Annotated in this window: 57 protein-coding genes (1 of these 57 cut by a window edge); 29 read left to right on the plus strand and 28 right to left on the minus strand. The window is 73.2% G+C overall.

Going from position 1 to position 54,292, the window contains the following annotated elements:
* From ACWDD7_RS10575 to ACWDD7_RS10590, 4 genes are all read left to right on the plus strand, one after another.
* The coding region (locus ACWDD7_RS10575) for an alpha-glucosidase C-terminal domain-containing protein (RefSeq protein WP_450457066.1) at positions 1–533 on the plus strand (533 nt) is incomplete at its 5' end.
* A 31-nt stretch (positions 534–564) separates the two neighbouring features.
* Positions 565–1,929 (plus strand): maltokinase N-terminal cap-like domain-containing protein, encoded by a 1,365-nt coding sequence (locus ACWDD7_RS10580; RefSeq protein ID WP_450457067.1) that lies wholly within the window; start codon positions 565–567, stop codon positions 1,927–1,929.
* Between the two features lie 4 nt (positions 1,930–1,933).
* Positions 1,934–4,141 (plus strand): 1,4-alpha-glucan branching enzyme, encoded by a 2,208-nt coding sequence (glgB, locus tag ACWDD7_RS10585; RefSeq protein ID WP_450457068.1) that lies wholly within the window; start codon positions 1,934–1,936, stop codon positions 4,139–4,141.
* 91 nt (positions 4,142–4,232) lie between these two features.
* On the plus strand, positions 4,233–5,321 hold the full coding sequence (locus tag ACWDD7_RS10590) for a glutamate--cysteine ligase 2 (protein ID WP_450457069.1): 1,089 nt from the start codon (positions 4,233–4,235) through the stop codon (positions 5,319–5,321).
* A gap of 144 nt (positions 5,322–5,465) precedes the next feature.
* On the opposite strand, the gene ACWDD7_RS10595 is transcribed toward ACWDD7_RS10590, so the two are convergent.
* Positions 5,466–5,699, minus strand: coding sequence for a DUF6480 family protein (locus ACWDD7_RS10595; protein WP_450457252.1), 234 nt, complete (start codon positions 5,697–5,699; stop codon positions 5,466–5,468).
* Between the two features lie 310 nt (positions 5,700–6,009).
* On the opposite strand from ACWDD7_RS10595, the gene ACWDD7_RS10600 reads away from it, so the two are divergent.
* The 4 genes from ACWDD7_RS10600 (at position 6,010) to ACWDD7_RS10615 (ending at position 10,665) form a co-directional block, all read left to right on the plus strand.
* Complete coding sequence (locus tag ACWDD7_RS10600; RefSeq protein ID WP_285558260.1) at positions 6,010–6,444, plus strand: ATP-binding protein; 435 nt, start codon at positions 6,010–6,012, stop codon at positions 6,442–6,444.
* A gap of 207 nt (positions 6,445–6,651) precedes the next feature.
* Entirely contained in the window at positions 6,652–8,025 is a 1,374-nt protein-coding gene (locus ACWDD7_RS10605; RefSeq protein ID WP_450457070.1) for an NAD(P)/FAD-dependent oxidoreductase, read from the plus strand.
* A 94-nt stretch (positions 8,026–8,119) separates the two neighbouring features.
* Positions 8,120–8,332, plus strand: a complete 213-nt coding sequence (locus ACWDD7_RS10610) for a DUF4287 domain-containing protein (protein ID WP_450457071.1) — start codon at positions 8,120–8,122, stop codon at positions 8,330–8,332.
* Between the two features lie 107 nt (positions 8,333–8,439).
* Entirely contained in the window at positions 8,440–10,665 is a 2,226-nt protein-coding gene (locus ACWDD7_RS10615) for an FUSC family protein (protein ID WP_450457253.1), read from the plus strand.
* A gap of 45 nt (positions 10,666–10,710) precedes the next feature.
* Here the strand turns inward: ACWDD7_RS10615 and ACWDD7_RS10620 are convergent, their stop codons facing one another.
* Together ACWDD7_RS10620 and ACWDD7_RS10625 are read right to left on the minus strand one after the other, a co-directional pair.
* Positions 10,711–11,550, minus strand: coding sequence for a SigB/SigF/SigG family RNA polymerase sigma factor (locus ACWDD7_RS10620; protein WP_450457072.1), 840 nt, complete (start codon positions 11,548–11,550; stop codon positions 10,711–10,713).
* Between the two features lie 413 nt (positions 11,551–11,963).
* A complete protein-coding gene (locus ACWDD7_RS10625) occupies positions 11,964–12,380 on the minus strand; it encodes an ATP-binding protein (protein WP_450457074.1) in 417 nt (138 codons plus the stop codon).
* A gap of 121 nt (positions 12,381–12,501) precedes the next feature.
* Between ACWDD7_RS10625 and ACWDD7_RS10630 the strand changes: the two genes are divergently transcribed.
* Together ACWDD7_RS10630 and ACWDD7_RS10635 are read left to right on the plus strand one after the other, a co-directional pair.
* Positions 12,502–12,744 (plus strand): hypothetical protein, encoded by a 243-nt coding sequence (locus ACWDD7_RS10630; RefSeq protein WP_450457075.1) that lies wholly within the window; start codon positions 12,502–12,504, stop codon positions 12,742–12,744.
* A 336-nt stretch (positions 12,745–13,080) separates the two neighbouring features.
* The gene (locus ACWDD7_RS10635) at positions 13,081–13,536 is read left to right on the plus strand and encodes a cyclic nucleotide-binding domain-containing protein (RefSeq protein ID WP_351872070.1); all 456 of its coding nucleotides are present in this window, start codon (positions 13,081–13,083) and stop codon (positions 13,534–13,536) included.
* A 48-nt stretch (positions 13,537–13,584) separates the two neighbouring features.
* Here the strand turns inward: ACWDD7_RS10635 and ACWDD7_RS10640 are convergent, their stop codons facing one another.
* Together ACWDD7_RS10640 and ACWDD7_RS10645 are read right to left on the minus strand one after the other, a co-directional pair.
* Positions 13,585–14,883, minus strand: coding sequence for an MFS transporter (locus ACWDD7_RS10640; protein WP_450457076.1), 1,299 nt, complete (start codon positions 14,881–14,883; stop codon positions 13,585–13,587).
* Between the two features lie 77 nt (positions 14,884–14,960).
* Positions 14,961–15,581 (minus strand): LysE/ArgO family amino acid transporter, encoded by a 621-nt coding sequence (locus ACWDD7_RS10645; protein WP_450457077.1) that lies wholly within the window; start codon positions 15,579–15,581, stop codon positions 14,961–14,963.
* Between the two features lie 69 nt (positions 15,582–15,650).
* Here ACWDD7_RS10645 and ACWDD7_RS10650 point away from each other — a divergent pair, with 69 nt between their 5' ends.
* Both ACWDD7_RS10650 and ACWDD7_RS10655 read left to right on the plus strand, forming a co-directional pair.
* Positions 15,651–16,532: a LysR family transcriptional regulator ArgP gene (locus ACWDD7_RS10650; protein ID WP_450457254.1), complete on the plus strand. Its 882-nt coding sequence runs from the start codon at positions 15,651–15,653 to the stop codon at positions 16,530–16,532.
* Between the two features lie 150 nt (positions 16,533–16,682).
* Positions 16,683–16,934, plus strand: coding sequence for a WhiB family transcriptional regulator (locus ACWDD7_RS10655; protein ID WP_351872061.1), 252 nt, complete (start codon positions 16,683–16,685; stop codon positions 16,932–16,934).
* A 13-nt stretch (positions 16,935–16,947) separates the two neighbouring features.
* On the opposite strand, the gene ACWDD7_RS10660 is transcribed toward ACWDD7_RS10655, so the two are convergent.
* From ACWDD7_RS10660 to ACWDD7_RS10680, 5 genes are all read right to left on the minus strand, one after another.
* Positions 16,948–17,397: a DUF6098 family protein gene (locus tag ACWDD7_RS10660; protein WP_450457078.1), complete on the minus strand. Its 450-nt coding sequence runs from the start codon at positions 17,395–17,397 to the stop codon at positions 16,948–16,950.
* Between the two features lie 96 nt (positions 17,398–17,493).
* The gene (locus tag ACWDD7_RS10665) at positions 17,494–19,371 is read right to left on the minus strand and encodes a HAMP domain-containing sensor histidine kinase (protein ID WP_351872055.1); all 1,878 of its coding nucleotides are present in this window, start codon (positions 19,369–19,371) and stop codon (positions 17,494–17,496) included.
* Positions 19,368–20,063, minus strand: a complete 696-nt coding sequence (locus tag ACWDD7_RS10670) for a response regulator transcription factor (protein WP_450457079.1) — start codon at positions 20,061–20,063, stop codon at positions 19,368–19,370. The genes ACWDD7_RS10665 and ACWDD7_RS10670 overlap by 4 nt, the downstream gene beginning before the upstream one ends.
* 20 nt (positions 20,064–20,083) lie before the next feature.
* Positions 20,084–20,818 carry a L,D-transpeptidase family protein gene (locus ACWDD7_RS10675; protein WP_450457080.1) on the minus strand — a complete coding sequence of 245 codons (735 nt, stop codon included), beginning with the start codon at positions 20,816–20,818 and terminating at the stop codon, positions 20,084–20,086.
* A 42-nt stretch (positions 20,819–20,860) separates the two neighbouring features.
* A complete protein-coding gene (locus ACWDD7_RS10680; RefSeq protein ID WP_450457081.1) occupies positions 20,861–22,282 on the minus strand; it encodes a M1 family metallopeptidase in 1,422 nt (473 codons plus the stop codon).
* Positions 22,283–22,522: 240 nt separating this feature from the next.
* Here ACWDD7_RS10680 and ACWDD7_RS10685 point away from each other — a divergent pair, with 240 nt between their 5' ends.
* Positions 22,523–22,780 (plus strand): DUF488 family protein, N3 subclade, encoded by a 258-nt coding sequence (locus tag ACWDD7_RS10685; RefSeq protein WP_450457082.1) that lies wholly within the window; start codon positions 22,523–22,525, stop codon positions 22,778–22,780.
* Positions 22,781–22,782: 2 nt separating this feature from the next.
* Here the strand turns inward: ACWDD7_RS10685 and ACWDD7_RS10690 are convergent, their stop codons facing one another.
* Both ACWDD7_RS10690 and ACWDD7_RS10695 read right to left on the minus strand, forming a co-directional pair.
* Entirely contained in the window at positions 22,783–24,456 is a 1,674-nt protein-coding gene (locus ACWDD7_RS10690) for an FAD-binding dehydrogenase (RefSeq protein ID WP_450457084.1), read from the minus strand.
* A 17-nt stretch (positions 24,457–24,473) separates the two neighbouring features.
* A complete protein-coding gene (locus ACWDD7_RS10695) occupies positions 24,474–25,106 on the minus strand; it encodes a TetR/AcrR family transcriptional regulator (protein ID WP_450457085.1) in 633 nt (210 codons plus the stop codon).
* Between the two features lie 116 nt (positions 25,107–25,222).
* Here ACWDD7_RS10695 and ACWDD7_RS10700 point away from each other — a divergent pair, with 116 nt between their 5' ends.
* A complete protein-coding gene (locus ACWDD7_RS10700; protein ID WP_450457086.1) occupies positions 25,223–25,852 on the plus strand; it encodes an alpha-ketoglutarate-dependent dioxygenase AlkB family protein in 630 nt (209 codons plus the stop codon).
* A gap of 87 nt (positions 25,853–25,939) precedes the next feature.
* Positions 25,940–26,713, plus strand: coding sequence for an MBL fold metallo-hydrolase (locus ACWDD7_RS10705; protein WP_450457087.1), 774 nt, complete (start codon positions 25,940–25,942; stop codon positions 26,711–26,713).
* A gap of 7 nt (positions 26,714–26,720) precedes the next feature.
* Here the strand turns inward: ACWDD7_RS10705 and ACWDD7_RS10710 are convergent, their stop codons facing one another.
* The gene (locus ACWDD7_RS10710) at positions 26,721–27,587 is read right to left on the minus strand and encodes a universal stress protein (RefSeq protein WP_450457088.1); all 867 of its coding nucleotides are present in this window, start codon (positions 27,585–27,587) and stop codon (positions 26,721–26,723) included.
* A 382-nt stretch (positions 27,588–27,969) separates the two neighbouring features.
* Here ACWDD7_RS10710 and ACWDD7_RS10715 point away from each other — a divergent pair, with 382 nt between their 5' ends.
* Positions 27,970–28,584 carry a DUF6011 domain-containing protein gene (locus ACWDD7_RS10715; protein WP_450457089.1) on the plus strand — a complete coding sequence of 205 codons (615 nt, stop codon included), beginning with the start codon at positions 27,970–27,972 and terminating at the stop codon, positions 28,582–28,584.
* Between the two features lie 115 nt (positions 28,585–28,699).
* Here ACWDD7_RS10715 and ACWDD7_RS10720 read toward each other — a convergent pair whose 3' ends face one another.
* Positions 28,700–29,935: an SGNH/GDSL hydrolase family protein gene (locus ACWDD7_RS10720; protein WP_450457090.1), complete on the minus strand. Its 1,236-nt coding sequence runs from the start codon at positions 29,933–29,935 to the stop codon at positions 28,700–28,702.
* 241 nt (positions 29,936–30,176) lie between these two features.
* Positions 30,177–31,961 carry a M4 family metallopeptidase gene (locus ACWDD7_RS10725; protein WP_450457091.1) on the minus strand — a complete coding sequence of 595 codons (1,785 nt, stop codon included), beginning with the start codon at positions 31,959–31,961 and terminating at the stop codon, positions 30,177–30,179.
* A gap of 307 nt (positions 31,962–32,268) precedes the next feature.
* Here ACWDD7_RS10725 and ACWDD7_RS10730 point away from each other — a divergent pair, with 307 nt between their 5' ends.
* The 5 genes from ACWDD7_RS10730 (at position 32,269) to ACWDD7_RS10750 (ending at position 36,953) form a co-directional block, all read left to right on the plus strand.
* The gene (locus ACWDD7_RS10730; RefSeq protein ID WP_351872021.1) at positions 32,269–33,477 is read left to right on the plus strand and encodes a serine hydrolase domain-containing protein; all 1,209 of its coding nucleotides are present in this window, start codon (positions 32,269–32,271) and stop codon (positions 33,475–33,477) included.
* A gap of 54 nt (positions 33,478–33,531) precedes the next feature.
* Positions 33,532–34,209 (plus strand): AIM24 family protein, encoded by a 678-nt coding sequence (locus ACWDD7_RS10735; protein WP_351872018.1) that lies wholly within the window; start codon positions 33,532–33,534, stop codon positions 34,207–34,209.
* Between the two features lie 17 nt (positions 34,210–34,226).
* Positions 34,227–35,189, plus strand: coding sequence for a pyridoxal-phosphate dependent enzyme (locus tag ACWDD7_RS10740; RefSeq protein WP_450457092.1), 963 nt, complete (start codon positions 34,227–34,229; stop codon positions 35,187–35,189).
* A 302-nt stretch (positions 35,190–35,491) separates the two neighbouring features.
* Complete coding sequence (locus tag ACWDD7_RS10745; RefSeq protein ID WP_450457093.1) at positions 35,492–36,463, plus strand: LLM class F420-dependent oxidoreductase; 972 nt, start codon at positions 35,492–35,494, stop codon at positions 36,461–36,463.
* Between the two features lie 67 nt (positions 36,464–36,530).
* The gene (locus ACWDD7_RS10750; protein WP_450457094.1) at positions 36,531–36,953 is read left to right on the plus strand and encodes an SsgA family sporulation/cell division regulator; all 423 of its coding nucleotides are present in this window, start codon (positions 36,531–36,533) and stop codon (positions 36,951–36,953) included.
* Here the strand turns inward: ACWDD7_RS10750 and ACWDD7_RS10755 are convergent.
* The 5 genes from ACWDD7_RS10755 to ACWDD7_RS10775 form a co-directional block, all read right to left on the minus strand.
* Positions 36,946–37,455 carry a GNAT family N-acetyltransferase gene (locus ACWDD7_RS10755; RefSeq protein ID WP_450457095.1) on the minus strand — a complete coding sequence of 170 codons (510 nt, stop codon included), beginning with the start codon at positions 37,453–37,455 and terminating at the stop codon, positions 36,946–36,948. The two genes, ACWDD7_RS10750 and ACWDD7_RS10755, sit on opposite strands and share 8 nt — an antisense overlap.
* Positions 37,456–37,488: 33 nt before the next feature.
* Positions 37,489–38,010 carry a DUF6328 family protein gene (locus ACWDD7_RS10760; protein WP_450457097.1) on the minus strand — a complete coding sequence of 174 codons (522 nt, stop codon included), beginning with the start codon at positions 38,008–38,010 and terminating at the stop codon, positions 37,489–37,491.
* 52 nt (positions 38,011–38,062) lie between these two features.
* Positions 38,063–39,046, minus strand: a complete 984-nt coding sequence (locus ACWDD7_RS10765; RefSeq protein WP_450457098.1) for an aldo/keto reductase — start codon at positions 39,044–39,046, stop codon at positions 38,063–38,065.
* A 142-nt stretch (positions 39,047–39,188) separates the two neighbouring features.
* Complete coding sequence (locus ACWDD7_RS10770; RefSeq protein ID WP_450457099.1) at positions 39,189–39,887, minus strand: ribonuclease H family protein; 699 nt, start codon at positions 39,885–39,887, stop codon at positions 39,189–39,191.
* A gap of 44 nt (positions 39,888–39,931) precedes the next feature.
* Positions 39,932–40,726, minus strand: a complete 795-nt coding sequence (locus ACWDD7_RS10775; RefSeq protein WP_450457101.1) for a VOC family protein — start codon at positions 40,724–40,726, stop codon at positions 39,932–39,934.
* A gap of 136 nt (positions 40,727–40,862) precedes the next feature.
* Between ACWDD7_RS10775 and ACWDD7_RS10780 the strand changes: the two genes are divergently transcribed.
* From ACWDD7_RS10780 to ACWDD7_RS10790, 3 genes are all read left to right on the plus strand, one after another.
* A complete protein-coding gene (locus ACWDD7_RS10780) occupies positions 40,863–41,873 on the plus strand; it encodes a zinc-binding alcohol dehydrogenase family protein (RefSeq protein WP_450457255.1) in 1,011 nt (336 codons plus the stop codon).
* A 35-nt stretch (positions 41,874–41,908) separates the two neighbouring features.
* On the plus strand, positions 41,909–42,808 hold the full coding sequence (locus tag ACWDD7_RS10785) for an aminoglycoside phosphotransferase family protein (protein WP_450457102.1): 900 nt from the start codon (positions 41,909–41,911) through the stop codon (positions 42,806–42,808).
* Between the two features lie 301 nt (positions 42,809–43,109).
* Entirely contained in the window at positions 43,110–43,997 is an 888-nt protein-coding gene (locus ACWDD7_RS10790) for an RNA polymerase sigma factor SigF (protein WP_351871988.1), read from the plus strand.
* A 101-nt stretch (positions 43,998–44,098) separates the two neighbouring features.
* Here the strand turns inward: ACWDD7_RS10790 and ACWDD7_RS10795 are convergent, their stop codons facing one another.
* Positions 44,099–44,551 carry an ATP-binding protein gene (locus ACWDD7_RS10795; RefSeq protein WP_392212996.1) on the minus strand — a complete coding sequence of 151 codons (453 nt, stop codon included), beginning with the start codon at positions 44,549–44,551 and terminating at the stop codon, positions 44,099–44,101.
* 193 nt (positions 44,552–44,744) lie between these two features.
* Between ACWDD7_RS10795 and ACWDD7_RS10800 the strand changes: the two genes are divergently transcribed.
* A complete protein-coding gene (locus ACWDD7_RS10800) occupies positions 44,745–46,046 on the plus strand; it encodes a streptophobe family protein (protein ID WP_450457103.1) in 1,302 nt (433 codons plus the stop codon).
* On the opposite strand, the gene ACWDD7_RS10805 is transcribed toward ACWDD7_RS10800, so the two are convergent.
* Positions 45,999–46,409, minus strand: a complete 411-nt coding sequence (locus tag ACWDD7_RS10805) for a hypothetical protein (RefSeq protein WP_351880569.1) — start codon at positions 46,407–46,409, stop codon at positions 45,999–46,001. The genes ACWDD7_RS10800 and ACWDD7_RS10805 overlap by 48 nt on opposite strands.
* Before the next feature lie 316 nt (positions 46,410–46,725).
* On the opposite strand from ACWDD7_RS10805, the gene ACWDD7_RS10810 reads away from it, so the two are divergent.
* Positions 46,726–47,109: a nuclear transport factor 2 family protein gene (locus tag ACWDD7_RS10810; protein WP_450457105.1), complete on the plus strand. Its 384-nt coding sequence runs from the start codon at positions 46,726–46,728 to the stop codon at positions 47,107–47,109.
* A 64-nt stretch (positions 47,110–47,173) separates the two neighbouring features.
* Here ACWDD7_RS10810 and mgrA read toward each other — a convergent pair whose 3' ends face one another.
* Positions 47,174–48,166, minus strand: coding sequence for an L-glyceraldehyde 3-phosphate reductase (gene mgrA / locus ACWDD7_RS10815; RefSeq protein ID WP_450457256.1), 993 nt, complete (start codon positions 48,164–48,166; stop codon positions 47,174–47,176).
* Between the two features lie 109 nt (positions 48,167–48,275).
* Between mgrA and ACWDD7_RS10820 the strand changes: the two genes are divergently transcribed.
* Together ACWDD7_RS10820 and ACWDD7_RS10825 are read left to right on the plus strand one after the other, a co-directional pair.
* The gene (locus ACWDD7_RS10820; protein ID WP_450457106.1) at positions 48,276–49,178 is read left to right on the plus strand and encodes a LysR family transcriptional regulator; all 903 of its coding nucleotides are present in this window, start codon (positions 48,276–48,278) and stop codon (positions 49,176–49,178) included.
* Positions 49,179–49,221: 43 nt separating this feature from the next.
* Complete coding sequence (locus tag ACWDD7_RS10825) at positions 49,222–49,737, plus strand: mycothiol transferase (protein ID WP_450457107.1); 516 nt, start codon at positions 49,222–49,224, stop codon at positions 49,735–49,737.
* Here ACWDD7_RS10825 and ACWDD7_RS10830 read toward each other — a convergent pair.
* The 3 genes from ACWDD7_RS10830 to ACWDD7_RS10840 form a co-directional block, all read right to left on the minus strand.
* Positions 49,719–50,789, minus strand: a complete 1,071-nt coding sequence (locus ACWDD7_RS10830; protein WP_450457108.1) for an adenosine deaminase — start codon at positions 50,787–50,789, stop codon at positions 49,719–49,721. The two genes, ACWDD7_RS10825 and ACWDD7_RS10830, sit on opposite strands and share 19 nt — an antisense overlap.
* A gap of 163 nt (positions 50,790–50,952) precedes the next feature.
* Positions 50,953–51,882 carry a M48 family metalloprotease gene (locus tag ACWDD7_RS10835; protein ID WP_450457109.1) on the minus strand — a complete coding sequence of 310 codons (930 nt, stop codon included), beginning with the start codon at positions 51,880–51,882 and terminating at the stop codon, positions 50,953–50,955.
* Positions 51,882–52,259 (minus strand): BlaI/MecI/CopY family transcriptional regulator, encoded by a 378-nt coding sequence (locus tag ACWDD7_RS10840; RefSeq protein WP_351880587.1) that lies wholly within the window; start codon positions 52,257–52,259, stop codon positions 51,882–51,884. Before ACWDD7_RS10840 ends, ACWDD7_RS10835 begins: the two co-directional genes overlap by 1 nt.
* A gap of 544 nt (positions 52,260–52,803) precedes the next feature.
* Here ACWDD7_RS10840 and ACWDD7_RS10845 point away from each other — a divergent pair.
* Positions 52,804–53,241, plus strand: a complete 438-nt coding sequence (locus tag ACWDD7_RS10845; RefSeq protein ID WP_351866042.1) for an SPW repeat protein — start codon at positions 52,804–52,806, stop codon at positions 53,239–53,241.
* Between the two features lie 135 nt (positions 53,242–53,376).
* On the opposite strand, the gene ACWDD7_RS10850 is transcribed toward ACWDD7_RS10845, so the two are convergent.
* Both ACWDD7_RS10850 and ACWDD7_RS10855 read right to left on the minus strand, forming a co-directional pair.
* Complete coding sequence (locus ACWDD7_RS10850) at positions 53,377–53,889, minus strand: GNAT family N-acetyltransferase (RefSeq protein ID WP_351866040.1); 513 nt, start codon at positions 53,887–53,889, stop codon at positions 53,377–53,379.
* A gap of 79 nt (positions 53,890–53,968) precedes the next feature.
* A protein-coding gene (locus ACWDD7_RS10855; RefSeq protein WP_450457110.1) for an APC family permease crosses the window boundary here: on the minus strand, positions 53,969–54,292 show its 3' portion. Its footprint extends 1,119 nt past the window's final position; 324 of the gene's 1,443 nt are visible here — the last part of the coding sequence; its start codon lies beyond the right edge, outside the window; the stop codon is at positions 53,969–53,971.

Here is a 54,292-nt window from a genome sequence, read left to right on the forward strand (position 1 = left end):
ACGAGATCGGCATGGGCGACAACATCTGGCTCGGCGACCGCGACGCCGTCCGCACCCCCATGCAGTGGACACCGGACCGCAACGCCGGCTTCTCGACGTGTGATCCGGGGCGGCTGTACCTGCCCACGATCATGGACCCGGTCTACGGCTACCAGGTCACCAACGTCGAGGCGTCGATGTCCTCGCCTTCGTCGCTGCTGCACTGGACCCGGCGCATGATCGAGATCCGCAAGCAGAACCCCGCCTTCGGACTCGGCTCGTTCACCGAACTGACGTCCTCCAACCCGGCGGTGCTCGCCTTCCTGCGCGAGTACGAGGACGACCTGGTGCTGTGCGTCCACAACTTCTCGCGCTTCGCCCAGCCCACCGAGCTGGATCTGCGGGCCTACGACGGACGCCATCCGGTGGAGCTGATCGGCGGGGTGCGCTTCCCCGCCATCGGTGAACTGCCCTATCTCCTCACCTTGCAGGGCCACGGCTTCTACTGGTTCCGGCTCACCCGAGTCGCATCCCGCATCGGCCGCCGCCGCTGAGCGCACGGCGCCGAGGAAAGGACGCGTCACCATGCCGAAGACCATCACCCTCCGGCCGAGAACCGCGGCCGGCGTCGACGGCCCCCTCGCCTCGCTCGGCGGACTGCTGCGGGAATGGCTCCCGGGGCAGCGCTGGTTCGCGGGCAAGGACCGGCCCGTGACCGATCTGTCGGTGCTGAGTGTGACCGAGCTGTTCCCCGGGTGTCTGCATCTGCTGGTGCACGCCTCGCACGCGCCGGTGCCCACCCCCGGCGGCACTCCCCCGCCGGGCGACTGCTACCAGTTGCTGCTCGGCGTGCGCGAGCGGCTCGCGCCGCGCATGGAGCGGGCGTTCATCGGGCGGGCCACCGCGGGACCGCTGGCCGGGCTCGCGGTCTACGACGCGCTGCACGACCCGCGCTCGGCGAACCTGCTCCTGGAGCGGCTGCGCCGGCCCGGCGGCGCGGGCCCGCTGCGCTTCGAGGCGGACCCCGCCGCCCCGGTACCCGGCGGCCTGCCGCCGCGGCTGCTGGACGCGGAGCAGTCCAACACCTCGCTGGTGTACGGCGACGCGTACATCCTCAAGCTCTTCCGCCGCATCCAGCCGGGCGTCAACCCGGACCTGGAAGTGTCGGCGGCCCTCGCCGCGCAGGGCTGCACCCGGGTGCCCGCGCCGGTGGCCTGGTTCACCACCAGCGCGCCGCGCCCGGCCACGCTGGGGGTGCTCCAGCCGTTCCTGCCGGACGCCACCGACGGCTGGACACTGGCGCTCGGCGCGCTCGCGGCGGGCGACGACTTCACCGCCGAGGCCCGTGAGCTGGGCCGGGCCACGGCCGAGGTGCACCTCGCGCTGGCCGAGGCGTTCCCGCCGGCCGGGCCCGGTGAGAACGGCCGTACCGCCGAGGAGATGTGCGCGCGCCTGGAGACCGCCGCGCACGCCGTGCCGGGCCTGAAGCCCTTCGTGCCGGGCCTGCGGGCCGCGTTCGGGGCGCTCGCCACGTGCGACACCGGGCCGCCCGCCCAGCGCATCCACGGCGATCTGCACCTCGGGCAGGTGCTGCGGGCCGGCCGTGACTGGTTCGTCATCGACTTCGAGGGCGAGCCGTCGAGGCCGCTGACCGAGCGGCGCGCCCCGCAGTCCCCGGTGCGGGACGTGGCGGGGATGCTGCGCTCCTTCGACTACGCGGCCCGGCAGCGCCGCCCCTGGCGACCCGAGTGGGCGCGCCGCTGCCGGGAGGCGTTCTGCGCGGGCTACGCGGTCCGCGCGGGCTGGGACCCACGCAAGAAGCACGCGCTGCTGCGCGCGCACGAGACGGACAGGGCGGTGTACGAGGTGCTGTACGAGGCGAGACACCGGCCGGACTGGCTGCCGGTACCCATGGCCGCGATCAAGCGGCTCGCGGTGTGGGGAGGCTGACGGCATGGCACTGCGCGACATGTCGCCGCCCGAGGCCGCGGGCCCGGTGCCGGCCTCGGCCACCGCACTGGACCCCGCCGACCGCGACCGGCTGCTCGGCGGGGCGCACCACGACCCGCACGCCCTGCTGGGCGCCCACCCGGTGCCGGGCGGCACCCTGTTCCGGGCGCTGCGCCCGAACGCGCGGGCGGTGAGCGTCCTGGTGGACGGGATGGCGAACCCTCTCGTCTCCGAGGGCGGCGGGCTGTTCGCGGCCGTGCTGCCCTACCCGCGGATCCCGTCGTACACGCTGCTGGTGGCGTACGACGAGGAGGAGCGGGAGGTGCACGATCCGTACCGTTTCCTGCCCGCGCTGGGCGAGCTGGACCTGCATCTGATCCGCGAGGGCCGGCACGAGCAGCTGTGGCGGGCGCTCGGCGCCGAGCCGATGGTCCACGAGGGCGTGGCCGGCACCCGGTTCACCGTGTGGGCGCCCAACGCCCAGGGGGTGCGCGTCGCCGGGGACTTCACGTACTGGGACGGCACGCAGTACCCGATGCGCTCGCTCGGCGCGTCCGGGGTGTGGGAGCTGTTCCTGCCCGGGATCGGCGAGGGCGATCGCTACAAGTTCGAGATCACCTCCCGCTACGGCCACCGCTTCCTCAAGGCGGACCCGATGGCCAGGTGCACCGAGGTCCCGCCGGACACCGCGTCCGTGGTCACGGCCTCGCGCTACGAGTGGGGCGACGCGCGGTGGATGGCGCACCGCGGCGACACCCCTGTGCACGAGGCCCCGTTCTCCGTGTACGAGGTGCATCTGCCGTCCTGGCGTCCAGGCTTGACCTACCGTCAGCTCGCCGACGAACTTCCCGCGTATGTCAGGGAGATGGGCTTCACGCACGTGGAGCTGATGCCGGTGGCCGGGCATCCGTTCAGCGGCTCCTGGGGCTACCAGGTCACCTCGTACTACGCGCCCACGCCCCGGCTCGGCTCCCCGGACGACTTCCGGTACCTGGTGGACGCGCTGCACCGGGCGGGCATCGGCGTGATCATGGACTGGGTGCCGGCGCACTTCCCCAAGGACGACTGGGCGCTGGCCCGGTTCGACGGGGATCCGCTGTACGAGCCCGGGAACGCGGCGCGGGCCGAACACCCGGACTGGGGGACGTACGAGTTCGACTACGGCCGCACCGAGGTGCGCAACTTCCTGGTGGCCAACGCCGTCTACTGGTGCGAGGAGTTCCACATCGACGGTCTGCGCGTGGACGCGGTCGCCTCCATGCTCTACCTCGACTACTCGCGGGACTCCGGGCAGTGGGAGCCGAACGTGTTCGGCGGGCGCGAGGACCTGGACGCGGTGGCGTTCCTCCAGGAGATGAACGCCACCGTCTACCGGCGCTGCCCGGGCGTGGTGACCATCGCCGAGGAGTCCACCGCCTGGGACGGGGTGACCCGGCCGACCGACGCCGGCGGGCTGGGCTTCGGGCTGAAGTGGAACATGGGCTGGATGCACGACTCGCTCCAGTACATCCAGAAGGAGCCCGTGCACCGCAGGTACCACCACCACGAGATGACCTTCTCGATGGTGTACGCCTACAGCGAGAACTACGTGCTGCCCATCTCGCACGACGAGGTGGTGCACGGCAAGCAGGCGCTGGTGTCGAAGATGCCGGGCGACTGGTGGCAGCGACGTGCCAACCACCGCGCCTACCTGGGCTTCATGTGGGCTCACCCGGGCAAGCAACTGCTGTTCATGGGACAGGAGTTCGCGCAGGGCGCCGAGTGGGCGGAGGCGCAGGGGCCCGAGTGGTGGCTGCTGGACGAGGACTACCACTCAGCCGGTGACCACCGGGGCGTACAGGCGCTGGTGCGGGACCTGAACGCGCTGTACCGGGCGACTCCGGCGCTGTGGCAGCGGGACACCGACCCGGGCGGCTTCCGCTGGGTGCTGTGCGACGCGGCGGACGACAACGTCTTCGCGTTCCTGCGGTACGCGGCCGACGGCACCCCGCTGCTGGCGGTGTCGAACTTCTCCCCCGTGGTCCGGGAGGACTACCGGCTGATGGTCCCCAAGGAGGTGCCCGCCTGGCGGGAGCTGCTGAACACCGACGACGTCGGCTACGGGGGCGGCGGGGTCCCGGTCGGCGCGCCGGGCGCCCTGGAGCCGGTCGACGGCGGTCTGCGCCTCACGCTGCCGCCGCTGGCCACGGTGTTCCTGGGGCCGGTGCGCTGATCCCGCAGGTGTCGGCGGCCGTCACGGGGGCAGTCGGGGGCGTGACAGATCCCTGGCTGCCCCTGGTCGCAGGGGGGAAGGGCGGCACCGAGTGCGCACGGTCGGAGTGGAGGAGGAGCTCCTTCTGGTCGATCCGCACAGCGGCGACCCGAAGGCACTGGCGACGGCCGTGCTGGCACGGGCCGCGCGGGACGATCCCGGGCAGGACGTGTTCGAGAAGGAACTGTTCGGCCAGATGCTGGAGTTCGCCACCCATCCGCAGGCGGACATGGCGGACCTCGGCGACGAGATCGTGCGCTGCCGCGAGGAGGCGGCCCGGCACGCCGGTCGGATCGGCTGCGCGGTCGCGGCGCTCGCCACCTCGCCGCTGCCGGTGAGCCCCTCCCTCACGGTGAACGAGCGCTATCAGTGGCTGGCCGAGCGGTACGGCGTCGGCACCCGGGACCAGCTCGTCTGCGGCTGCCATGTGCATGTGTCGGTGGACTCCGACGAGGAGGGTGTGGCGGTCCTCGACCGGCTGCGGCCCTGGCTCCCGGTGCTCACCGCGATCGGCGCCAACTCCCCTTTCTGGCAAGGCCATGACACCGGCTACCACAGCTATCGCAGCCGGGTGTGGGGGCGCTGGCCGTCGGCCGGGCCGACCGAGCTGTTCGGGTCCCCGGAGCGCTACCACCGGCGGGTGGCGGACATGACGGCCACCGGGGTGATCCTGGACGAGGGGATGGTGTACTTCGACGCGCGGCTGTCCGCGCGCTACCCGACGGTCGAGGTCCGGGTCTCGGACGTGTGCCTGTGCGCGGACACCGCCCTGCTCGTCGCGACCCTCACCCGGGGCCTGGTGGAGACGGCCGCCCGGGACTGGCGGGCGGGCCGGCCGGCGCCCGACCACAGCGTGAGCGTGCTCCGGCTCGCCTCCTGGCAGGCCGCGCGCTTCGGGATCGACGGGGACCTGCTCGACCCCGTGACCATGCGGCCCCGGCCCGCGGAGCGTGTGCTGCGCTCGCTGCTCGGTCTCGTCGGGGACGCGCTCGACGGCTCCGGGGACACCGACCGCGCCGAGCGGGGCGTCGAGGAACTCCTGCGGCACGGCAACGGCGCGCGCGTGCAGCGCCGGCTGCTGGAGCGCACCGGCACGCTCCGGGACGTGGTCACCGAGTGCGTGCGGCGCACGCAGGGGTGAGCGGCCCGGCCCACTGCTCGGGTGGAGGCCGTACAAGACGACCGGCGGGCCGGACGGGGCGGCGCACAGGGGCGGCCGACAGGGCCGGGGCGCGTCGTGCGCGGACGACCCGGCGGGTCGCGGCGAGGCGCCGTACACGCCCGGTCAGCGGATCAGGACAAGGGCGTACACCAGGAAGAACGCGGCGAACAGCACCATGAGGGCCAGGATCAGCGCCAGTGGCGCCTTGGCCCAGCCGCGCTGCGTCGCGCCCGGCTGACGGACGGCGGCCTGCGGGATGCTGCTCTCCGCGGGCGGCGTCTCGCCGGGCGGCACCGAGCCGCCGGGCTCAAGACCGGTGCTGCGCTCGGGGTCCGGATCGGGGTTCACATGACTCATGTCTGCACTCATGTCCCCCGAGTCCCCAGGAGTCGCCCACCTCATCGGCCGAGCGCAAGAGCGGTCGCGACGGCCGAGAGGGCGGTGTGCCGCACCGGGCGCCCCAGGGTCTACGGTGTCCTGCGGAGCCGTTCGCGCCGGGCAACGGACTGCTCGCACTCGGTGAGGCGCGCCATAGGCGATCGCGCGGACGGATATCCGGCCCGGCTGTGGGAACCCGCAGCGCAGCGAAAGATCAGCGACGACGACCGTCCTGGCCGCACGGGGCAGCGCAGAGGCCCCCTCGCGGCCGGGGCCGGGGAATGCGGAGATGGCGACGGAGCCGCGTGGGGACGAGACACCGCCCTCGGAGGAGACGTACGAGCGTGAGTTCTCCTTCGCGGGAGAGCTGCGCAATGTCACGGAGGCCAGGCTCGCCGCGGAGGACTTCCTGGGCGCGCTGGCCCGGGTCGCACCGCCCGGGGAGCACGAGTACTGGGACGACATCCTGTTGGTCGTGACCGAACTGGCGGCGAACGTCATCCAGTACGCGCCCGGTCCGTTCGATCTGCGGATGCGGCGCACCTTCGACGGTGTGCACGTGATGATGCGCGACACCAGCACCACCAGGCCGGAGCCGCGGCCCTTCCATCCGCGCACGGGCGGCGGCGGCATCGGCTGGCATCTGGTGCACACGCTGTGCACCCAGGTCAGCGTGGTGGTGCACGACGAGGGCAAGGACATCCACGTGTTCCTGCCGTGGTGAGGGCGCCGAGGTGTGACTCCCCGTCGACCGGTTACTCCACCGCGTACGGGTCTCGCCCGGGCGGCGTACGAGAGGCCCGCGTTCGTCTGCCTGCCGCACCCGACTGGCGCAGCCGCCCGGGTCGCGGTGGGATCGGAGTTGGTGCGCAGCGATCCAGGACATGCGAACGGCGTCGAGCCGAACCGCCGCCTGGACCCGCAGAAAGGGATGGACACCGTGACACGACCCAGGATCCTGGTGGTCGGCGCAGGCTTCGCCGGAGTCGAGTGCGTCCGCCGCCTGGAGCGGAAACTCGCCCCCGACGAGGCCGACGTCACCCTGGTGACGCCCGTCTCCTACCAGCTCTATCTGCCGCTGCTGCCCCAGGTCGCCTCCGGTGTGCTCACACCGCAGTCGATCGCGCTCTCCCTGCGCCGCAGCAGGCGGTACCGCACCCGCATCCTGCCCGGCGGCGCGATCGGCGTGGACCTGAAGGCCAAGGTCTGTATCGTCCGCACCATCACCGACAAGATCGTCAACGAGCCGTACGACTACATCGTGCTGGCCCCGGGCAGCGTGACCCGCACCTTCGACATCCCAGGCCTGACCGAGCATGCCTTCGGCATGAAGACGCTCGCCGAGGCGGCCTACATCCGCGACCACGTCATCTCCCAGCTGGACCTCGCCGACGCCAGCGACGACCCGGCCGAACGGGCCGCGCGGCTCCAGTTCGTCGTGGTCGGCGGCGGGTACGCGGGCACCGAGACCGCCGCCTGCCTGCAGCGGCTCACGCACGCGGCCGTGGCGCGCTATCCGCGCCTGGACCCCGGACTGATCCGGTGGCACCTGATCGACATCGCGCCCAAGCTGATGCCGGAGCTGGGCGAGAAGCTCGGCCGCAGCGCGCAGGAGATCCTGCGGCGGCGCGGCATCGACGTGTCCCTCGGGGTGTCGATCGACAAGGCCGGGGCGACGGAGGTCACGTTCACCGACGGCCGGGTGGTGCCGACGCACACCCTGATCTGGACCGCCGGCGTGGTGGCCAGCCCGCTGATCGCCACGCTGGGCGCGGAGACGGTCCGCGGCCGGCTCCTCGTCGACCCCGAGCTGACCGTGCCCGGGCAGGACGGGGTGTTCGCGCTCGGCGACTCGGCCGCCGTGCCCGACCTCGCCAAGGAGCGGGAGGGCGCGATCTGCCCGCCGACCGCGCAGCACGCCTCGCGCCAGGGCAAGCGGGTCGCCGAGAACGTCATCGCGACGCTGCGCGGCCAGCCGCTGCGGCCGTACCACCACAAGGACCTGGGCCTCGTCGTCGACCTCGGCGGCAAGGACGCGGTGTCCAAGCCGCTCGGCGTCGAGCTGCGCGGGGTGCCCGCGCAGGCGGTGGCCCGCGGCTACCACTGGTCGGCGCTGCGCACGGGCGTCGCCAAGACCCGGGTGATGACCAACTGGATGCTGAACGCGGTGGCCGGGGACGATTTCGTGCGCACCGGCTTCCAGGCCCGCAGGCCCGCCCGGCTGAAGGACTTCGAGTTCACCAACACGTATCTGACGCCGGAGCAGGTGCGGGCCCGGGTGGAGGGCGGGGTCGCCAGCCCCTGACGTGACACGGATCACCGAGGACCGCCGATCAGTTCGCCCCGGGTCGGCGGTCTTCTCCGGTGATGAGCACAGGCCACACCGAGGGGGCGTCCGCATGACCGAGAAGCAGGCCGTGAAGGGTCCGGCGAGCTACTTCCCGTCCATCGAGAAGAAGTACGGGCGCCCGATCGGCGCGTGGCAGGAACTGATCCGTTCCTCGCCGCTGACCAAGCACATGGAGCTGGTCGCCTGGCTCAAGTCCGAGCACGGGCTCGGGCACGGGCACGCGAACGCGTTGGTGGCCGCGACCCTGGCCGAGCGCCGGTAGTCCGGGCCGCGTGCGATGCTGGAGCAAAGATCGAATTCTGGCACGGGTTCACGGACACGGGAGAGCGCGGCGGCGTGAGGGCAGCGGGACGGTCGGGGCGGGTACGGATGTGGGACCGGCTCGCGGCATGGGATCCCGGGCTGCTCCGGCTCACCGCGGGGCTGCGCACGGTCACCTCGATCGCCCTCACCCTCGCCGTGCTCGCCGCGCTGCGCGCCCCGGTGCCGCTGCTGGTGGCCGGTGCCATCGCGGCGATGGTCGCGACCTTCGCGATCCGCGAGAAGCAACGCCGCCGGCAGGCCCGCACCCTCGCGATCGGCCTGCCGGTGGCCCTCGTCTCGGTCACCCTGGGCACCCTGCTGAGCCAGTACGTCGTGGCGGGCGACCTGTTCTTCGTCGCGCTCATGTTCAGCGCCGTCTACAGCCGCCGCTTCGGCGACCGCGGCCACGCGCTCGGACTGATCGGCTTCCAGACGTACTTCCTCTCCCTGTTCGTGCACGCGACCCCGGATCTGCTGCCGAAGCTGTACGGCGTCGTCGGGATCGCCTTCGGCTGCGCGGCCCTCGCCCGGTTCGCGCTGCTGCCGCAGACGCCGGCGGGCACGCTGGAGCGCCTGCGGCAGGCCTTCCGGGCCCGGCTCGCCCAGCTGATCGACACCCAGATCGAGCTGCTGGACGCGGGGCCGGAGGAGGTGGAGAAGGTCCTGGAGGAGCTGCGCACCGGTACCGCGCGGCTGCACGAGACGGCGCTGCTGATCCAGGGGCGCCTGGAGGACGGCACCTCCGACGAGTCGGTGGCCCGGCTGCTGCAACGCCGGATCGCGGACGCGGAGATCGCCGCCGAGCGGCTCGGCCTGCTGCTGCTCACCGCGCGCAGTGCCGAGCGCACCGACACCCTCACCCTGCACCTGCCGGGCGCCCCGCTGCCCTCGGGCGGCGAGCTGCCGGTGCGGGACGAGGCGCGGGCCGAACTGCGCCGGGATCTCAGGGCGTTGCGGCTGCTGGCGCTGCGTCCGGCCGGCGCGGCCACGGGCACGGCGTCGGCGCAGGTGCGCAACCGGCTGCTCGGCTATCGCGAGGAGGAGAACCTGCCCGAGGCCGCCCCGGCCGTGCAGGACGTCTTCCGCGGGCTCGGCGAGACGGCGCGGGCCGTGCTGGGCCTGCGGCTCGCCCTCGACGGGCCGCAGGACGAGTCCGACGACTCCCCCGCCACCACTCGCTCGCGCGAGGAACTCGACGCGGAGGACGCCGCGATCGAGGTCAGCGAGGAGACCGAGTCCGAGGGTACCGAGCCGGGCGGGCTACGACGGCCCACCACCCGGGCCGCGGTCCAGGTCGCGGTCGGCTCCTCGCTGGCCATCCTCGGCGGCGAGCTGCTGTCCAGCCAGCGCTGGTACTGGGCGGTGCTGACCTGCTGGATCGTGTTCATCAACACCGCGTCCACCGGGGAGATCCTGGTCAAGGGCTACCGGCGGCTGCTCGGCACGGTGCTCGGCGTGATCGCCGGTATCGGGCTCGCCGGGCTGGTCGGGCACCACACCTGGACGGCGTTCGCGCTGGTGCTGCTCCTCGTGTTCGCGATGTTCTACACGGCGCCGCTGTCGTACACGCTGATGTCGTTCTTCGTGACGGCCGCGCTGGGGCTGCTGTACACGCTGCTCAACACGTACACGGCGGGCGTGCTGGTGCTGCGGATCGAGGAGACGGCGCTGGGCGCGGCGTGCGGGGTGATCGCGGCGGCGGTGGTGCTGCCGATCCACACGGACCGCCGTACCAACGAGCTTCTCGTCAAGGTCCTCGACCGGCTCGCGGAGGTCACCCGGGCCGCGGTCGACCAGCTCAGCGGCGGGGCGGGCGGTGATCTGGTGGAACAGGCGCGGGAGTTGGACCAGGCGCTGGCCGATCTGCGCTCGGCCACCCAGCCGCTGACGCATCCGATCACCCCGATGCGGGCCCGCCGCAACACCGCCCGCTATGTCGTGGCGCTGCTGGAGACCTGTGCGTACCACGGGCGGTCCCTCGCGGCGACGGCGGAACTGCTGCCCACGCATCCCTCGATCGCGGCGGACCCCCGGCTGCGCGGGGCGGGGGCGCGGATCGTGCAGAACATCGAGACGATCGCCGCGCACGTCGACGACCCGCGCTCGGCGGGGCGGATCGAGACCGGCCCCAGCATCGCGTCGATGCTGGAGCCGGGGACCCTGCGCACACCGCGTTACGGCCGGGTCACCGACCGGGTGCTGCGCCATCTGCAACGTCTCGACGAGGCGGTCTCGGGCCTCGCCCGCCCGCTGGGGCTTCGGCCGAAGACGCCACCGGCGAAGAAGCGGTGAGGTCCCGGGCGGGCGTCTCTTCGGCGCCCGCCCGGGCGGCGGGCCTCACGCGGTCCCGCCGGAGCGGCGGCCCAGGACCTCCTCGCGGACGCGGGCGCAGCTGCGGCTGATCAGCCGGGAGACGTGCATCTGGGAGATGCCGAGCTGGTCGGCGATGCGGCTTTGTGTCATGTCCTCGAAGAAGCGCATGTACAGGATGGCCCGTTCGCGCTCGGGCAGCCGGCGCAGGCCCTCCTTGGCGGCCTCGCGGTCGACCACGACGTCGTACGACGTGTCGGTGGCGCCGAGGGTGTCGGCGAGGCTGTAGCCGTCGTCGCCGCCGGCCAGTTCGGCGTCGAGCGACAGCGTGCTGAAGCTCTCCAGCGCCTCCAGGCCGGCGGCGACCTCGTCCTCGCCGAGGCCGGTGTGCTCGGCGAGGGCGGCGACGGTGGGTTCGGGGCTGCCGGGGTTCTGGGTCAGTTCGCGGCGTGCCACGCGCACCCGGTTGCGCAGTTCCTGCACCCGGCGGGGGACCCTCAGGGCCCACATCCGGTCGCGGAAGTGGCGCTTGACCTCGCCGGTGATGGTCGGCACGGCGTAGCTCTCGAACGCGCCGCGCGAGGGGTCGTACCGGTCGACGGCCTTCACCAGGCCCAGCGCGGCCACCTGGCGCAGGTCCTCCACGGACTCGCCGCGGTCGCGGAACCGGCCGGCGATGCGGTGCGCCATGGGGAGCCAGGCGGCGACCAGTTCATCGCGTACGGCGTCCCGCTCGGGACCCTCGTCCAGGGCCGCAAGCCGGGCGAACAGCTCCGCGGTCTCCGGGGCGTCGTCGTGGCTCCGGCGCCCGGTCCGGGTGGCGGTGCCGGGCGTGCCGGGACGGCTTGTCGACATGTCGGTCAGCATGCGGAATCGCTCCTGAACGTGGTGTCTGGGCCCTGCCGGAAGATTCCGGTTCGTGGCCCGAACGGTGCTTGTCAGGGGTTGCCGCGGGAGCGCCGGGGCCCGCCGGAAGGGGGCCCAGTCATCCAACGTTCCCGCTGGGCGCGCGCCTCCGGTCCGAAGCACGAGATTCCGTCTGCCCGCCGGTCCGGTGGGCAAACCCGCTTGCCGGAGGGAATCGGTCGGCGTGGCCGAGGGGGAGCGGAGGAGTCGGGGATGCCGGGGGCCGCGGCTCGTGCCCGATCGCGGGCGGGGCGGGCCGCGGAGGCGGGACATGGCACCGGGAACGACGCGCGTCACGTGCGCGGGTGATCACTGGGCGGCCGCCCGGTCGCGGCCCGGCGCGGCCCGCCTTCGCGGGGCTCGGACGGCCTGCCTCACCCCAGCGGCACGACCGCCGTGATGCGTTTGCCGCCGCACGGGAGCTCGGAGACGTCCACGGAGCGGGAGAGGTGGCAGACGATCGGCCAGCCCCGGCCGTGGCGTCCGGGACGGCCGGGCGGGGGTGCCTGGGCGACCGGGAGATCGGTGCTGCGGTCGCTCACCGAGACGCGGACGCCGGTGGAGTCGACCTCGACGTCGAAGCCGGTGATCCCGCCGCCGTGGAGGATGGCGTTGGTGGTGAGTTCGGAGGTGACCAGCAGCGCGTCGTCCATGGCCGCGGGGTCGAGCGGCAGATGGCGGGCCCGGCAGCGTTCGGCGACGACGCGTCGTACCGCGCTGCGGGCGTCGGCCGGACGGCACGGCGGCCGACGCCGGGGTTCCTCGCCGGGTACGGAGTACGTGTCGGGCATCCCTTCCCTCCCTGGACGGTGCCGGAATCGCGCTCTCCCTTTCCGGCTGACCCCGAGCGGCGCCCTCAAACACGGGGAGTGCCGAAGTCATCACCGCGCCCGGACGGGGTACCCGAACCGCATGACCGATGTCGTGGACGCGGACGAACTGCTGCGCCGCCTCCGGCGGGGCAGGGACCGCGCGGCTGAGGAACAGATGCGCTGGGCCGAGCGCGCACAGAGCCTCACGGCCACCGACCCGGTGGGCGCGCGGGAGGCCGAGGCGCGCGCCCGGGCGTACGAGGCCGTGCAGCGGGTGCTGGACGAAATCGTCAGACCGGGCGCGCACCCGGCGCAGGCGGAGGGCGCGCGACGGGTCACCTAGGGCGGTGGCGTGAGACGGCTCACCGAGCCGGTGCGCGATTTCTCGAACGCGCCTCGAATGGTTTATCGTTCATGCATACGTGACGGCGGCGCGGGCCAGGGAGCCCGCCGTGGTCACCCTCAGCGGCCCTGGCTGGTTTCCCCCGTCCAGCCAGGGCTTTTTCCTGCCCGGACGACGGCCGGTCCGAAGAAATCCGCGTCCTTCGAGGTGCCCTGCCCGCCACCAGCGGCTGAAATGGGTGTACGCACGACGCAGCACCGGTCCCCGGAAGCAGCACCCGGCCCCCAGAAGAGGCACCGCAGCACCCCGAACCGCCGCCGGCGAGGAGCCCGCGCCATGACCAAAGCGATAAAACTGCTGACCGCCCTGCCCCAGGCGCAGCGCGAACGCCTGATGGAGCTGGCCAAGGAGGTGTCCTTCCCGGAGGACACCCGCATCTTCGAGGCGGGCGGCACGGCCGACCGGTTCTGGGTGATCCGCTCCGGCGCGGTCCATCTGGACCAGCAGGTCACCTCGCGGCAGCGGGTGACCGTGGCCACGCTCGGCGCGGGCGACCTGCTCGGCTGGTCCTGGCTCTTCCCGCCGTACCAGTGGGACTTCGGGTCGGTGGCCTTCAGCAACGTACGCGCCTACGAGTTCGACGGGCCCTCCGTGCTCGCGCTGTGCGTGGAGGACCCGCTGCTCGGGCTCTCGCTGGTTCGCACGGTGGCCGAGATCCTCGCCCACCGCCTGGAGACCACCCGCGGCAAGCTGATGGACCAGTACACGCTGGGCCGCCGCAGCCCGTTGTAGGCCGCGGCCCCGCCCGGGAGCCGCGCCCGGAGCGGGTCGGCCGGTCCCTCAGATCCGGTACCGCCGCAGCGCCGGCACCGCCGCCGCCAGGGCCAGCATCAGCACGACGACCAGCACGCCGCCGCCCGCCACGGCCGCGCGCGGGCCGAACAGCGAGCCGGCGGTGCCGTGCAGCACGTCCGCGAGGCGCGGGCCGCCCGCCACCACGACCGTGAAGACGCCCTGCATCCGGCCGCGCATGTCGTCCGTCGCGGCGGACAGCAGGATCGCGCCGCGGAACACCATCGAGACCATGTCGGCGATGCCGGCCGCGGCGAGGAAGGCCAGCGCGAGCCAGAGGTCGCCGCTGAGCCCGAACCCGGCGATGGCCGCACCCCAGCCGACGACCGCCCCGATGACCATCCAGCCGTGCCGGCGGGCCCGGGAGAACACGCCCGAGAACAGCCCGCCGAGCACCGCGCCGACCGGGATGCCGGCGAACAGCACACCGAGCGCGAGGCCCTCGCCCCAGGCGTGGTACGTCTGCGCGGCCAGCTGCGGGAACAGCGCGCGGGGCATGCCGAACACCATGGCGACGATGTCGGCGAGGAAGGACAGCAGCAGTACCTTGTGCCGGGACATGTAGCGGAACCCCTCGGCTATCTCGCGCATCCCGGCGCGGCGCGCGGGGGCGTCGCCGAGCGGGGGCAGCGCGGGCAGCCGGAAGACGGCCCACACGGTGACGCAGAGCGCGAGGGCGTCGACGAGGTACAGCTCCGGCAGTCCGATCACCGGGATGAGCACCCCGGCGAGCAGCGGGCCCGCCACCAGCCCGGTCTGCATCACGGTGGAACTCAGCGCGTTGGCCGCGGGCAGTTCCCCGGCCGGTACCAGCCGGGCGATGGAGGCGTTGCGCGCCGGGGAGTTGAGGCCGAAGAACGCCTGCTGGAGCGCGAGCAGCGCCATCAGGACGACGACGGAGTCCAGTTCGGTGGCGGCCTGCGCCCAGAACAGCAGCGAGGTCACCGCGATCCCGATGTTGGTCCCCAGCAGCAGCTTGCGCCGGTCCACGGTGTCCGCGACCGCCCCGCCCCACAACGCGAACACCACCATGGGCACGAGCCCGGCGAGGCTCGCGTAGCCGACCCAGGCGGAGGAGTGCGTGATGTCGTAGATCTGCTTGGGTACGGCGACGGCCGTGAGCTGGCTGCCGACGGAGGTCACGATGGTCGAGGACCACAGGCGCCGGTAGGCGGGGATGCGCAGCGGGCGGGTGTCCATCGCCCAGCGGCGCCAGCCGCGGTGGGGCGGAGTGTCGGCCGATGGCGCGCTACTGCCGGTCTCGGTACTGCTCTCGCTGGTGTTCACGGATGTCCTGGTTGCTCGTTACATCTTTTCGATTCGAGAGCCTAACCATTTCATCGGACCGGCGGGAGACATCCGGCTCAGCCTCCGGCGAGCAGCGAGACACCGAGCGCGAGCATGGTGAGGGCGACCAGACCGTCCAGGACCCGCCAGGCACCGGGCCGCGCCAGGTGGCGGCCGAGCAGCCGGGCGCCGAAGCCGAGCGCGGTGAACCAGCACAGGCTGGCGAGCGCGGCGCCGAGCCCGAACGTCCAGCGCAGCGGGCCCCGGTCGGCGGCGAGCGAGCCGAGCAGGAACACGGTGTCCAGGTAGACGTGCGGATTGAGCCAGGTCATCGCGAGACAGGTGAGCACCGCGCGGCGCCGGGACCCGGCCGTCTCGCCCTCCGCCGTCAGCCCGGCCCCGGTGGGCCGGACGACCCGGCGGGCGGCCAGCAGGCCGTAGCAGAGCAGGAAGACGCCGCCGACGACCCCGACCGCCCTGACCGCGCCCGGCCACGCCACCACGACCGCGCCGACGCCGCCGACGCCGAGCGCGATGAGCACCGCGTCGGACAGCGCGCAGATGCCGACCACGGCGAGTACGGCGTCCCGGCGCACTCCCTGGCGCAGGACGAAGGCGTTCTGGGCGCCGATGGCGACGATCAGGGACATTCCGGTGCCGAAGCCGGCGGCCACGGCGGTCAGGGCGGTGTGGTGCATGGACTCGAAGCTAAGGACACCGGCTCCTCAAGTACAGCTAATGTTTCTTACGTATCCTTAGCTGTTGTGATGGACCTTCCCCTGGACCAGGTGCGGACGCTGCTCGCGGTGGTCGACGAGGGCACCTTCGACGCGGCGGCCGCCGCCCTGCATGTGACGCCGTCGGCGATCAGTCAGCGGGTCAAGGCGCTCGAACAGCGCACCGGGCGGGTGCTGCTGCAACGGACCAAACCGGTGCGGCCCACGGAGTCCGGGGCGGTGGTGGTGCGCTACGCCCGCCAGCTCGCCCGGCTGGAGCGGGACGCGTGGGGCGAGCTGGGGCTCGACGGGGCCGGGGAGCCCACCCGCGTGTCGGTCGCGGTGAACGCGGACTCGCTGGCCACCTGGTTCCTGCCCGCGCTGAGCCGTGCGCCGGGGCTCTGCTTCGAGCTGCACCGCGAGGACGAGGGCCACACGGCGGTACTGCTGCGCGAGGGTCTGGTGATGGCGGCGGTGACCTCGTCCCCCGACCCGGTGCCCGGCTGCACGGCGCGCCCGCTCGGCCGGATGCGCTACCTCCCGGTCGCGGAGCCGGAGTTCGCCCGCACCAGAATCGCCGGACACCCCCTGGTGGAGTCCCTGTCCGCGGCGCCCGTGGTGGTCTTCGACCGCAAGGACGACTTCCAGGACGGCTACGTCCGCCGGCTGGGCGGTGCCTCGGCGGGGCCGCTGCGGCACTACGTGCCCACCTCGGAGGGCTTCCTGGACGCCGTCGCCGCGGGCCTCGGCTGGGGCATGGTCCCGGAGGTCCAGGCGCGCCCCCTGCTGGACGACGGCCGGCTGAGCCTCCTCGCGCCCGGCGCGTGGATGGACGTCACCCTCTACTGGCAGCAGTGGAAGCTCCACTCCCCCGCGCTGGCGGCGCTGGCCGAGGCGGTGACGGCCACGGCGGCGGGGGCGCTGCGGGGCTGAGCACGAGGAACGGCCGAAGTCCGGTGGGCGGTGGCCGGATTCCCGTCCCTTGCGCGCGTGCGCCGTTTCATGCCGCGCCCACCGGTCACCCGCTCCCGACATACGCGTTCGGCAGGACGCGGACCATTCCGATCCGACCGGGAGACTTCCATGGAGAACTGGCGCGACCATGCCGCGTGCCGTCACGAGGACCCCGAGCTGTTCTTCCCCATCGGCACCAACGGGCCCGCGCAGGTGCAGGCCGAGCGGGCCAAGGCGGTGTGCGGGCACTGCCCCGTGCAACAGCGTTGTCTCGACTGGGCGTTGGACACCGGCCAGGGCATCGGCGTCTGGGGCGGCACCACCGAGCTGGAACGCCGGGCGCTGCGCCGCCGGGCCCGCTCCCGGCCGCGCTCGGGCTGACTCCCGCGGCGCCTCACCGGCCGCCGCGGCGCAGGGTCCCCCACTCCCGCTCCTGGCGGGCCACCTCCGCCCGCGCCGCCGCGATCACCTCGTCGGAGATCCAGCACAGCGGCTCGGCGTCGGCGACCAGCGGTTCGTTGCCGGGGCCCCGGCCGGTCTCGCGGCCGGTGAGGACCCAGGGACGCACGCCGGGGCCCTTGTCGTGCGGCAGATGCGCGTAGTCGTACAGGCGGCGGGCCACCCACAGCTCCGGTGAGCGGTCGCCCCACCAGTCCTCGATGTCGAGGGGGCTCGCGGACAGTCCGGGCATGGGCACCCCGGTGAGCGCGTCGGTGCTGGAGACGGTGTCGAGGTCGACGCCGGGTCCCTTGGACCAGCGCACGTACAGACCACGGTGCCGGGCGACCAGGTCGGCGGCCTCGGCGAGCGTGGACAGGGTCCGCAGACGGTCCCGTGCGCTCATGGCGTTCGGAGTACCCACGGCACGCACCCGGAACCGGACGCCCATGTTCCGGTTCGGCGGCCCGCTCATGGTTCCTCGCCCCCCTTCGGCTGCCCGTCACGGCTCCTCGCCCGGCGCCTGGGTCGCCGGCAGCCGCAGCGTGAACACCGCGCCCGCGCCGGGCCCGCTCGCGGCCCGCGCCGTGCCGCCGTGCGCGGCGACCAGATGGCGGACGATCGGCAGCCCGAGGCCGCTGCCCCCGGTACGGCGGCTGCGGGACTTCTCGGCGCGCCAGAAGCGCTCGAAGACGTGCGGCAGATCCCCGTCGGCGATGCCGGATCCGGTGTCGGCGACGGTGAGCACCGCGTCGGCGCCGTCCCGGCGGGCCGTCAGGGTGACCGTGCCGTCGGCCGGCGTGTGCCGCAGCGCGTTGGAGACCAGGTTGCCGAGCACCTGACGCATCCGCACCGGGTCGGCGTCCAGCCAGACCGCGGGGTCGGCCCCGGTCACCAGCGCGACCCCGGCCCCGTCGGCGGCGACCCGGTGGGCGGCGGCGACCTGGTCGAGCAGTTCGGCGGCGGACAGCGGCTCGCGGTGCAGCCGCAGGGTGCCGGCGTCGGCGGCGGCGAGGTCCTGGAGGTCGTCGATGATCCGCTGGAGCACGAGCGCCTCCTCGTGCAGGGAGTCCAACAGGCCCGGGTCCGGGTCGACGACGCCGTCGCGCATCACCTCCAGCCAGCCGCGGATGTTGGTGAGCGGGCTGCGCAGTTCGTGCGCGATGTCGCTGACCATGGCCTTGCGCTGGGCCTCCAGGCGTGCACGGCGCTCGGTGAGCTCGTTGAACGCCTCCGCCAGGATGCCGGTCTCGTCCCGGGTGGTCACCGGCACCCTGACGTGCCGCTCGGGCGGGGCCTGGGCGGCCTCGGTCAGCGCGCGCAGGGGCCGTACCAGCCGGACGGCGACGGCGGCGGTCACCGCGACGGTGACGGCGAGGACCAGCCCGGCCGCGGAGACCACCTTGGCCTTGTTGTCCGTGGACATGTCGAAGCGGGAGGGGTTCTGGTCGCCGATGCCGAGGAACAGCTCGGCGGCCGGGGCGACATAGGGCTCCAGCTGGGCGCGCCGGGCGGCGAGCACGCAGGTCCGGGCCGAACGCACGGTGGCATCCTCGCTCAGGGCCGCGAGCTTGCCGAGCAGGGGGCCGCCGCCGAAGTGGTCCTCGGCGTCCGGTTCGAAGGCGAGGAAGAGCGGGCCGTCGCCGACCGACAGACCCGCCCGCTTCAGACAGGGGCGGGCGAGGGCGGACAGCGCGTCCAGAGCCCTCAGCTCGGTGGGCGTGGGGGCGTCGAGCCGGTCGCCCTCGCACGCCGCCACGCCGTAGCGGGACGGGTCGGTGCCGTCGGTGCCGGTGAGCACGGGGCGTCCGCTCGGGGTGTCGAGCACCTTGGTCCGGATGCCGTAGCGGTCGTAGCACCGCCTGCCTCGGGCGGCCAGCGACCGAAGTCCGGCGCGTTCCTTCGCGGGCAGCCGGTAGGGGCCGACGGCGCGCGGGTCGATGCCGCTGAGCTGGGCGCCGGTCTCGCTGTAGGTGTCGGTGCGCAGCGGGTCGACGCTCGCGGCGGGCCGGGGCGGCAGCGGGGTGCCGCGCGGCGCGGAGTCGGCGACGAGGGTGCGGTCGGGGGTGGTGACGGCGATCCGGCGCCCTGTCCGCGCGGCGAGTTCGCGCACGGAGCGCTGGACGCCGGACCAGTCGGGGTGGGTGGCCGCGTAGCCGCTGAGCCGGGCGAGGATGCTGTTGTCGGCGGCCAGGTCCTGGCCCTGCTCCTCCTTCAGGGCGCTCGTGGTGGTGGTCACCGCGAGCCAGGCGGTGGCCGCCACCGAGCAGACGGCGATCAGGGCGGAGACGGACAGCAGCCGGACCAGGAGCCGCTTGCGCAGCGGGATCCGCCGCCGGGCACCCGGGTACCGGCTGCCGGGCCGTGTCCGGGACCTCACGGCCGGCCGCTGAGCTTGTAGCCGACGCCGAACACGGTGAGCAGCCGTACCGGGCGCCGGGGGTCGGCCTCTATCTTCCGGCGCAGGTTCATGATGTGGACGTCGACGGCCCGTTCGGTGGAGGAGCGGTCGAACCCGCGCGTGCAGTGCGCGAGTTGGCGCCGGGTGAAGACCCGCTCGGGCTCGGCCGCCATGGCCAGCAGGATCTGGAACTCGGCCGGGGTGACGTCCACCGGGACGCCGTCACAGCGCACTTCGTGCCGTACGGGGTCCACGCCGATGCCCGCGGCCCGCACCACCGGCCCGGCGCCGCGTGCCCCGCCGCTGCGCCGCAGCACCGTACGGATGCGGGCCATCAGCTCGCGCGGGCTGTAGGGCTTGGTGAGGTAGTCGTCGGCGCCCAGGTCGAGGCCGAGCAGCAGGTCGTCCTCGCCGGAACGGGCGGTGAGCATCACCACGGGGACCTCCAGCTCGCCGTCCTCCCCGCGCAGTTCGCGGCAGACGCCGAAGCCGTCCAGGACCGGCAGCATCAGGTCGAGGACGAGGAGGTCGGGCCGCAGCCGGCGGGCGGTGGCGAGCGCGGCCGCGCCGTCGTGCACCACCGTCGCGGTGTGTCCCTCGGCCAGCAGGGAGCGGCGGATCAGTTCGGCCTGTTTCTCGTCGTCCTCGGCGACCAGCACATGTGCGCACACAAGTGCGGATCCTAAGCGGCTCACATCGCGAGCCAGTCGGCGTACCCCATCGCGACGACCGGATGCCGAGCCGGGTCGAGGGTGCGCAGCAGGTCCTTCATGTGCCCCTCGGAGACGCTGACGCAGCCGTGGGTCGGGCCGCCGTGGTCGACGTGCAGCCACACTCCCCCGCCGCGCCGGGGTCCGAGCGGGCGGGTCCAGTCCAGCGGCGAGGTGCCGGGCTTGCGGTTGTAGTCGATGGCGATGACGTAGTCGAAGGAGCCGTCCAGGGGCTCGCCCTCGAAGCCGGTGCCGGGCGAGTGGAATCCGGTGGACCGGTGGTACGGCAGCCTGCTGCCGGGGTCGGGCAGCAGTCCTCCGGCATCGGAGAGGGTGTAGACGCCGAGCGGGGAGCGCAGGTCGCCCAGCATGTGGTGGGCGCTCCAGCCGTGCAGCGCGTTGTGCGCGGGCCAACCGGGGCCCGCCTGCCAGCCGTCGGCGGTGCGCTGGTGCAGGACGACCGTACACGTCGGGGAGTCGGGCCCGCGCCCGGTGGCGACGACGACCTGGGTGCACTGCTCCGGTATCGCCGCCGACCGGGTGGGGCCGAGCCCGGGTATGCCCTGGCGGGCCTGCTCGGCCTGGGAGGTGGTGCCGGTCGCGGGCGCCGGCCGGGTGGGCCGCGTCCGGCTCCCGGCCGCCGCGCCTCTGTCGCCGCAGCCGGTGAGCAGCAGCGGGGAGGCGAGGAGCGCGACAGCGGTTCTGCGGTTGATCATGCTGTCGAGCTTGGCCGACAGTTATGTGGAATCGGTAAGAACTCAGGCCTTGTTCGGCTTGCCCTTGGTGAACAGCCAGGTATGGAAGAGGGGATCCAGCCGTTTGCCCGACTCCTTCTCCGCGAGCCGCACGAACTGCGCGGTGGTGCCGTGCCCGTCGCGGTGCTCGGTGGCCCAGGCCCGCAGGATCGTGAAGAACGTCCGGTCGCCGACCGCCTTGCGCAGCTCGTGCAGGGCCATGGCACCGCGGTCGTAGACGGGCGTGCCGAAGATGTTCCCGCCGCTGCCCGGGTCGCCGGGCGGGTAGGCCCACAGCTCGTCGCCCGCCGGGTGGGCGTAGAGGTCGTCGAAGGTCTTCTGGGCGCTGTCGCCGCCGTGCTGCTCGGAGTAGAGCCACTCCGCGTAGGTCGCGAAGCCCTCGTTGAGCCAGATGTCCTTCCAGGAGGTCAGCGACACCGAGTCGCCGTACCACTGGTGGGCGCTCTCGTGCACGAGGGTGAAGATGTCGGGCGCGGAGTCGTAGAGCGGGCGGGTCTGGGTCTCCAGGGCGTACCCGACGTCCGCGTGGTCCACGATGGATCCGGCGGACTTGAACGGGTAGGGCCCGAACAGCTTGCTCTCCCACTCCAGGACCGAGGGCAGCTGCTTGAGCACCGGCGCGGCGGCCTTGGCCTCGCGCGGGTCGACGGCGTCGAAGACCTGGACGCCGTCGCGGGTGGTGTACCGCCGGACCTGGAAGGTGCCGATGGTGGCGGTGGCCAGGTAGGCGGCCATGGGCTGGGTCTCGCGCCAGCGGAAGGTGGTCTCGCCCTTGACGGTGCGCTGCCCGAGCAGGGCGCCGTTGGCGACGGCGGTGCGGCCCTCGGGCACGGTGATCGTGAAGTCGTACGACGACTTGTCCTTGGGGTGGGCGTTCGCCGGGAACCAGGTCATCGCGCCCTGGGGCTGGTTCGCGACGAAGGCGCCGTCGTCGGTCGGGATCCAGCCGTCCGCCGAGCCGTCGGGGTCGGTGACGGGCTTCGGGGTGCCGTGGTAGGTGACGGTGACCTCGAAGTCCTGTCCGGCGCGCAGGGCGTGGCGCGGGGTGACGGCGAGTTCCTGGCCGGTGCGCTTGACGGTGGCGGCGGTGCGGTCCACGGTGACGCCGCCGACCGTCAGGCCCTTGAGGTCGAGGTCGAAGCGGGTGAGCGGCTGGGTGGCGCGGGCGGTGAGCACCGCGGTGCCGTCGATGCGCCCGCCGTTCTGGTAGCGCAGCGTCAGGTCGTAGTGGCGCACGTGGTAGCCGCCGTTGCCGCTGAGCGGGAAGTAGGGGTCGCCGACGCCGGCCGCGCCGGTGGTGCCCGCCCCGGCCGGTCCGGCGGCGCCGACGAGCGCGGCCACGGCGACGGGGACGGTGGCGAGCACCACCCTGCGGCCGAGAACCGCGGTGCGGCGGCGTGCGGGCTGTCTGCGGGGTGGCGTCACGTGCGCTCCTCGGGAGTGGCTGGTGCTCGGCTGGCCCACAGCGTAGAGGCGCCGGCGTCTCCGGGTCTCCCTCTCATTCTGGTCATGTCCCGCGCACCTCGCCGCCCGGGGCGCCCCGTGGACCCGCTCTGTCGCCGTCCCGCGCGTGTCACCCCTTCCCGCCGCCCGGCGCGTCGCGGACCGCCGCAGTACGCTCACCGAAAGCGGCCGCCGTCATCGAGGAAGGGCCCGACCGCGCGCGTGCGCGTACGTCGGATCCATGAACCGCCCGACGCCTGGCTCACTCCTTCGGCCGAACCGCGCACCAGGTTCCACGGTGGCGGCTCGTACGAGGAGTTCCGCGGCCGGTACGAGGCGGAACTGGACGACCCCGAGGCCGCCGCGCTGCTCGACGGCCTGCGGGAGTCGGCCCGCGAGGCCCCGGTGACCCTGCCGGCGGCGACGAGGACGCCGGAGCGCCGTCACGCCCAGGTGCTCCTGGAACTGCTCGGCGGCTGAGGTCAGCCGGTGTGCCGGGCCGCGTGCCGGCCGGCGGCGCGTCCCGAGAACAGGCAGCCGCCGAGGAAGGTGCCCTCCAGCGAGTTGTAGCCGTGCACCCCGCCGCCGCCGAAGCCGGCCACCTCGCCGGCCGCGTACAGGCCCTCGATCGGGGTGCCGTCGGCGCCGAGGGCGCGGGAGTCGAGGTCGGTCTGGATACCGCCGAGGGTCTTGCGGGTCAGCACATGCAGCCGTACGCCGATCAGGGGGCCCGCGGCCGGGTCCAGGAGGCGGTGCGGCGCGGCCACCCGGCCGAGGCGGTCGCCGAGGTAGCGGCGGGCGTTGCGGATGCCCTGGACCTGGGAGTCCTTGCTGTAGGGGTTGGCCAACTGGAGATCGCGGGCCTCGATCTGGCGGCGCACCTCGGCGGCGTCCAGCAGCGGCTTGCCGGTGAGGCCGTTCATCTTCTCGACCAACTGCTCCAGGGTGCCGGCGGTGACGAAGTCGGCGCCCTTGTCGAGGAACGCCTGCACCGGTCCCGGTGCGCCCTTGCCGACGAGCCGGTTGCGTACCACCGCCTTGCGGTCCTTGGCGGTGATGTCGGGGTTCTGCTCGGAGCCGGAGAGCGCGAACTCCTTCTCGATGATCTTCCGGGTGAGGACGAACCAGGAGTGGTCGTGCTCCGCGATGTCCTCGGTGGTGCGCAGGTACCTGAGGGTGCTGAGGGTGTCGTAGCCGGGCAGGCAGGGGTCGGGCAGCCGGCGGCCGAGCGCGTCGAGCCAGATGGAGGAGGGGCCGGGCAGGACGCGGATGCCGTGGCCGGACCAGACGGGGTCCCAGTTCCGCAGGCCCTCGGTGTAGTGCCACATCCGGTCCCGGTTGACCAGCCGGACGCCGGCCGCCGCGCTGATGTCGAGCATGCGGCCGTCCACGTGCGCGGGGACGCCGGTGACCATCTCGGCGGGGGGCGTGCCGAGCCGTGCGGGCCAGTAGCGGCGCACCATGTCGTGGTCGGCGCCGATGCCGCCGGTGGTCAGGACGACGGCCTCGGCGGTGAGTTCGAAGTCGCCGACGCGCTCGCGGCTGGAGGCGACGCCGCGCGGGGCGTCGTCGGCGGCGAGGAGGGTGCCGCGCACGCCGCGGGCGGTGCCGTCCTCGATGACGAGGTCGTCCACCTGGTGGCGGGGGTAGAACGTCAGCAGTCCGCCGCGGGCGGCCCGCCGGGCGTGCTCCACGAAGGGTTCGACCACTCCGGTGCCGGTGCCCCAGGCGACGTGGAAGCGGGGCACGGAGTTGCCGTGGCCGTCGGCCCTGAGGTCGCCGCGCTCGGCCCAGCCGACGGTGGGCAGCAGTTCGATGCCGTGCCCCTGGAGCCAGGAGCGCTTCTCGCCGGCCGCGAACTCCACGTAGGCGCGGGCCCATCGGACCGCCCAGGAGTCCTCGTCCTCGATCCGGTCGAACTGCGCGCTGCCGCGCCAGTCGTTCCAGGCCAGTTCGTAGGAGTCCTTGATGCCGATGCGGCGCTGTTCGGGCGAGTTCACGAGGAAGAGACCGCCGAAGGACCAGTACGCCTGGCCGCCGAGGTTGGCGGTGTTCTCCTGGTCGACCAGGGCGACCCGGCGCCCCCGGCTGGTCAGTTCGTGGGCCGCGACCAGGCCGGCGAGGCCCGCTCCGACGACGATGACGTCCGCGTCCATGGCGTGGAGGTCCTTCCTCAGTGGGTGGAGGTGGAGGGGGAGGTGCCGCCGCCGGTGAGCAGCGCGGTGAGCAGCTGCTTGAGCCAGCTCCGCGCGCGCTCCACGTCCTTGTCCAGGAGCAGTTGGACGGTGACGCCGTCGTAGGCCGCGACCACGGCGTGCGCGGCGCCGGCCGGGTCGCCGACCACGGCGGGCAGGCCGATGTGCCTGCGGGCCCGGAAGAGGCGGTCGGCGATGGCCTCCCGGAGCCGGGCGCGGTGGTCGAGGAGGGCGCGGGCCACCTCCGGGTCACGGGCGGCGTGCACCAGGAAGTCGGTCTTCACCAGCAGCCAGTCCACGTCGAGCAGCAGCACCTCGGTGACGCGGTCCACGGCGGCCGGTACGTCGAGGCCGGGGCCGCCCTCGGCGAGGGCGCCCGCCACCTGGGCGGCGATGAGGTCGGCGCGCTCCTGGTAGAGGGCGAAGAACAGCTCGTCCAGGGTGGCGAAGTTCGAGTAGAAGGCGCCCCGGCTGTACCCGGCCGCCTCGCAGACCTCCTCGATCGAGACGCGCCCGAACCCCTTGGCCGCGAACACCCGGAAGGCGGCGTCGAGCAGTCGGGCACGGGTGTTCGCCCGTCGTCGGGTGCCGCGTCCGGCGGTCCCCCGCATGGCAGCACCTCCCCCTTCGATACGCGAATGTATCCGATACATGGATGTATCGAAAGAGGCCCGCGAACCACGGATCACATTGGAACGTATTTTCGAATGAGAGGTACGCTGGCCCCATGGCCACGCACCTCCAGGGCTCCCTGTTCGACCAGACCGACGAGCTGCGCCTGAGCCCCCTCGACGGGCTGCGCCGCACGGTGCTGGGCGCCGGCGCCTGGATCGACGTCCTGCCCGGCTGGCTGACCGGCGCCGACGCCCTGTTCGAACAGCTCGCGGCGGAGGTCCCGTGGCGCGCGGAGCGCCGGAAGATGTACGACAACGTCGTCGCCGTACCACGCCTGCTGGCCTTCTACGGGGCCGCGGACCCGCTCCCCCACCCCGTGCTGGACGAGGCCCGTGCGGCCCTGTCCCGGCACTACGCCGAGGAACTGGGCGAGCCCTTCACCACCGCCGGGCTGTGCTACTACCGCGACGGCCGGGACAGCGTGGCCTGGCACGGCGACCGGATCGGGAAGGGCGCCCGTGAGGACACCATGGTCGCGATCCTCTCCGTGGGCGAGCCCCGCGACCTGCTGCTGCGCCCGGCCGGCGGGGGCGGGGCGACGGTGCGGCGGCCGCTCGGGCACGGCGATCTGATCGTGATGGGCGGCTCCTGCCAGCGCACCTGGGAGCACTGCGTGCCCAAGACGGCACGGGCGGCCGGACCGCGGATCAGCGTCCAGTTCCGGCCGCACGGAGTGCGCTGAGAAAGCGGCCGCCCCCTTGCGCCCCGCGGTGGCGGATCTGGTTGGCTGTGCCCCCGACGATCACTCGCACTCGGGCGCGGAGGGACCATGCGGGCAGAGGTACATCAAGTCGCCGAAGGCACATATCTGGTGCACGGCAACAACGTCAACTGGGTGATCCTGAAGGACGGGGACGAGTTCACCCTGATCGACACCGGCTATCCCGGGGACCGGCCGGGGGTCCTGGAGTCCCTCGCCGCGGTGGGCGGTTCACCGGAGGCGGTGGCCGCCGTGCTGATCACCCACGCGCACAACGACCACCTGGGCTCGGCCGAGTACCTGCGCGCGACGCACGGCACGCCCGTCTACCTCCACCCGGCCGAAGTCCCGCACGCACGGCGGGAGTTCCTGCACCAGGCGACCATCGGCGACGTGGTCCGCAACGTCTGGCGGCCGGGCATGCTGCCCTGGGCGGCGCACGTCATCAAGGTGGGCGGCATGGAGCACAACCCGGTCACCGCGCCCGAGCCGTTCCCGGGCGCGGGCGCACTCGACCTGCCGGGCCGCCCGGTACCGGTGCACACCCCCGGCCACACCGACGGGCACTGCGTCTACCACCTGCCCGAGGCCGGCATCGTGGTCTCCGGCGACGCCCTGGTGAGCGGGCACGCCGTCTCGTGGGTCAAGGGGCCGCAACTGCTGCCGGGCTTCTTCCACCACGAGCGCGCCGGAGTCCTCGCCTCCCTGGACGTGATCGCCGCGCTCGACGGCGACACCCTGCTGCCCGGTCACGGCCCGGTCCACCGGGGCGCGGTGCGCGCCGCCGCCGAACTGGCCCGCGACCGGGCCACCCGCACATCCCGTCGCCGCGACGGGAGTTGACGAGCGGTCACTCGTGCGGGACCACCGCCACGGGGCAGTCGGCGTGGTGCAGCACCCCGTGCGCGACGGAGCCGATGCGGGCGCCCACGGCGGTGCGGCGGGCGCGGCGGCCGACGACCATCAGCTGGGCGCGCCCGGCCAGCGACAGCAGCACCTGCCCGGCGCTGCCCATCTCCACCTGCTCGGCCACGGGCACCCCGGGGAACCGCTCCCGCCAGGGCCGCAGCGCGTCGGCCAGCGCCTGCTTCTCGTACGGTTCGAGACCGCCGGCCTCGTCCAGCAGCTTGAGCGAGCCGGGGCTGTAGGCGAAGACCGGCGGCAGGGTCCACGCCCGTACGGCGCGCACGGTGGCGCCGCGGGCCGCCGCCGTCTCGAAGGCGAAGCGCAGCGCGGCCGCGCTGTCCTCGGGATCGCCGTGCTGGCCGACCACCACCTCGCGCCCGGCGGCCTCCAGGACCGGGCGGTCGCCGGCGCGCACCAGCACCACGGGCCGGGTGGCCTCGGCGATGACGTGCTGTCCGACCGAGCCCAGCAGGAAGCCGACGACCGGTCCGTGCCCGCGCGAGCCCAGGACCAGCATCTCCGCGTCCCGGGCCGCGCGGCCCAGCGCCCGGGCGGCGTCCTCCTCGACCACGTCGACATCCACGGTGAGCTCGGGGTGCCGTTCGGCGACCTGGCGCACCGCCTCCGCGACGCCCTGCTCGACCCACCCCCGCTGGGTGTCCCGGTCGGCCTCGGCGAGCCTGTCGGCGTAGTGCCACGCGTGCAGGACGCGCAGGGGCAGCCCCCGGCGCACGGCCTCCCTGGCCGCCCAGTCCAGCGCGGCCAGGCTCTCCTCCGTGCCGTCCAGCCCTGCCGTGATCGCCCGTGTCATGCGTGGCCTCCTCGTCGTGCCGCCCGATCATGCTGCTGGTGCCCACTATCGGTCACCGCGTGCCACCGGCGGACCCCGGCCCTCCGTGTTCCGGGGCCGACCCGGACAGCCGGGCGGACACCGGGGCGACCGGTGGGAGCGGGTGGCGCCGCGCCGGTCTGCTGGACCTGGACGGCTGCTTCGTGGACGGGTCGCGCGTTCGGGCGCGCCGAAGGGGGATCACGTCGGCCCCTCAGCCTGTCCGGAGCCGACGCGCGCCTGCCGGACCGGCGGCTCTGCCACAGGCACCTGCCCACCCGTCAGTACGTGCCGGTACTGTCCTCCTACCCTCATGTGTCCGGCCTTCTGCGGGCGGGCACGGCGCAGCGAAAGGAGCCTGGCGTTGGGCTGGGTCGGCGGGTACTACCGCAAGGACGGTACTTATGTGCAAGGCCACTCCCGCAGAGGCGCGAACGAGGGTGACGGCGCAGAGGGGCTGATCCTGCTGGTGGTCCTCGCCGTCCTCGTGCTCCCCGCCATGGGCGTCGGCTGGCTGGTCGCCAAGAAGTGGGGCAGGACCGCCGGCCGGCTGTCCGGTCTGGCGACGGCGCAATGGTGCGTGCTGCTGGTTCTCACGCAGATGACCACGCCCAGCTGTCCTGACGCGCTCCCCGACGGTACCTTTCCGCCGTGCGTCGACGTGAAGGACGGTCTCGCGCCGCACGGCTTCGCCTTCCTGACAGCGTTGGTGCTGACCGCCTGCGCGATAGTCGCGGTCCTCGTTCACCAGAGGCAGTACCGACCACCGCTGCCCGCCCACGTGGAACCGCCTTCGCAACCGTGGGCCCCTGGACCGCAATCGTTCGTCTCGCCGCCACTCGCGCAGTACCGGCCCGCGCCGTTCGCCGACGGCGGCATGCCGCGCCTGCACACCAACTGTCTCGACTGTGGCCGACCGCTGTCCGACTACGACTCCATGGTGCGCGGCTACGGCCCCACGTGCTGGAACCGCTTCTAGGTGACTGGTGTCACGTGAGGCCTCTCGTGCATGCCGGCTCGCCGTGAAGGGCGTCAGATCGTCGTCGCCTGCTGCGAGTGCTCGGGTGAGCGCCGGGCGAGCGCTGGGGTGAGCCTCAGCGCGCGCAGTCGAGCCGGTTCAGGTCGACGGTGTCGGCGAGGGCTCGCATGCCCCGGTCGTCCGGATGCAGATGGTCGCCGCCGTCGTAGTCGGGCCGCAGCCGCTCGGGGTCGTGGGGGTCGCGCAGCGTCCGGTCGAAGTCGGTGACGGCGTCGAACTCCCGGCTCTTCCGGAGGAACCGGTTGACCTCCCGGCGCACGGCCTCGGCCGTGCGGTCCCACTCCGGCCAGCCCTTGAAGGGGCTGATGGTGGCGGCGACCACGCACAGGTGGGCCGCGTGGGCCCGGCGGACCAACTGCCGGTAACCGGCGGCCAGATCGGCCGCGGTGACGCCGGTACGGGCCTTGAGGTCGTTGACGCCCGCGAAGAGGACGACGGTGCGCACCCCCGGCTGGGACAGCACATCCCGGTCCAGGCGGTGCAGGACGCTCTGCCCGGCGCCGTCGCCCGCGCCGTCCGCGAGCATCTTGTCGCCGGAGATTCCCTCGTCGGCCACGCCCTGCACCGGGCCGCGGGCCGCGTGCAGGCGCCGGGCCAGATGGTCGGGCCAGCGGCGGTCGCGGTCGGGGGTGGACTGCCGGCCGTCGGTGAGGGAGTCGCCGAGCGCGGCCACGGCACCGGTGGCCGGGCGGTCGGGGCGCACGGCGACGGCGTCGACGTACCACCAGGAGCCGGTGGTCAGCGTCCAGTGGCCGCCGCCGTCCTCGGCCGTGTGGCCGCCGCCCTGCCCGAGGTACGACGTCTGGAGCGCCAGCTCGTGCCCGCTGGCCGGTCCGACGGCGTCCGGGGTGCGCAGGCTCACCGCGAGGTCGGTGCCCGCGGGCACCCGGCCGGGCAGCGGGTCGCTCCAGGCCACGGCGCCGGCGGGCAGGGTGATCCGGCGGGCGCCGCCGAAGGTCAGGGCGTGGTTGCCGCCGGGGCGCAGGGCGGCGCCCCGGGCGCGCGGGCCCGCGTAGACGTCGTCGAGGGTCAGCGGGCGGTCGCCGAAGGCGTTGGTGAAGCGGACCCGCAGGGCGCCGCCGCCGACGCTGGTGTGCACGATCATCCGGTACTCCGCGCCCGCGATGCCCGTGCCCAGCCGCTCGGCGCTCGCCGCCCAGGTGAGCACACCGGAGGGCCGGCCCGGCGCGCCCGTCGGACGGGCGGCCGCGCGGACGGGCCCGGAGTGGCAGGCGGCGAGCGTCAGCAGGGCGGCGGCGACGCGGCAGCCGCGCCCGAACCGGCCGTTCACGAGGCGCCCGGCCCGTCGGAACCCGGCCGGAGCCCCGCGGACGTACCGGCGTGTCCCACGCAGGTCATGGTCCCGCCGCGGGGACGCATGCGCACCTCGGTGGGTGGTCATCCGCTCGCCTCCCCGCCGGCTCGGCATCGTAGAGGTCGCCGGTGGCTCCGGTCGGTTCCGGTGCCCCGCACGGGCCCGGACATGCGGATGCCCCGCGCGAGGCGGGGCATCCGGTCGTGCGCGAAGGCCGTCAGTGCTTGGCGGCCGGCGTGTTGGCGGCGGTCACGTTGACCGCGGCCCACGCCTTGTCCACCGTCTTGTACTCGGTGCTGCTCGCGCCGTACAGGTCCGTGGCCGCCTTCAGCGTCGCGACGCGCGCGTCGTGGAAGTCGGTCGTGGAGACCATGTAGCGGGTCAGCGCACGGTAGAAGATGGCGGTGGCCTTGGTACGGCCGATGCCCGTGACCGTGGACTTGTCGTACGTCGGCGAGTTGTACGCCACGCCGTTGATCGTCTTCTTGCCGCTGCCCTCCGCGAGGAGGTAGTAGGCGTGCGACGAGACACCGGAACCGGCGTGCACCTCGGTGGAGTAGGTCTCCGGCGTCCAGTAGTCGATCGTGCCCTCAAGCTTGTCGAGCGAGGGGTGGTCCAGGCGGCGCAGGAACTTCTGCGAAAGGCCCAGCTTCTCGCCGATCAGGTAGTCGGGCGTGTCCTGCTTGTTGTTGGCGTAGAACTCGACGTTGGAGCCGAAGATGTCCGCCAGCGACTCGTTGAGCGCGCCCGGCTCGCCGTACTGGTTGCCGTAAGGGTCGACGAAGGTCGGCTCCAGCTTGGCGGTCGCGTCCACCACGCCGTGGGTCAGCTCGTGACCGGTGACGTCGAGGACGACCAGCGGCTTCTTGAAGGTCTGCCCGTCACCGTCGCCGTACAGCATGCAGTTGCAGGTCGGGTCCCAGAAGGCGTTGGCGACCCTGCTGCCCCAGTGGACCATCCCGTGGGCGGCCTTGCTGTCGTTCGCGATGCCCTTGCGGCCGAAGGTCTTCTTGTAGAAGTCCAGCGTCTTGGTGATGCCGTACTGGGCGTCCGCGGCGGCGCTGGCACGGTTGGAGGTCGTGCCGTTGCCCCACACGTTGGTGGTGCCGGTGAACTTCGTGCCGGCGCCGAAGCTCTCCGTGCTCTTGCCCTTGGCGTCGCGCACCTCGGAGCCGTACCGGCTCGGGTCGGCGAGCTGGTAGTGGCCGCGCGAGGTCTGCGTGGTGGTCAGGCCGACGCTGCCGTCGAAGAGCGTCTTGCCGGTGCCGCTCGCGGCCGACGGGTACGCGGCCGTGGCGCCGGTGGGGGCGCCCGCGCGGGCGAGGGCGGCGCTGCGGGCGGCACCGATGACCGGGTCCGCCGTCACGCCCTGCTCCTGCAGGCTCTTGACCAGCTTCGGCGACAGGAACTGGTCGCTGTCGGGGGTGTTGCTGCGCACCTTGCCGGTGACGGCGTCGACCACGACGGTGTTGGTGCCGTCCTGGTCGGTCACGGTCACCTGGTAGGCGAGCGCGGAGGCGCCGTCGCGGGCGTCCACGACGAGCTGCGCGGTGCCCGCCTCGCCCTTGGCGGCCCGGGCGGCCGCGGCGGCGGCCTGGTCCGCGGTCAGCTTGGCCTTCGTGGCGGCGGCCGGCTTGACGGTCTGGTCGGCGGCGCGGGTCACACCGGTGTAGACAAGCTTGTGGTCGAGGTGGACCACGAGGTCACCGCCGAGCACCGGCAGGCCGTTGTGGGTGCGCTCGAAGCGGACGTGCCGGGCGCCCTCGGGGTCCAGCATGACGTCCTGGGCGTGCAGTTCGTCGCCCGTCGAGACGCCCGTCACGCTCGCGTGCGCGAAGGCCGCGGTGCGGGCCGCGGCCACCACGGCGTCGGCGTTCGTGGCGGACGCGACGGAGCGCGCCTCCCCCGTGGTGGGTCCCGCGAAGGCCGTACCGGCCAGGCCCGTGGCAGCGGTGACCACCGCGACGGCGACCGCCACCGAGCGTATGTGCGGTTTACGCAATCTGATCAGGGTTCCTTCTGTGGAGGGCGGCGGTTCGTCAACCGCCCTGTGACATGGCGCACTTCCGCGCCACGGGGCTGGTCGGGCCCCGAGGGTTCACCCTTGCCGATCAGTCATGTGCACGTAAAGCCGGAATGATCCATTTCGCGATCTCCTAGGGCAATCCTTTGCAAATGAGCGCCTCAGAGTGATCGAGATATGACCAACTGTGTGTCGGCTGTGGAGACGTGGCCTCGATCCCCTAGGTTCCCAGGCCGGAATGTGACCGATATCGCATCGACGGACGGACGGATGGAGTGGGTGCCCGATGGTGTCAGCCACGGTGAGCAGGGGCGCGGTTCTCGGAGCGGTCGCGCTGTCGCTGCTCGCGGTCCCGGCGCGGGCCGCGACGGGGGAGCCGAAGCCGCCCGCGGCCGAAGAGGTGAAGTCCCCCGCGGCGGCGGGGCTTCCGGCGCCGGACACGGCGGGCCTGGCCGCGGTACTGCGGTCGGCGGTGGCCGCGGGCGCGCCGGGAGCGCTGGCCCGGATCGACGACCACGGCACGGTGTACCGGGCGGCGCACGGGCTCGCCGACCGCGGCACCCGGCGGGCCATGGGCGCCGGCGACCGCTTCCGGGTCGGCAGCGTCACCAAGACGTTCACGGCCGTCGTGCTGCTGCAACTCGTCGACGAGCACCGGCTGACGCTGGACGCGCCGGTCGACCGCTATCTGCCGGGGCTGCTGCCGGACGACCGGATCACGGTGCGTCAGGTACTGAGCCACCGCAGCGGGCTGTACGACTTCACGAACGACATGTTCGCCGACAGCGTCGCGGGGTTCGAGGCGGTCCGCGACAAGGTGTTCACCTACCGCGAGTTGGTGGCCCTGTCCCTGAAGCATCCGCGCACCAACGCGCCGGGCGCGGCGTACTCGTACTCCAACACCAACTTCGTGGTCGCCGGCATGCTCATCGAGAAGCTCACCGGGCACTCGGTGCGCACCGAGTACGAGAAGCGGGTCTTCGGGCCGCTGAAGCTGCGCGACACGTTCTACGTCCACCCCGGCACCACGATCCCGGGCACGCACGCCCATGGCTACCTCACCCCCGACCGGGCGGGCGATCCGCTGGTGGACTCGACCGACCAGACGGTGTCGTGGGCGCAGAGCGCGGGCGCGATCATCTCCAGCGCGCGGGACCTCGACACGTTCTACCGCGCCCTGCTCGGCGGCGAGTTGATGTCCGCCGCGCGGCTCGCCGACATGGAGCGGATGAACCGGGTCGACGCCACCACCGCGTACGGGCTCGGGCTGCGCCGCCGCGATCTGTCGTGCGGGATCTCGGTGTACGGGCACACGGGGACGGTGCAGGGCTACTACACGTACGCCTTCGCGACGAAGGACGGCGGGCGCGGCGTGACGGCCGTCGCCACCACGTCGAACAACGGCAAGGTGCTCAAGACGCTTGCCGGGGTGCTGGATTCGGCGTTCTGCGGGAAGCAGGGCAAGCGGTGGCCGGAGGCTTCGGGCAAGGAGTAGGCCCGGAGCGTCCCGATCTTGGCAGAAGCGGTGCCTCCGGGTCAGGATGCCCGCATGAAGGGTGATCTCTTTTCCAGTCGGCACATGGTGCGGGCGGCCACCGAACCCGGGATGTCCGTCGAGAACGCCAAGTGCCTCAGGTACGCGGTGGACGGCGAGATGTACGCCCGGCAGGGCGCGATGGTCGCCCACCGCGGCGACCTGCGTTTCGAGCGCAAGGGGCAGGGCGTCGGAGGCATGCTCAAACGCGCGGTCACCGGGGAGGGGCTGCCCTTGATGGCGGTGCGCGGGCAGGGCGAGGTCTGGCTCGCGCACGAGGCGCAGAACTGCTTCATCGTGGAGGTCGAGCCCGGCGACCGGTTCACCGTGGGCGGTCGTCATGTGCTGTGCTTCGACCCGTCGCTGTCGTACGAGATCAGGACGGTCAAGGGTTCGGGCATCACCGCGGGCGGCCTGTTCAACAGCGTGTTCAGCGGGCACGGCCGGCTCGGCCTGGTCTGCGAGGGCAGTCCGCTGGTCATCCCGGTCTCGCCGGAGCAGCCGGTGTACGTGGACACGGACGCGGTGGTCGGCTGGACCGCGCGGCTGGAGACCTCGCTGCACCGCTCGCAGTCGATAGGCTCGATGCTGCGCGGCGGCTCCGGCGAGGCCGTACAGCTGATGCTCCGGGGCGAGGGCGTCGTCGTCGTACGCCCGAGCGAGCTGACCCGGCACACGTCGCAGCAGCACTGAACGGGAAGGGTGACACCGTGATCGGCATCTCCGAGATCGAAGCCGCGGCCGGGTTGATCGCCCCGCACGTGGTGCGGACGCCGACCGTGGCGAGCCCCGGGCTGGGCGCGCTGCTCGGCGTCCCGGTCACCGCCAAGCTCGAACTGTTGCAGCGCACCGGCTCGTTCAAGGCCCGCGGGGCCGTGGCGAAGCTGCTGTCGCTGGGCGAGGCCGAGCGGGCGGCGGGCGTGGTCGCGGTCAGCGGCGGCAACCACGGGATCGCGCTGGCGGTGATGGCGGCGGCCCTCGATGTGAAGGCCACCGTGGTGATGCCCCGCACCGCGCCCGCGCGGTCCCTCGCGCTCGCCGAGGAGGCCGGGGCATCGCTGCGGCTGACCGACGGCATGGACAGCGCCTTCGAGCTGGGGGTGCGGCTCGCGGACGAGGGGCTGACCCTGGTCCACCCGTTCGACGACCCGGCGGTGATCGCCGGGCAGGGCGCCGTCGGGCTCGAACTGGCCGAGGACGCCGGGGAGGAGCTGACGGACGTCGTCGTCAGCATCGGCGGGGGCGGGCTGATCTCGGGCATCGCGGCGGCGCTGCGGGCCCGGCGGCCCGGGGTGCGGGTGTGGGGCGTGGAGACGGAGGGCGCCGAGTCGATGTCGGCCGCGCTGAAGGCGGACGGCCCGGTGCCCGTACCGCTGTCCTCGCTGGTCACCACGCTCAGCGCGCCCGCGGTGTCCCGGCTGACGTACGACCATGTCTCCGAGCTGGTCGAGGAGGTGCTGGTGGTGCCCGACCGGGAGGCCGTACGGGGCTGCCTGGAGCTGGCCGACCACGCCAAGGTGTGGGCCGAACCGGCCGCGGGGTGCCTGCTCCCCGCGGCCCGCGAGGTGGTCTCCCGGGTCGGCCCCGGCGCCCGTCTCGGCCTCGTGCTGTGCGGCGGCAACACGACCCTGGCCGAGGTGACCGACTGGGCGGACCGCTTCGGGCTGCGATAGCCCGAGTCGGGGTGCGACGACCGGATTCGGGTCGCGGCGGCCCGAGCCGGGTTGCCACGAGCGGATTCGAGTCGCGGCGGCCCGATGCCCGGGTGCCGCGAACCGCTCGGGGTGGCGGTGGGCTGGCTGGTCTGCGGTCGGCGTGCGGCCTGGAGTGGCCCCGTCGGTCTGCGCCGGGCATGCGCGTGCACCGCATGCGGTGGCCCCTCGGTCCGCGGTACGTCCGGCCGTGTCCGGGCGGGACAGGCCGGCCGGCCGCGGGCCCGTCGTTTTCGGGGGCCCGCACCGGGGACTCGGCGCGCATGGTGCGAATCGGATACACGATGATGACCGAGCAGGCCGGGCCCCGGGACCTGGTGCGGCACGTGGTGCGGGCCGAGGAGGCCGGGTTCGACTTCTCGGTGACCTCGGACCACTACTTCCCGTGGCTGCGCGCGCAGGGGCACTCCCCCTACGCGTGGAGCGTGCTGGGCGCCGCCGCGCAGGCCACCTCGCGGATTCCGCTGATGACCTACGTGACCTGCCCCCTCCGGCGCTACCACCCGGCCGTGGTGGCGCAGAAGGCGGCCACCATGCAGCTGCTGTCCGAGGGCAGGTTCCGGCTCGGGCTCGGCTCGGGCGAGAACCTGAACGAGCGTGTGGTGGGCGGCGGCTGGCCTCCGGTGGACGTGCGCCACGAGATGCTGGAGGAGGCCGTGCGGATCATCCGGGCGCTGTTCGGGGGCGACCACGTCACCCATCACGGGCGCCACTACCAGGTGGAGTCGGCCCGGCTGTGGGACGTGCCCGAGGAGCCGCCGCCGATCGGCATCGCGGTCTCCGGCGAGCGGTCCTGCCGGATCGCCGGACAGCTGGGCGACCTGGTGATCGCCACCGAGCCGGAGCCGGGCCTGCTGGAGGCCTTCGACCGCAACGGCGGCGGCGGCAAACCCCGTGTCGGCCAGCTGCCGGTGAGCTACGACCCCGACCGGGACACGGCCGTCAAGCGGGCCCACGCCCAGTTCCGCTGGTTCGGGCTCGGCTGGAAGGTCAACGCGGAACTGCCGCACTCCGACTCCTTCGAGTCCGCGACCCGGTTCGTGACCCCCGACGACGTCGCCTCCTCCCTCCCGTGCGGCGACGACCCGGACGCCTTCGTGGAAGCCGTGCGCCCGTACGCGGAGGCGGGGTTCGAGGAAATCGCCCTGGTGCAGATCGGCGGCGACACCCAGCCGGAGTTCCTGGACTGGTCGGCGAGGACCCTGCTGCCCGCGCTGCGGGAGGCGCTCGGCTGACGGCTGCTCGACAGCGGCCGGCCGGGGTACCCGAGGGCTCTACGCCGATCGTCCCGGAGGCCCTCGCGTGAACACGTTCGTGCACAAGACCCTGGTGGTTCAGCTCCACACCCCCGGCACCGGCCGCTTCCCGGCCTTCGTCCACCTCGGCTACGACGCCGCCGACCCGTACGCCGTCACGGCCGTCTTCGCCCACGACGGCCATGTCCTCGCCCGATGGCGCCTCGACCGCGAGATGCTCGCCGAGGGCCTCACCAGGCCGGTCGGCGTCGGTGACGTACGGCTGCGCCCGGCCGGCACCGGAATGTGGCACGAGCTGCGCCTGGAGTTCCTCGGGGACCGGCGCCCGGACGGCGGGCGGCAGCGCGCGGTGGTCTACGCCTGGGCGCCGACGGTCGCCGCGTTCTTGCGCGAGACCCGGGAGATCGTGCCGCCGGGTCGAGAACGCGCCCCGGTGGACGAGCTGTTGGCGGACATCCTCGCTACGTGACCGCCCCTCCTCGGGAGACGTCCCCGAGCGGGCGGCGGTAGGTGAGGCCGGGCCGGCCGGACAGCAGGGTCTCGCCGACGACGGTGAACCCCGTGCGGGACAGCACGGTCCGCGAGGCCAGGTTGTCCCGCCTGGCCGCGGCCTTCAGAAAGGTCAGACCGTACGTGCCCGCGGCCCGGACGCACAGCTCCCGCACCGCCCGGGTGGCCAGGCCCCGGCCCGCGGCGCGCTCGGCGATCCGGTAGCCGAGGTCGGCGCCGCCGTCCTCCACGTCCACGAGGTTGACCCGGCCGAGGATCTCCCCGGCCGGACCGACGAGGACGTGGAAATAGCAGATGCCCGCCTCCTGCTCGGCGAGCAGGGCGCGGTGCCGCTCGGCGAACCGGGTGAAGTAGTCGTCGCCGCGGTCGGGGATCGACGCGGCGAAGTACGCCCGGTTCTCCCGCTCGAAGGCGAGCAGCGCGGGGGCGTGGTCCGGGCGGAGCAACTGGAGGTCCGGCATGGCGGAACCCTACAAAGCCCGGTCGCCGGGCCGTCAACGGTTTTCGGTGCGGGTGGTGTGCCGGCGGCGGGCCCACAGCGGAATGCCGTACCAGCACAGCAGGTACCAGGCGACGACGGCCGCGACCAGCCACGGCACATAGCTGTCGTGGGTGGCCACCCGGAGGATGAGCAGCAGCGCGGAGGTCATGGTGGCCAGCAGCAGCACCAGGCCGATGAAGGTCAGCCGGGAGGCGATGCGCACCGCCCGGGGTTTGACCCGGCGGCCGGAGACCAGGCGGTGCAGCGAGACCGGGCCGATGAGGGCGCCGGTGGCGCAGGAGCCGAGGACCACGGTGACGATGTAGATGTCCTGGTCGGCGTCGGGCAGCCCGGCGTACTTCGGCTGGAAGACGACGGTCAGCAGGAAGCCGAACAGGATCTGCACGCCCGTCTGGGCGACGCGGACCTCCTGGATGAGTTCACCCCACATCCGGTCGGCCCGCTCCTCCTCGGTCTCGTCCCGCCCTGTGCGCCGTTCCTCCGCGTGTCCTTCCCGGCGTCCTTCCTTGGTCATGCGATGCAAGTAACCGCCCGGCCGTTCCTTCAAACGGTACGCGGCCGTGCCCCTACCAGCGGTGCTCGACCTGTTCCCTGACGCGTCGCTCGTACAGGTCCCGGATCGCGGTGAACGTCTCCTGCGGCAGCGGCGGCAGCTTGGCGGCGGCCGCGTTGGCACGGGCCTGCTCGGGGGTGCGGGCGCCGGGGATCACCGTGGTGACGCCCTCCTGCCCGATGATCCAGCGCAGCGCCAGCTGGGCCGGGGTGTAGCCCTCGGGAGCGAGCGCCGCGAACTCGGCGGCCGCCTCCACGCCCGTCTCGTAGTCGACGCCGGAGAAGGTCTCGCCCTGGTCGAACGCCTCGCCGTGCCGGTTGAAGGTGCGGTGGTCGTTGGCGGCGAAGACGGTGTCCTTGGTGTACTTGCCCGACAGCAGCCCGGAGGCGAGCGGTACCCGGGCGATGATGCCGACACCGGCCGCGCGGGCGGCGGGCAGCACCTCGCGCAGCGGCTTCATCCGGAACGGGTTGAGGATGATCTGCACGCTGGCCACGTTCGGCCGGGCGATCGCGGCCAGGGCCTCGGCGCAGGTCTCCACGCTGACGCCGTACGCGGCGATGCGCTCCTCCTCGACCAGGGTGTCCAGCGCGTCGTACACCGCGTCGGTGGAGTAGACCGGGGTGGGCGGGCAGTGCAGCTGCACCAGGTCGATCCGGTCGACGCCGAGGTTGCGCCGCGAACGGTCGTTCCAGGCGCGGAAGTTGTCGAGGACGTAGTTCTCGGGGATCTGGTCGACGCGGCGGCCCATCTTGGTGGCCACCAGCACATGCAGATCGGGGCGGCCGCCGAGGAAGGCGGCGATCGTCTGCTCGCTGCGCCCGTCGCCGTAGACGTCGGCGGTGTCGAAGAAGGTGACCCCGGACTCGGCCGCGGCCTCCAGGACGGCCAGGGCGTCCTTCTCGGCCACGTCGCCCCAGTCCGCCCCCAGCTGCCAGGTGCCGAGACCGACCACCGACGCCCACTGACCCGACCTGTCGATTACACGTTCGTCCATGACGACAGTCTGTCATCCGGCGCCCGGTCCGACGGAACGGTGCGCTCCGGTCACCGACCGGTGCTCGCCGTCCATCCGTGCGGGAGGGGGCGGCGGCGACCGCGAGTGGCGACGCGTGATGCCGCCGTCGCGGTCGGGTTCCTCATGCCTCGGCGGTGCGGCACTCCGGATGTCCCCACCCTTGCGCGTTCTTGGCGATGGACTCGCCCGCCGCGTAGGAGCGGCCGCAGACGCAGCGGCCGGGGAACTTCGCCTTGATGGTGCGGGACGACGAGGACGACGCGCCCCCGGAGCGGCGGACCGTCTTCTTGCGCGGGGCGGACCTGGGTGTGTCGGGCGAGGGCGGGGGCACCGGCGAGCCCAGCTCGCTGCCCGCCGGCTCCTGCGCGGAGGCGGCCTGGCTGGCCGCGCGGTCGGCGAAGTCGTTGAGCGGGTCGCCGTCGACCTGATGGGCCGGGACGTAGCGGAACTCCACCGAGCGGCCGTCCAGCAGCGCGTCGATGCGGACCACCAGCTCCTGGTTGGCGACCGGCTTTCCCGCGGAGGTCTTCCAACCGTTGCGCTTCCAGCCCGGCAGCCAGGTGGTGACGGCCTTCATCGCGTACTGGGAGTCCATCCGGACCTCCAGCTCCACGGCGGGGTCGACCGTACTCAACAGCCGCTCCAGGGCAGTGAGTTCGGCGACGTTGTTGGTGGCCCGGCCGAGCGGGCCGGCCTCCCAGCGAGCGGGCGTCCGCCCGTCGTCGCCCGAGACCACCCACGCCCATCCGGCCGGTCCGGGGTTCCCCTTCGAAGCCCCGTCGCACGCGGCCACCACTCGTTCACCCATGCGCACGATCATCCCATGACGGCGCGGGTGCCCGGACCGGGCCGGCAAGGCCCCGCTCAGGCCTCCCTGATCCGCGGCGCCTCCCCCTCGGTGGTCGTGATGTCGATCACCGAGAAGGTGGCGCCCTGGGGATCGCGAAGCGCCGCGAACCGGCCGAAGGGACTGCCCATCGGCCCGAAGCGGACGGCGCCGCCGAGCCTGGTCGCCTTCGCGACGGCCTCGTCGCAGTCGGCGACGGTGAAGTAGACGTTGATGTACGAGGGCACCTCGGGCGGGAAGTCGTCGGTCATGCGCATCCGGCCGAGCACCGTCTCCTCGCCGACCTCGTACATCCGGAAGTCGACCGCGTCGTCCACGAGGTCCTTCATCCGGTACGGGAAGACCGCGGCGAAGAACGCGTCCGCCTTCTCCGGTTCCCGGGTGAACACCTCGGCCCAGCAGTAGGCGCCCGGGACGGCCGTCTCCTCGAAGCCCTCGTGGGTGCCCGCCTGCCAGATCCCGAACACGGCCCCGCTGGGCTCGCGGGCCAGGCACATGGTGCCGAGGTCGCCGACCCGCATCGGCTCCATCAGCACGTCACCGCCGCTGTGCCGCACCTTCTCGGCGGTGGCGGCGGCGTCCGGCGAGGCGAAGTACAGGCACCACCGCGACTGTCCCTCCTGGCCCGGCATGGGCGGGACGACGGCGGCGACGGCCTTCCCGGCCACGGATGCCTGGATGTAGTGGCCGTACTCCGCCGAGGAGTCGCCGAAGGTCCAGCCGAGGACGCCGCCGTAGAACTTCTCCGCGCCCTCCAGGTCGGTGAACATCGCGTCGGCCCAGCAGGGCGTTCCCTCGGCTTGTACGGCCATGCTCGCCGCCCTCCAGGTGTGGTCACGGCCCCGTCTGCTCACGCTAGTCAGCCCGCGGTGGGGCCGCGCGCCGAGCGGGGCTGTCGGACACTGGGGAGGAGACACCGGCGGTCTGCCGAAGGGACGGGCGATGACGATGCGGGCGTGGTCGGTGGTGGCTCGGGGACCGGTCGAGGGCGAGCCGCTGAAGCTGGTGGAGCGACCAATACCCACCCCTGGACCGGACGAGCTGCTGGTACGGGTGCGGGCGTGCGGGGTGTGCCGGACCGATCTGCATGTCACCGAGGGTGATCTGCCGGTGCGCCGGGCCGGGGTGACACCCGGGCACGAGGTCGTCGGCGAGGTGGCCGGACTCGGCTCGCAGGTCTTCGGCTTCGCGCCGGGCGACCGGGTGGGCGTGGCCTGGCTGCGCCGCACCGACGGGGTGTGCGCCTACTGCGCGCGGGGCGCCGAGAACCTGTGCCCGCGCTCGCAGTACACCGGCTGGGACACGGACGGCGGCTACGCGGAGTACACCACCGTGCCGGCCGCGTTCGCCTACCGGCTGCCCGAGGCGCTGGACGACGTGTCGGCGGCGCCGCTGCTGTGCGCCGGGATCATCGGATTCCGCGCGCTGCGCCGCACCGCGCTGCCGCGGGGCGGCCGTCTCGGCCTGTACGGCTTCGGCGGCAGCGCCCACCTGTGCGCGCAGGTCGCGCTCGCCGAGGGCGCCACCGTGCATGTGATCACCCGGGACGAGGTCTCCCGGGCGCTCGCCCTGGAGCTGGGCGCGGCCTCCGCGCGGGACCTGGACGAGCCGCCGCCGGAACCGCTGGACGCGGCGATCCTCTTCGCCCCGGTCGGCGACCTGGTGCCGGTGGCGCTGCGCGCCCTGGACCGGGGCGGGGTGCTGGCGCTCGCGGGCATCCACCTCAGCGACGTACCGCCGTTGCACTACGAGACGGATCTGTTCTACGAGAAGGAGTTGCGCAGCGTCACCGCCAACACCCGGGCGGACGGGCGGGAGTTCCTCGCCCTGGCGGCCCGCTACCGTGTCCGGGCGACCACGCACCCCTATCCGCTCGACCGGGCCCCCGAGGCCCTGCGCGATCTGAAGGCGGGCCGTTTCGACGGCGCGGCGGTGCTGGTGACGTCCCGAGAGGGCTGAAATCCCCTCGACAGCGAGGGCGTCGAGGCGCTCGGATGAGTGCCGTGAACGCACCGAGGATGCACGCGGACGAACTCGACCTCGACGCCCCGCTGGTCCGGCGGCTGATCGCCCGCCGCTTCCCGGAGTGGTCCGCGCTGCCGGTACGACGGCTCGCGTCCTGCGGTACCGAGAACGCCATGTTCCGGCTGGGCCCCGGGCTGGTGGTACGGCTCCCCCGGCACCCCGGCGCGGTCCCGGACCTGGCGCACGAGCAGCGCTGGCTGCCCCGGCTGGGACCGCTGCTGCCCGTGGCCGTACCGGAGCCGGTGGGCACGGGCGAGCCGGACGAGGGCTTTCCGTGGCCCTGGTCCGTCTACCGCTGGCTGGAGGGGGAGAACCCGGTGGCGGGGGCCGTGGCCGAACCGGTCCGCCTGGCCCGGGACTTGGGGCGGTTCGTGCGGGCGCTGCGCCATGTCGACCCGGGGGCCGCGCCGACCGGCTACCGGGGCGGCCCCCTGCGGGAGCGGGACGAGCCCACCCGCGCGGCCGTCGCCGAACTGGGCGACCGGGTCGACGCGGGTGCGGTCACGGCGCTGTGGGAGCGGGCGCTGGAGGCCCCGGAGCACGGTCGTCCGCCGGAGTGGGCCCACGGCGACCTGTCCCCCGGCAATGTACTGGTCGGCGGCGGCCGGCTCGGCGCGGTCATCGACTTCGGCTGTGCGGGGGTGGGTGATCCGGCCGTCGACCTCATGCCGGCGTGGAACCTGCTGCCGGCCCGCGCCCGGGACACCTTCCGCGAGGCAGTCGGCGCGGACGACGCGGAGTGGGCGCGGGGGCGCGGCTGGGCGCTGTCGGTCGCGCTGGTCCAGCTGCCGTACTACTGGCACACCAACCCGGCCCTGGCGGAGAACTCCCGGCATGTGATCGCCGAGATCCTCGCCGAGGCCGGGTGAGGGCGGCGGGGCCGCTTCCGTGTCAGTCCCCCGCGTGGGCCTTCTCCAGGGCGGCGACGTCCGGCCTGTCCATGCTCCGTTCTCCGGGCGTCGCGGGACGCGGGCCGAGCGGCGGTTTTGCGCCAGTGCCGTACGACGAGCGCATGCGTGGTGTCACCGGGGGTACCCGCGCCGTGAGCGGCCCCACCGGCGGGATTGAACTGCCGTGTCCGGGGTACGCGCCGTGAACACAACAGCGCAGGTACCGCACGCAGAGGCCGAAAAGGGCAGACGTCGAACCGTGACTTTCGTGGGAGAGGTAATGGAAACCGCCGGGATCCGGTCGCAGACAGCGGTCACCGAGAGGACCGGGCAGGACGGGACGGACGCGGGAGCGCTGCCCGGCATCGCAGACCCCGCCTCCGTGGCCCCGCGGGACGCGCGCGCGCTGTCCCGCCAGTTCTTCCGTCGGCTCACCGAGCTGGAGGAGGGGACCCACGAGTACCAGTACGCACGGAACACGCTCATCGAGATGAACATGTCGCTCGTGCGGTTCGCGGCCGGCCGGTTCCGGGGCCGCGGCGACGACATGGAGGACATCGTCCAGACCGGCATGATCGGCCTGATCAAGGCGATCGACCGGTTCGAGCTGTCCCGGGAGGTGGAGTTCACCTCGTTCGCGCTGCCGTACATCGTCGGCGAGATCAAGCGGTTCTTCCGCGACACCACCTGGGCGGTGCACGTCCCGCGGCGGCTCCAGGAGCTGCGGGTGGAGCTGGCCAAGGCGCGCGAGGAGCTGTCCAGCCGGCTCGACCGCGATCCGACGGTCGCCGAACTGGCCACGCTGATGAACATCTCCGAGGACGAGGTGGTCGAGGGGCAGCTCGCCGCCAACGGCTACAACTCCTCCTCCCTGGACGCCGCGCTCACCGGCGACGGTCCCGAGGACGGCGAGGCGGTGCTCGCGGACTTCATCGGCGTGGAGGAGGAGGGGCTGCGCCTGGTGGAGGACTTCCACGCGCTCGCGCCGCTGATGGCGGAGCTGAACGAGCGGGACCGGCGGATCATCCATCTGCGGTTCGTGGAGGAGGCCACGCAGGCGGAGATCGGGGAACAGCTCGGCTGCTCCCAGATGCATGTCTCGCGGCTGATCAAGCGGATCATCACCCGGCTGCGGCAGGGGATGCTGGGCGAGCTGGGCTGCGCCTAGTGACGGGCCGGGCGACCGGGGCTGCGCTCCGGTCGCCCGGGACTTCCGAGCGCGGGGCGCCCGGGACTTCCGCGGGGTGCCCGGGACGCCGGTCCGGGCGCTCAGCGCCTCAGTGCGAAGCGGGCGATCACGCGCTTGCCGACCGGGACCCGCTCGACGGCGACCTCGGCGGCGAGCGCGTGCACGATCTCCAGGCCGTGCCGGCCGACGCGCTGCGGGTTCTTCGGGAAGCGGTGGGGCAGGGCCGTACTGCTGTCGCAGACGGACACCGTGACGAACGTGTCCGTGCCCTCCAGCTCCAGGATGTAGGGGCCGCCGCTGTGCCGGTCGGCGTTGGTGACCAGCTCGCTGACCAGCAGGAGCAGCTCGCCGTCCGTACCGCGGTCGATCGCCGCGCACCACTCGGTGCGCAACTGCTCCAGGAAGCGGGCCGCGAAGGCCCGCGCCTCGGCGATGCAGCCGGGTTCGCCGGTGAAATGCGTCGCACGTCGCAGCGGCTCGACGGGTACGTCGAAACCGGTCGGTATCACTGCCCCGTCCAGGTGCTCGGTCATGCTGTCTCTCTCACGGGCCGGCGGCCTCGTCCGTTCGGTCGTATTCGCACCAGTCCTCCTACCCCGAGCCGCGGCCCGCAGTCCAGGCTTTCGCCGTCCGCGCACAGTGGCGGGCGTCACGCCCCGGCCGGGGCGTGACGCGGACGGACCACTCGGCGGGCGGGGTGCCCGGCCACTGCTTAGCGTGGCAGGCGTGAGCCCTGTGACCGTCTCCGCGCGGCCCGCCGCCCGGCACGGCTGGCCCGAGGCCCTGGCCGTGGTGCTGACCGGGCTCGCGGTGATGGTGCTGGTGGCCGCGGCCGGGCTGTGGGCGGCGGGTGCGGCGGGCCTGCCGGACGGAGCGTTCCCCCGGGTGCTGGCCGCGACCGTGGTCACCGCGGTCGGCGACAGCGTGCGGCTCGCCGGGGACGCGGGCGCCCTGGCCAGGACCGAAGCCGGGATCACGGTACTCCCCCTGTCCGTGGCGCTGGCCGGTGCCCTGGCGATCGGCTCGGGATTCCTGCGCCCGCTGCGGCACCGGACGGCGGCCTCGCCCGCGGAGTCGGCCGGGTGGGCCGCCCGGATCGTCGTGCTGTGGCTGCTCGCGCTGACCGGGCTCGCCTTCGCCGCCCGGCAGACCTTCGCCGTCGACGTGGGCAGCGGCACCCTCAGCGATCTGACCGGTCTGTTCGAGGCGGAGCCGCGGATCGGCTTCTGGGCGGACGTGCCGCTCACCGTGCTGTTCGCGCTGCTGTGGCTCGCCTGGGTGCTTCTGGTGGCGCTGCTGGTCGCGCGCCGCGTGCCGCTGCCCGGGAGATGGTCCGGATGGCGGGAGCGGGCGCGACCCGCCGCCCGCGCGATGGTGGAGCTGCTGCTGGCCGCCGTCGCCGTCGGGCTCGTGGTCGCGCTCGTCACGGCGGCCACCCGCGGGCACGCCCGGACGACCTTCGCGCTGATCCTGCTCGGCCTGCCCAACCTGGTCTGGCCCGCCCTGACCATCGGCCTCGGGGCGACCTGGAACGGCCGGGTGGACGGCCCGTTCGGGTTGCCGGTGCCGCACATCCTGGACGTGCTGCTGCGCACCCCGGACGTCTCCGAGGTGAACCTGCGCACCCTGACCGACTACGACGCCCGTATGGCCTGGCTGCCGGTGGCGGCCGGGGTGCTGCTGCTCGCGGTCGCCGTCCGGGCGGGCCTGCGCTCGCCGGCCTCGACGCCGCTGTGGCTGCACGCCGTACGGCTCGCCGTCGCACTCGCCCTCACCGTGCTGATGATCTGCCTGCTGTGCCGGATCTCCGCCCACTACGGGTTGTCCCTGCTCGGCATCGGCGACCTGGGCGGCGGCCTGTCCGGGGAGCTGCTGCTGCGGCCGCGGACATGGCAGGCGGTGGGTCTGGGTGCGCTGTGGGGGCTGGTCGCCGGGTTCCTGGGCGGCCTGACGGCCCTGCTGGTACGGCGCCGGCGCCGGTCATCCGATGGGCACCACCAGCGCGGGGATGGTGCGCTGCATCCGTAGGGCGTCGACGGACTCGGCGAGCAGTTCGTACTCGGTGGTGTCGTCGCTGGCGGCGATCCGCACCAGCCGACCCTGCGCCAACTCGTCGGCCACCCGCTCCTGTTGACCGTCGTCGGCACACCACGCGCGCAGCAGCGCGGGTACGTCGGCCACCGTCTCGGCGACCGGCACCAGCGCTCCCGCCGGAAAGGGGGCCGCCTCCGGACTGGGGTCGAGCCGCTCGGCGATCCAGGACGCGCGGTCACGCAGCCACCACAGAGCCAGCGCCAGGGTGGGCGCGCGGTAGGTGCCGAGCGGAACGCCGATGCGCCGGCCGTCACACACCCCGTATGCCGTCACATGGCACAGGAATTCGTCGTGCACGTATCACTCCCCCGTCGCCTCGTCCGGGTGTGCCGGGCGGACCTCGCTCTCCGTGCGGCTCTGTGCGGTGAAGTGCCCCTGATGTTCGAGTATCGCCACGGCCGAAACACTGTCACCACGACTTTCCGGCCACTCTCTGGGCATGTTCCGCACCCTTTTTGGTCGGGATGAGGGGGTTCCACAAGGCGGTTCGGGCATGACCCCGGAGGTAATCGACGCCGCGGGCGGGCCTCGGGCATGGTGATGTCACCGGGTCGGCGAAACCCCGATCCCGGTGCCGACCAGCACAGACGACCTCGATGGAGGCTGATTCGCCATGTCCGAGAACACCGAACGCTACGAGACCGCTGCCGCCCGTTACTTCGAGGCCTGGAACGCCACCGAGCCGGAGGCGCTGCGCAAGGCGGTCGCCGCCGCCTGGGCCGAGGACGGCTCCTACACCGACCCGCTCGCCGACGTCCGCGGGCACGAGGGCGTGGCGGCCGTGATCGCCGCGGCCCACGAGCAGTTCCCCGGGTTCGTCTTCCGCCCGCTCGGCGCGGTGGACGGGCACCACGACACCGCGCGCTTCGGCTGGGAGCTGGTGAACGAGGCCGACGGCTCGGCGCCGGTCGCCGGCTTCGACGTGGTCACGCTGGACGCGGAGGGCCGCATCCGCCAGGTGCTGGGGTTCCTGGACCGGGTGCCGGCGGGGGCCTGAGGCCGGCGCCGCGAAACGGCCCGTGTGGTGCCCCGCGCCGGGTACCGCACGGGCGACGGCGGTCCTACGGCCGTACGATCGCGTCGATCCGCTTCAGCTCCTCCTCGTCGAAGTCCAGGTTGCGCAGGGCGCCGACGCTGTCCTCCAGCTGCCGGGCGCTGCTCGCGCCGACCAGGGCGGAGGTGACCCTGCCCCCGCGCAGCACCCAGGCCAGGGCGAGCTGGGCGAGGCTCTGGCCGCGGGAGGCTGCGATGTCCCGAAGGGCGCGCAGCCGCCCCACGAGATCCTCGGTGACGGCCTCGGGCCTCAGGAAGGGGCTGTCGCTCGCGGCGCGGGAGCCCTCCGGGACGCCCTCCAGATAGCGGCCGGCGAGCAGGCCCTGCTCCAGCGGGGAGTAGACGACGGAGCCGACCCGGAGTTCGTCCAGGGCGTCGAGCAGGCCCTCGTCCTCGGGGCGCCGGTCGAGCATCGAGTAGCGCGGCTGGTGGACGAGGAGCGGGGTGCCGAGTTCGCCGAGGATGCGGGCGGCCTCCCGGGTCTGCTCGGCGGAGTAGTTGGAGACGCCGACGTAGAGCGCCTTGCCCTGCCGGACCGCCGTGTGCAGGGCGCCCATCGTCTCCTCCAGCGGAGTGTCCGGGTCGGGGCGGTGCGAGTAGAAGATGTCGACGTACTCCAGGCCCATCCGCTTCAGGCTCTGGTCGAGCGAGGCGAGCAGATACTTGCGCGAACCCCCTTCGCCGTACGGACCGGGCCACATGAGGTAGCCGGCCTTGGTCGAGACCACCAGCTCGTCGCGGTACGGCGCGAGGTCCGTGGCGAGGGCGGCGCCGAGCGCGGACTCGGCGGCACCGGGCGGCGGGCCGTAGTTGTTGGCCAGGTCGAAGTGGGTGACGCCGAGGTCGAAGGCGCGGCGCAGGATGGCGCGCTGGGTCTCCACGGGGCGGTCGGGACCGAAGTTGTGCCACAGCCCGAGCGACAGCGCGGGGAGTGCGAGGCCGCTGCGTCCGGTGCGCCGGTAGGGCATCTCGGCGTAACGGTCGGGGGATGCGGTGTACAACACGGCTCCAGAGGTTCGGCACGGGATCTGCCGGACCAGGATTCCCCGGGCGGCGGCCCGCGGTCCAACCGGAGAATCGGATCGAATTGAGCGGCTAGGCTGCTCAATCATGGAACTGCGCCATCTCCGGCACTTCGTCGCGGTCGCCGAGGACCAGCACTTCACCCGGGCCGCGGAGCGTCTGATGGTGTCCCAGTCGGGCCTGTCCGCCTCCATCCGGGCACTGGAACGGGAGCTGCGGGCCCCGCTGTTCGTGCGCACCACACGGCGGGTGACGCTGACCGAGGCGGGGCGGGCGCTGCTGGTGGAGGCCGAGCGGGTCCTCGCGCAGGTGCGCGCGGCGCACGACGCGGTGGCGGCGGTGCAGGGCGTGCTGCGGGGCACGCTGGCGCTGGGCACCGAGCAGTGCATCGCCGGGGTGCACGTGGCCCGGCTGCTCGCGGCCTTCAGGGGCGCGCATCCGGAGGTGGAGATCCGGCTGCGCCAGGCGGGCTCGGGCGCGCTGGCCGAGGAGGTCGCGGCGGGGCGGCTCGACCTGGCCTTCGCGTACCGCACCCGGGCCGACGGCGACCAGCTGCGCTCGGTGTCGCTGACCAGCGAGCCGATGACGGTGCTGTGCCACCCGCGCCACCGGCTCGCCTCGGCCGAGACGCTGCTCGGCCCGGACGACCTCGCCGGTGAGGTCTTCGTGGACTTCCACCCGGACTGGGGTCCGCGCCGCGCCACCGACGCCGCCTTCGCCGCGGCGGGGGTACGGCGCACGGTCGCGCTGGAGGTCAACGACGTCCACACGCTGCTGGACCTGGTGGACGAGAACCTGGGCATCGCCGTCGTACCCCGGCACTTCCGGCACAAGCGGCCCACGCTGACCGCGCTCCCCCTGAAGGGCACGGACGAGGCCGAGTACGAGACGGTGGCGCTGCTGCCGCCCGAGCGGTCCACCAGCCCCGCGGCCCGCGCCCTCGTCACCCTCCTGGAGTCGGAGGACCTGGCACCGCCCCGGTTCCTCTGATTTCCGGGCGCGTGCGCACCCTCGTTCTGTGATGGTGGACGGTATGCATGCGAAGGACATCCTCATCGACGGCTACGGCCGCATCCAGGAAGAAGTCCACGACACCCTCGACGGCCTCGGACCGGACGAGCTGCACCACCGCCCGGCCCCCGACGCCAACACCATCGCCTGGCTCGTCTGGCACCTCGCACGGGTGCAGGACGACCACGTCGCCGACGCCTTCGGCCTGGACCAGGTGTGGCTCTCCGGCGGCTGGGAGAAGCGTTTCGGCCTCGACCTGCCCCGGCAGGACACCGGTTACGGACACAGCCCCGCCAAGGTCGCGAAGGTGCGGGTCGAAAGCGCCGGCCTGCTGACCGGGTACTACGACGCGGTGCACGAGCAGACGCTCGGCGCGCTGCGCTCGCTGACCGCCAAGGACCTCGAAGGCGTCGTGGACGAGCGGTGGGACCCGCCGGTCACGCTGGGCGTGCGCCTGGTGAGCGTCCTGTCCGACGATCTCCAGCACATCGGACAGGCCGCCTACCTCAAGGGGCTGGTTCAGAGCGCGGCGGCGTAGCCGGGCAGGATCACGTCCTCGATGAGCGCCTTGCGCTCGTCGAACGGGATGAACGCGCTCTTGACCGCGTTCACCGTGACCGCCCGCAGGTCCTCGACACCCCAGCCGGCCTCCTCGACCAGCAGCGCCATCTCCCGGGTCATCGTCGTACCCGACACCAGACGGTTGTCGGTGTTCAGGGTGACCCGGAAGCCGAGGTCCTTCAGCTCGGTGATCGGGTGCCCGGCGATCGAGGTGGCGCAGCTGGTCTGGAGGTTGGAGGTGGGGCACATCTCCAGGGCGATCCGACGGTCGCGCACCCAGGACGCGAGACGGCCGAGCTTGCCGTCCACGATGTCCTCGGTCAGCCGGACACCGTGCCCGATGCGCTGGGCGCCGCACACCTGGACCGCCTGGTGGATGCTGGGCAGGCCGTACGCCTCGCCGGCGTGGATGGTGAAGGGCACGCTCTCGCGGCGCAGGTGCTCGAAGGCGCCCAGGTGGTCGGCGGCCGGGAAGCCGTCCTCGGCGCCGGCGATGTCGAAGCCGACGACCCCGGCGTCCCGGTAGGCCACGGCCAGGTCGGCCGCCTCGGCGACGCGGTCGAACATCCGCATTCCGCACAGCAGGGTGCCGACGCGCACCGGGGTGCCCGCGGCGGCCGCCTTCGCCATACCGGCGGCCAGGCCCTCCTGCACGCTCTCCACGACCTCGGAAAGGTTCAGCCCGCCCCGGGTGTTCAGTTCGGGGGCGTAGCGCACCTCGCCGTAGACGACACCGTCGGCGGCGAGGTCCAGGACGTACTCCTCGGCGGTGCGCAGCAGGCCCTCGCGGGTCTGCATCACGGCGAGGGTGTGCTCGAAGGTCGCGATGTAGCGCACCAGGTCACCGGAGTTGGCGGCCTCGACGTACCAGGCGGCCAGCTCGTCCGGGTCCGTGGTGGGCAGTTCGTGCCCGACCTCGGCGGCCAGCTCCACGAGGGTGGCGGGGCGCAGACCGCCGTCGAGGTGATCGTGCAGCACGGCCTTGGGGAGGCGGCGCAGGGTGTCGGTGTCGATGCGGGGGGCGGTCATGGCAGGGCGTTCCTCAGCAGGTTGTACCGGGGTCGATCAGGCGGCCGACGGTGCCGACGGGGTTGGTTAGCCGGTGAGGTTATACGTAAAACCAGATGCTTGTCTACGCGCGTTGCCAGGGATGGTGAACGGGGTCTCGCGACGGGACGGGGAGGGCGTTGCCTCAGGGCGCTTCGTCGCCCTGGGCCACCTCCACCCGGTGGTGGAAGTCCACCAGCCCGGCGGCGGTCGTCGCCCCGGCCAGGGCGGTGCAGGCGATGAGCGACGCGGCGACGAGGCGGCGGCCGGTGCGAGGCCGGGCGGGCGCGTCCAGCAGCGCCCGCACCCGCTGTGGCACCGGTCCGGTCGTCGCCGCGGCAGCGAAGTCGGGCCGCTGGGTGGCGGACGCGTGCCCGGCGAGGGCCGCCCGCGCGATGGCCCGCGCGGTCAGCCGACGGTCCCCCACATGCGCGGCCGCGGCCTCGTCGGCGGCGCGCTCCGCCGCGAGCCGGATCGTCGTACGGACCGGCCGCAGCGCGGGGTGGCAGTGCGCGGCGAGTTCCGCGGCGGCCAGGAAGTAGTGGTGCCCGCCCTCGTTGTGCGCCCGCTCGTGCGCGAACAGGACCTCCCGCTCGGGCCCGTCCAGGCTGCGCAGCATCGCCGTCGTGACGACGATGCGGTGCGGACGGCCGGGCAGCGCGTAGGCGTCGGGGCGGGGCGAGTCCACCACGCACAGATCACCGGCGGCGGGCCCGCTCCCCGCCTCGCTGTGGGCGGCGCGGAAGGCCCGTCCCTGGCGCAGCACCGAGCGGACGAGGGTCCAGCAGCAGACGGCGAGGACGCCGACGGAGGTGGCGGCGGCCGGCACCACGATCGCGGCGGAGGCGGTGTGCAGCGGGTGGATGAACTCGCCGAACGCGGCGAAGAGCGGCAGCTTCAGCAGTCCGACCAGCACGAAGGCGCCGAGCGCGGCGAGCGAGCACCCCGCGAGGACCACCGCGCAGGCCGTGACGGCCCACAGCGCGGCGGCCGGGGCCAGCCGGGCGAGGGCCCGCCGGGCCAGCGCCGGCAGCGCGCACGGCAGCAGCAGGGGCAGCAGGAGCAGAGCGGTCATCAGCCGTCGGATTCCAGCAGATCCCGCAGGATGCGTTCGTCGTCCGGGTTGAGCTGGGCGACGAAGCGGGCGAGCACGGTCTCCCGGTCGCTGTCCCGGTCCAGCTCGCTGTGCATCCGGCGGGCGGTGAGGCCGTGGGCGTCCTGGACATCCTGGACCGGGAAGTACACGAAGCCGCGGCCCCTGCGCTGCCGCTCGACGACGCCCTTGTCGTGCAGGCGGCTGAGGATCGTGGTCACCGTCGTGCGCGCCAGGTCCGCGCCCAGGCTCGCCTGGACCTGTCCGGGGGTCCGGGGCCCGTCGGCGGCCCAGAGCGCGGCCATGACGCTCGCCTCTAGTTCGCCGGCCGGCCGGCGTTCGTCCTTGCCGTCGGTCATGGAAACGTCCTCACCCTCCTCGTCGTCCACGTGCGGACCGTCTACACGATGGTAGTCATACGGCCGCGCGCGACGTCCCTCCCGTCGGCCGCGGGGTCCGGGGTCCGGGGTCCGGCAGCCGCGTGGTGCCGGCGCTCCCGGCGCTCGCGAGCGGCGGGAGCGGCGGGAGCGGCGGGAGCGGCGGGAGCGGCGGGAGCGGCGGGAGCGGCGGGGTGAGGACCACGGCGTCGCCCGGCATCGCGTGTGCCGAGAGCGGCTCGGTGACGTCGTGGAGCCCTGATGCCGGGCGAGGCGCCCACGGCGTGCCGGTGTCCAGCGCGGTGCGGGGGCTGGTCGGACCCGACAGGACGCGCGGTCCTGGCATGAACAGACAGTCTGCCAGGCCCAGTTGACCGCGCCACCCGCGCCCGTTCCGCCCCAGGCATGACAAGAATTTCCACGGCTACACATAAGCCTCGAACAAGCGCAAAATGGGAACTGCGGCGCTCACTGAACACCGCACCCATAAGCGGTCTGGCCTGCACATTCGAAGGAGACGAAAGTCATGGCCAACGTCTGGCACAGGGGTGATATGTCGACCCACCCCGATGTCCCCGAAATGCGGGAACGCTACGCCCGCATGCTCGGCGGTCGTGATGTGGCGCTCGTGGACGGTCCGGTGTTCCTGCTCGGCCTGTACTGCGCGGCATCGCCCTGGATCCTGCACTACACGACGAGCCAGCCGGCGCTCATGACGCACAACCTGATCATGGGCATCGCGATAGGCCTGCTGGCACTCGGATTCACCAGGGCCCCCGAGCGGATGTACGGACTCAGCTGGGCGATGTGCGCGTTGGGCGTCTGGATGATCATCGCTCCGTGGATCGTGGGCAGCGCCCCGGACGCCGGAGTGATCACCAACAACGTCGTCATCGGCGCGCTCACCCTCCTCCTCGGACTCGTCTGTGCCGCGTCGGCGGCGAAGAGCACTCCCAGGCCCTAGCGGGGAAGGAAGCACACCCGGACAACACGAGGAAGGAGCGGAACGTCGAGAAAGGGAAGAAGAACGAAGAAGAACACGGAAGGAAGAAAGACGGAGGGCCGGTCCGCATCGTGCGCACCGGCCCTCCCCGCCGTCTCAGCGGCGCACGGTGAAGCTCAGCCACAGGTCCGGGGGCAGCGAGGGGCGTCCCGGCACCGCCCGCTCCGCACGGTCCCAGTCACCCGGCGCGACCTCCTCGGCGACCCTGTGCCAGAACGCCTCCGCACCCGCGTTGCCCCGCTGATACGCGATCTCCCAGCGCCCGGGATGCCGCCGCAGCACGTCCACCGCGGCCCGCAGCCCGACTCCCCCGCGCCGTACCCCCCGCGCCACGAAGAAACTGTTGAGCACCCGCACGGGCCCGTCGAGCCCCCGCACGAACGCGAGCCCTGCGAGGCCGTCCCCGCAGGTCAGCAGGTACGGAGCCCACCCGGGCGCGGTGAACGCGGACTCGACGCGCTCGCTGCGGAACGTGCCGTCGGCGGCGGGCAGCCCGCCCTGGTACTCGGACATGTCGTGGCGGAACATCAGCCACAGCCGCTCCACGGCGGGCCGGTCCTCGGGGGTCGCGGGGCGGACGCGGACGTCCGCGGTCATTTTTCCGGTCATGAACGAAAGCCTCCCCGGCGGACTCGGGTCCGGACCGGGGAGGCTCATACGCGCTGAGTGGAGCATAGCCCCCCGAGGGTCAGACCGTCTCGGGGTCCAGCCCGGCCGGCCGCTCCTCGCCCGCCTCCTTCGCCCCGAACGGCCACACCCTCTCCAGCCGGGCCCAGATCAGGAACGCCGCGCAGCCGAGGGCCAGCCAGGCCAGGGACCATTCGATGGGGTGGCGGCCCGGTGAGCCGCGGTCGGCGTAGCCGTAGATCACGCACCAGCCGACGAAGGCCACGAGGGAGGGCAGCGGGTAGAGCCACATGCGGTACGGGCGGCGCAGGGCGGGCTGCCGGGCGCGCAGCACCGTCAGGGCGACGATCTGGGCGAGCGCCTGCACGATCACCATCACCGTGGT

Source organism: Streptomyces sp. NPDC001056 (genome assembly GCF_053598955.1).

Excerpts from the sequence above, each read along its gene's own strand:
- ACWDD7_RS10580 (WP_450457067.1), top strand. The coding sequence starts at position 565 with ATGCCGAAGACCATCACCCTCCGGCCGAGAACCGCGGCCGGCGTCGAC.
- glgB (WP_450457068.1), top strand. The coding sequence starts at position 1,934 with ATGGCACTGCGCGACATGTCGCCGCCCGAGGCCGCGGGCCCGGTGCCG.
- ACWDD7_RS10595 (WP_450457252.1), bottom strand. The coding sequence starts at position 5,699 with ATGAGTCATGTGAACCCCGATCCGGACCCCGAGCGCAGCACCGGTCTT.
- ACWDD7_RS10600 (WP_285558260.1), top strand. The coding sequence starts at position 6,010 with ATGGCGACGGAGCCGCGTGGGGACGAGACACCGCCCTCGGAGGAGACG.
- ACWDD7_RS10605 (WP_450457070.1), top strand. The coding sequence starts at position 6,652 with ATGGACACCGTGACACGACCCAGGATCCTGGTGGTCGGCGCAGGCTTC.
- ACWDD7_RS10610 (WP_450457071.1), top strand. The coding sequence starts at position 8,120 with ATGACCGAGAAGCAGGCCGTGAAGGGTCCGGCGAGCTACTTCCCGTCC.
- ACWDD7_RS10615 (WP_450457253.1), top strand. The coding sequence starts at position 8,440 with ATGTGGGACCGGCTCGCGGCATGGGATCCCGGGCTGCTCCGGCTCACC.
- ACWDD7_RS10620 (WP_450457072.1), bottom strand. The coding sequence starts at position 11,550 with ATGCTGACCGACATGTCGACAAGCCGTCCCGGCACGCCCGGCACCGCC.
- ACWDD7_RS10625 (WP_450457074.1), bottom strand. The coding sequence starts at position 12,380 with ATGCCCGACACGTACTCCGTACCCGGCGAGGAACCCCGGCGTCGGCCG.
- ACWDD7_RS10630 (WP_450457075.1), top strand. The coding sequence starts at position 12,502 with ATGACCGATGTCGTGGACGCGGACGAACTGCTGCGCCGCCTCCGGCGG.
- ACWDD7_RS10635 (WP_351872070.1), top strand. The coding sequence starts at position 13,081 with ATGACCAAAGCGATAAAACTGCTGACCGCCCTGCCCCAGGCGCAGCGC.
- ACWDD7_RS10645 (WP_450457077.1), bottom strand. The coding sequence starts at position 15,581 with ATGCACCACACCGCCCTGACCGCCGTGGCCGCCGGCTTCGGCACCGGA.
- ACWDD7_RS10650 (WP_450457254.1), top strand. The coding sequence starts at position 15,651 with ATGGACCTTCCCCTGGACCAGGTGCGGACGCTGCTCGCGGTGGTCGAC.
- ACWDD7_RS10655 (WP_351872061.1), top strand. The coding sequence starts at position 16,683 with ATGGAGAACTGGCGCGACCATGCCGCGTGCCGTCACGAGGACCCCGAG.
- ACWDD7_RS10660 (WP_450457078.1), bottom strand. The coding sequence starts at position 17,397 with ATGAGCGCACGGGACCGTCTGCGGACCCTGTCCACGCTCGCCGAGGCC.
- ACWDD7_RS10675 (WP_450457080.1), bottom strand. The coding sequence starts at position 20,818 with ATGATCAACCGCAGAACCGCTGTCGCGCTCCTCGCCTCCCCGCTGCTG.
- ACWDD7_RS10690 (WP_450457084.1), bottom strand. The coding sequence starts at position 24,456 with ATGGACGCGGACGTCATCGTCGTCGGAGCGGGCCTCGCCGGCCTGGTC.
- ACWDD7_RS10695 (WP_450457085.1), bottom strand. The coding sequence starts at position 25,106 with ATGCGGGGGACCGCCGGACGCGGCACCCGACGACGGGCGAACACCCGT.
- ACWDD7_RS10700 (WP_450457086.1), top strand. The coding sequence starts at position 25,223 with ATGGCCACGCACCTCCAGGGCTCCCTGTTCGACCAGACCGACGAGCTG.
- ACWDD7_RS10705 (WP_450457087.1), top strand. The coding sequence starts at position 25,940 with ATGCGGGCAGAGGTACATCAAGTCGCCGAAGGCACATATCTGGTGCAC.
- ACWDD7_RS10710 (WP_450457088.1), bottom strand. The coding sequence starts at position 27,587 with ATGACACGGGCGATCACGGCAGGGCTGGACGGCACGGAGGAGAGCCTG.
- ACWDD7_RS10730 (WP_351872021.1), top strand. The coding sequence starts at position 32,269 with ATGGTGTCAGCCACGGTGAGCAGGGGCGCGGTTCTCGGAGCGGTCGCG.
- ACWDD7_RS10735 (WP_351872018.1), top strand. The coding sequence starts at position 33,532 with ATGAAGGGTGATCTCTTTTCCAGTCGGCACATGGTGCGGGCGGCCACC.
- ACWDD7_RS10745 (WP_450457093.1), top strand. The coding sequence starts at position 35,492 with ATGGTGCGAATCGGATACACGATGATGACCGAGCAGGCCGGGCCCCGG.
- ACWDD7_RS10755 (WP_450457095.1), bottom strand. The coding sequence starts at position 37,455 with ATGCCGGACCTCCAGTTGCTCCGCCCGGACCACGCCCCCGCGCTGCTC.
- ACWDD7_RS10760 (WP_450457097.1), bottom strand. The coding sequence starts at position 38,010 with ATGACCAAGGAAGGACGCCGGGAAGGACACGCGGAGGAACGGCGCACA.
- ACWDD7_RS10765 (WP_450457098.1), bottom strand. The coding sequence starts at position 39,046 with ATGGACGAACGTGTAATCGACAGGTCGGGTCAGTGGGCGTCGGTGGTC.
- ACWDD7_RS10770 (WP_450457099.1), bottom strand. The coding sequence starts at position 39,887 with ATGATCGTGCGCATGGGTGAACGAGTGGTGGCCGCGTGCGACGGGGCT.
- ACWDD7_RS10775 (WP_450457101.1), bottom strand. The coding sequence starts at position 40,726 with ATGGCCGTACAAGCCGAGGGAACGCCCTGCTGGGCCGACGCGATGTTC.
- ACWDD7_RS10780 (WP_450457255.1), top strand. The coding sequence starts at position 40,863 with ATGCGGGCGTGGTCGGTGGTGGCTCGGGGACCGGTCGAGGGCGAGCCG.
- ACWDD7_RS10785 (WP_450457102.1), top strand. The coding sequence starts at position 41,909 with ATGAGTGCCGTGAACGCACCGAGGATGCACGCGGACGAACTCGACCTC.
- ACWDD7_RS10790 (WP_351871988.1), top strand. The coding sequence starts at position 43,110 with ATGGAAACCGCCGGGATCCGGTCGCAGACAGCGGTCACCGAGAGGACC.
- ACWDD7_RS10795 (WP_392212996.1), bottom strand. The coding sequence starts at position 44,551 with ATGACCGAGCACCTGGACGGGGCAGTGATACCGACCGGTTTCGACGTA.
- ACWDD7_RS10810 (WP_450457105.1), top strand. The coding sequence starts at position 46,726 with ATGTCCGAGAACACCGAACGCTACGAGACCGCTGCCGCCCGTTACTTC.
- ACWDD7_RS10820 (WP_450457106.1), top strand. The coding sequence starts at position 48,276 with ATGGAACTGCGCCATCTCCGGCACTTCGTCGCGGTCGCCGAGGACCAG.
- ACWDD7_RS10825 (WP_450457107.1), top strand. The coding sequence starts at position 49,222 with ATGCATGCGAAGGACATCCTCATCGACGGCTACGGCCGCATCCAGGAA.
- ACWDD7_RS10830 (WP_450457108.1), bottom strand. The coding sequence starts at position 50,789 with ATGACCGCCCCCCGCATCGACACCGACACCCTGCGCCGCCTCCCCAAG.
- ACWDD7_RS10835 (WP_450457109.1), bottom strand. The coding sequence starts at position 51,882 with ATGACCGCTCTGCTCCTGCTGCCCCTGCTGCTGCCGTGCGCGCTGCCG.
- ACWDD7_RS10840 (WP_351880587.1), bottom strand. The coding sequence starts at position 52,259 with ATGACCGACGGCAAGGACGAACGCCGGCCGGCCGGCGAACTAGAGGCG.
- ACWDD7_RS10845 (WP_351866042.1), top strand. The coding sequence starts at position 52,804 with ATGGCCAACGTCTGGCACAGGGGTGATATGTCGACCCACCCCGATGTC.
- ACWDD7_RS10850 (WP_351866040.1), bottom strand. The coding sequence starts at position 53,889 with ATGACCGGAAAAATGACCGCGGACGTCCGCGTCCGCCCCGCGACCCCC.